At 59.9% G+C, this 56475-nt stretch carries 51 protein-coding genes and 2 tRNA genes (2 of these 53 only partly in view); 23 read left to right on the plus strand and 30 right to left on the minus strand.

The window, feature by feature from the left end; all coding sequences use genetic code 11:
• Window positions 1-429: the 3' portion of a hypothetical protein gene (locus tag ACWUI2_RS20135; protein WP_486984638.1), read on the plus strand. Its footprint begins 90 nt before the window's first position; the window shows 429 of its 519 coding nt (coding positions 91-519); its start codon lies off the left edge, out of view; the stop codon is at window positions 427-429.
• Between the two features lie 114 nt (window positions 430-543).
• Here the strand turns inward: ACWUI2_RS20135 and ACWUI2_RS20140 are convergent, their stop codons facing one another.
• The 3 genes from ACWUI2_RS20140 to ACWUI2_RS20150 form a co-directional block, all read right to left on the minus strand.
• Complete coding sequence (locus tag ACWUI2_RS20140) at window positions 544-1266, minus strand: hypothetical protein (protein ID WP_486984639.1); 723 nt, start codon at window positions 1264-1266, stop codon at window positions 544-546.
• 318 nt (window positions 1267-1584) lie between these two features.
• Window positions 1585-2523 (minus strand): hypothetical protein, encoded by a 939-nt coding sequence (locus ACWUI2_RS20145; protein ID WP_486984640.1) that lies wholly within the window; start codon window positions 2521-2523, stop codon window positions 1585-1587.
• A gap of 48 nt (window positions 2524-2571) precedes the next feature.
• Window positions 2572-3651 carry a glycosyltransferase family 10 domain-containing protein gene (locus ACWUI2_RS20150; protein ID WP_486984641.1) on the minus strand — a complete coding sequence of 360 codons (1080 nt, stop codon included), beginning with the start codon at window positions 3649-3651 and terminating at the stop codon, window positions 2572-2574.
• A gap of 167 nt (window positions 3652-3818) precedes the next feature.
• Here ACWUI2_RS20150 and ACWUI2_RS20155 point away from each other — a divergent pair, with 167 nt between their 5' ends.
• Together ACWUI2_RS20155 and ACWUI2_RS20160 are read left to right on the plus strand one after the other, a co-directional pair.
• Window positions 3819-4835, plus strand: coding sequence for a glycosyltransferase family protein (locus ACWUI2_RS20155; RefSeq protein WP_486984642.1), 1017 nt, complete (start codon window positions 3819-3821; stop codon window positions 4833-4835).
• A gap of 34 nt (window positions 4836-4869) precedes the next feature.
• Window positions 4870-5538 (plus strand): NeuD/PglB/VioB family sugar acetyltransferase, encoded by a 669-nt coding sequence (locus tag ACWUI2_RS20160; protein WP_486984643.1) that lies wholly within the window; start codon window positions 4870-4872, stop codon window positions 5536-5538.
• A 40-nt stretch (window positions 5539-5578) separates the two neighbouring features.
• On the opposite strand, the gene ACWUI2_RS20165 is transcribed toward ACWUI2_RS20160, so the two are convergent.
• The 19 genes from ACWUI2_RS20165 to ACWUI2_RS20255 all read right to left on the minus strand — a co-directional run bounded on the left by ACWUI2_RS20165 (window position 5579) and on the right by ACWUI2_RS20255 (window position 25071).
• A complete protein-coding gene (locus ACWUI2_RS20165) occupies window positions 5579-6742 on the minus strand; it encodes a glycosyltransferase (RefSeq protein ID WP_486984644.1) in 1164 nt (387 codons plus the stop codon).
• Entirely contained in the window at window positions 6739-7839 is a 1101-nt protein-coding gene (locus ACWUI2_RS20170; RefSeq protein WP_486984645.1) for a DegT/DnrJ/EryC1/StrS family aminotransferase, read from the minus strand. The genes ACWUI2_RS20165 and ACWUI2_RS20170 overlap by 4 nt, the downstream gene beginning before the upstream one ends.
• Window positions 7836-8825, minus strand: coding sequence for a D-glycero-beta-D-manno-heptose-7-phosphate kinase (gene rfaE1 / locus ACWUI2_RS20175; protein WP_486984646.1), 990 nt, complete (start codon window positions 8823-8825; stop codon window positions 7836-7838). Before rfaE1 ends, ACWUI2_RS20170 begins: the two co-directional genes overlap by 4 nt.
• The gene (locus ACWUI2_RS20180) at window positions 8822-9403 is read right to left on the minus strand and encodes a D-sedoheptulose-7-phosphate isomerase (RefSeq protein ID WP_486984647.1); all 582 of its coding nucleotides are present in this window, start codon (window positions 9401-9403) and stop codon (window positions 8822-8824) included. The genes rfaE1 and ACWUI2_RS20180 overlap by 4 nt, the downstream gene beginning before the upstream one ends.
• Window positions 9400-10413 carry an ADP-glyceromanno-heptose 6-epimerase gene (gene rfaD, locus ACWUI2_RS20185; protein WP_486984648.1) on the minus strand — a complete coding sequence of 338 codons (1014 nt, stop codon included), beginning with the start codon at window positions 10411-10413 and terminating at the stop codon, window positions 9400-9402. Before rfaD ends, ACWUI2_RS20180 begins: the two co-directional genes overlap by 4 nt.
• 17 nt (window positions 10414-10430) lie before the next feature.
• Entirely contained in the window at window positions 10431-10943 is a 513-nt protein-coding gene (locus ACWUI2_RS20190) for an adenylyltransferase/cytidyltransferase family protein (RefSeq protein WP_486984649.1), read from the minus strand.
• Between the two features lie 6 nt (window positions 10944-10949).
• Window positions 10950-11498, minus strand: coding sequence for a D-glycero-alpha-D-manno-heptose-1,7-bisphosphate 7-phosphatase (locus tag ACWUI2_RS20195; protein ID WP_486984650.1), 549 nt, complete (start codon window positions 11496-11498; stop codon window positions 10950-10952).
• A gap of 9 nt (window positions 11499-11507) precedes the next feature.
• Entirely contained in the window at window positions 11508-12440 is a 933-nt protein-coding gene (locus ACWUI2_RS20200) for a glycosyltransferase family 9 protein (RefSeq protein WP_486984651.1), read from the minus strand.
• Between the two features lie 58 nt (window positions 12441-12498).
• The gene (locus ACWUI2_RS20205; protein ID WP_486984652.1) at window positions 12499-13629 is read right to left on the minus strand and encodes a glycosyltransferase family 4 protein; all 1131 of its coding nucleotides are present in this window, start codon (window positions 13627-13629) and stop codon (window positions 12499-12501) included.
• Complete coding sequence (locus tag ACWUI2_RS20210; RefSeq protein WP_486984653.1) at window positions 13626-14567, minus strand: mitochondrial fission ELM1 family protein; 942 nt, start codon at window positions 14565-14567, stop codon at window positions 13626-13628. Before ACWUI2_RS20210 ends, ACWUI2_RS20205 begins: the two co-directional genes overlap by 4 nt.
• Window positions 14568-15284: 717 nt before the next feature.
• Window positions 15285-16862: a transposase gene (locus ACWUI2_RS20215; protein ID WP_486984654.1), complete on the minus strand. Its 1578-nt coding sequence runs from the start codon at window positions 16860-16862 to the stop codon at window positions 15285-15287.
• The gene (locus tag ACWUI2_RS20220; RefSeq protein WP_486984655.1) at window positions 16825-17991 is read right to left on the minus strand and encodes an IS4 family transposase; all 1167 of its coding nucleotides are present in this window, start codon (window positions 17989-17991) and stop codon (window positions 16825-16827) included. Before ACWUI2_RS20220 ends, ACWUI2_RS20215 begins: the two co-directional genes overlap by 38 nt.
• A gap of 526 nt (window positions 17992-18517) precedes the next feature.
• Window positions 18518-18706 carry an ABC transporter permease gene (locus ACWUI2_RS20225; RefSeq protein WP_486984656.1) on the minus strand — a complete coding sequence of 63 codons (189 nt, stop codon included), beginning with the start codon at window positions 18704-18706 and terminating at the stop codon, window positions 18518-18520.
• 209 nt (window positions 18707-18915) lie between these two features.
• A tRNA-Ser gene (locus ACWUI2_RS20230) sits at window positions 18916-19005 on the minus strand.
• Window positions 19006-19087: 82 nt separating this feature from the next.
• Window positions 19088-19996 (minus strand): methylenetetrahydrofolate reductase [NAD(P)H], encoded by a 909-nt coding sequence (gene metF / locus ACWUI2_RS20235; RefSeq protein WP_486984657.1) that lies wholly within the window; start codon window positions 19994-19996, stop codon window positions 19088-19090.
• A gap of 172 nt (window positions 19997-20168) precedes the next feature.
• Window positions 20169-21239: a M42 family metallopeptidase gene (locus ACWUI2_RS20240; RefSeq protein ID WP_486984658.1), complete on the minus strand. Its 1071-nt coding sequence runs from the start codon at window positions 21237-21239 to the stop codon at window positions 20169-20171.
• The gene (locus tag ACWUI2_RS20245; protein WP_486984659.1) at window positions 21240-22046 is read right to left on the minus strand and encodes a M48 family metallopeptidase; all 807 of its coding nucleotides are present in this window, start codon (window positions 22044-22046) and stop codon (window positions 21240-21242) included.
• A gap of 495 nt (window positions 22047-22541) precedes the next feature.
• Window positions 22542-23303, minus strand: a complete 762-nt coding sequence (gene hisF, locus ACWUI2_RS20250) for an imidazole glycerol phosphate synthase subunit HisF (RefSeq protein ID WP_486984660.1) — start codon at window positions 23301-23303, stop codon at window positions 22542-22544.
• 10 nt (window positions 23304-23313) lie between these two features.
• Window positions 23314-25071: a hypothetical protein gene (locus ACWUI2_RS20255; RefSeq protein WP_486984661.1), complete on the minus strand. Its 1758-nt coding sequence runs from the start codon at window positions 25069-25071 to the stop codon at window positions 23314-23316.
• Between the two features lie 259 nt (window positions 25072-25330).
• Between ACWUI2_RS20255 and ACWUI2_RS20260 the strand changes: the two genes are divergently transcribed.
• The 3 genes from ACWUI2_RS20260 to rdgB are packed head-to-tail and all read left to right on the plus strand — an operon-like array spanning window position 25331 to window position 27717.
• On the plus strand, window positions 25331-25966 hold the full coding sequence (locus tag ACWUI2_RS20260) for an MBL fold metallo-hydrolase (protein ID WP_486984662.1): 636 nt from the start codon (window positions 25331-25333) through the stop codon (window positions 25964-25966).
• 4 nt (window positions 25967-25970) lie between these two features.
• Window positions 25971-27131: a bifunctional diaminohydroxyphosphoribosylaminopyrimidine deaminase/5-amino-6-(5-phosphoribosylamino)uracil reductase RibD gene (ribD, locus tag ACWUI2_RS20265; protein ID WP_486984663.1), complete on the plus strand. Its 1161-nt coding sequence runs from the start codon at window positions 25971-25973 to the stop codon at window positions 27129-27131.
• Window positions 27106-27717, plus strand: coding sequence for an RdgB/HAM1 family non-canonical purine NTP pyrophosphatase (gene rdgB, locus ACWUI2_RS20270; protein WP_486984664.1), 612 nt, complete (start codon window positions 27106-27108; stop codon window positions 27715-27717). The genes ribD and rdgB overlap by 26 nt, the downstream gene beginning before the upstream one ends.
• Before the next feature lie 117 nt (window positions 27718-27834).
• Here the strand turns inward: rdgB and ACWUI2_RS20275 are convergent, their stop codons facing one another.
• On the minus strand, window positions 27835-28287 hold the full coding sequence (locus ACWUI2_RS20275; RefSeq protein WP_486984665.1) for a ferritin-like domain-containing protein: 453 nt from the start codon (window positions 28285-28287) through the stop codon (window positions 27835-27837).
• Window positions 28288-28474: 187 nt separating this feature from the next.
• Here ACWUI2_RS20275 and ACWUI2_RS20280 point away from each other — a divergent pair, with 187 nt between their 5' ends.
• The 3 genes from ACWUI2_RS20280 to ACWUI2_RS20290 are packed head-to-tail and all read left to right on the plus strand — an operon-like array spanning window position 28475 to window position 30766.
• Window positions 28475-28918, plus strand: coding sequence for a type II secretion system protein (locus ACWUI2_RS20280; protein ID WP_486984666.1), 444 nt, complete (start codon window positions 28475-28477; stop codon window positions 28916-28918).
• Complete coding sequence (locus ACWUI2_RS20285) at window positions 28905-29453, plus strand: PilW family protein (protein ID WP_486984667.1); 549 nt, start codon at window positions 28905-28907, stop codon at window positions 29451-29453. Before ACWUI2_RS20280 ends, ACWUI2_RS20285 begins: the two co-directional genes overlap by 14 nt.
• Before the next feature lie 14 nt (window positions 29454-29467).
• A complete protein-coding gene (locus ACWUI2_RS20290; protein ID WP_486984668.1) occupies window positions 29468-30766 on the plus strand; it encodes a DUF7305 domain-containing protein in 1299 nt (432 codons plus the stop codon).
• A 35-nt stretch (window positions 30767-30801) separates the two neighbouring features.
• Here the strand turns inward: ACWUI2_RS20290 and ACWUI2_RS20295 are convergent, their stop codons facing one another.
• The 3 genes from ACWUI2_RS20295 to ACWUI2_RS20305 are packed head-to-tail and all read right to left on the minus strand — an operon-like array spanning window position 30802 to window position 33557.
• Window positions 30802-31758, minus strand: coding sequence for a DNA polymerase III subunit gamma/tau (locus ACWUI2_RS20295; protein WP_486984669.1), 957 nt, complete (start codon window positions 31756-31758; stop codon window positions 30802-30804).
• Window positions 31730-32389, minus strand: a complete 660-nt coding sequence (tmk, locus tag ACWUI2_RS20300) for a dTMP kinase (RefSeq protein WP_486984670.1) — start codon at window positions 32387-32389, stop codon at window positions 31730-31732. The genes ACWUI2_RS20295 and tmk overlap by 29 nt, the downstream gene beginning before the upstream one ends.
• Before the next feature lie 31 nt (window positions 32390-32420).
• Window positions 32421-33557: a PfkB family carbohydrate kinase gene (locus ACWUI2_RS20305; protein WP_486984671.1), complete on the minus strand. Its 1137-nt coding sequence runs from the start codon at window positions 33555-33557 to the stop codon at window positions 32421-32423.
• Window positions 33558-33665: 108 nt separating this feature from the next.
• On the opposite strand from ACWUI2_RS20305, the gene ACWUI2_RS20310 reads away from it, so the two are divergent.
• The 4 genes from ACWUI2_RS20310 to ACWUI2_RS20325 all read left to right on the plus strand — a co-directional run bounded on the left by ACWUI2_RS20310 (window position 33666) and on the right by ACWUI2_RS20325 (window position 35834).
• A complete protein-coding gene (locus ACWUI2_RS20310; RefSeq protein ID WP_486984672.1) occupies window positions 33666-34382 on the plus strand; it encodes a MotA/TolQ/ExbB proton channel family protein in 717 nt (238 codons plus the stop codon).
• Between the two features lie 22 nt (window positions 34383-34404).
• The gene (locus tag ACWUI2_RS20315) at window positions 34405-34833 is read left to right on the plus strand and encodes an ExbD/TolR family protein (RefSeq protein ID WP_486984673.1); all 429 of its coding nucleotides are present in this window, start codon (window positions 34405-34407) and stop codon (window positions 34831-34833) included.
• Between the two features lie 2 nt (window positions 34834-34835).
• Entirely contained in the window at window positions 34836-35672 is an 837-nt protein-coding gene (locus tag ACWUI2_RS20320) for an energy transducer TonB (protein WP_486984674.1), read from the plus strand.
• 86 nt (window positions 35673-35758) lie between these two features.
• Window positions 35759-35834: transfer RNA gene (locus ACWUI2_RS20325), tRNA-Ala, on the plus strand.
• A gap of 845 nt (window positions 35835-36679) precedes the next feature.
• Here the strand turns inward: ACWUI2_RS20325 and ACWUI2_RS20330 are convergent.
• Window positions 36680-37393, minus strand: coding sequence for an HAD-IA family hydrolase (locus ACWUI2_RS20330; protein ID WP_486984675.1), 714 nt, complete (start codon window positions 37391-37393; stop codon window positions 36680-36682).
• An 80-nt stretch (window positions 37394-37473) separates the two neighbouring features.
• On the opposite strand from ACWUI2_RS20330, the gene ACWUI2_RS20335 reads away from it, so the two are divergent.
• From ACWUI2_RS20335 to ACWUI2_RS20345, 3 genes are all read left to right on the plus strand, one after another.
• Window positions 37474-38790, plus strand: a complete 1317-nt coding sequence (locus ACWUI2_RS20335; protein ID WP_486984676.1) for a S41 family peptidase — start codon at window positions 37474-37476, stop codon at window positions 38788-38790.
• Window positions 38774-39811, plus strand: a complete 1038-nt coding sequence (gene tsaD, locus ACWUI2_RS20340; RefSeq protein ID WP_486984677.1) for a tRNA (adenosine(37)-N6)-threonylcarbamoyltransferase complex transferase subunit TsaD — start codon at window positions 38774-38776, stop codon at window positions 39809-39811. Before ACWUI2_RS20335 ends, tsaD begins: the two co-directional genes overlap by 17 nt.
• A 137-nt stretch (window positions 39812-39948) precedes the next feature.
• Window positions 39949-41643, plus strand: coding sequence for an NADPH-dependent assimilatory sulfite reductase hemoprotein subunit (locus ACWUI2_RS20345; RefSeq protein ID WP_486984678.1), 1695 nt, complete (start codon window positions 39949-39951; stop codon window positions 41641-41643).
• Window positions 41644-41830: 187 nt separating this feature from the next.
• On the opposite strand, the gene ACWUI2_RS20350 is transcribed toward ACWUI2_RS20345, so the two are convergent.
• The 3 genes from ACWUI2_RS20350 to ACWUI2_RS20360 all read right to left on the minus strand — a co-directional run bounded on the left by ACWUI2_RS20350 (window position 41831) and on the right by ACWUI2_RS20360 (window position 47998).
• Window positions 41831-44029 carry a carboxy terminal-processing peptidase gene (locus ACWUI2_RS20350; protein ID WP_486984679.1) on the minus strand — a complete coding sequence of 733 codons (2199 nt, stop codon included), beginning with the start codon at window positions 44027-44029 and terminating at the stop codon, window positions 41831-41833.
• A gap of 227 nt (window positions 44030-44256) precedes the next feature.
• Window positions 44257-47070, minus strand: a complete 2814-nt coding sequence (glnE, locus tag ACWUI2_RS20355) for a bifunctional [glutamate--ammonia ligase]-adenylyl-L-tyrosine phosphorylase/[glutamate--ammonia-ligase] adenylyltransferase (protein ID WP_486984680.1) — start codon at window positions 47068-47070, stop codon at window positions 44257-44259.
• A 49-nt stretch (window positions 47071-47119) separates the two neighbouring features.
• Window positions 47120-47998, minus strand: coding sequence for a rhomboid family intramembrane serine protease (locus tag ACWUI2_RS20360; protein ID WP_486984681.1), 879 nt, complete (start codon window positions 47996-47998; stop codon window positions 47120-47122).
• A gap of 262 nt (window positions 47999-48260) precedes the next feature.
• Between ACWUI2_RS20360 and ACWUI2_RS20365 the strand changes: the two genes are divergently transcribed.
• The 7 genes from ACWUI2_RS20365 to gatB form a co-directional block, all read left to right on the plus strand.
• Window positions 48261-48542, plus strand: coding sequence for a ferredoxin (locus ACWUI2_RS20365; protein WP_486984682.1), 282 nt, complete (start codon window positions 48261-48263; stop codon window positions 48540-48542).
• A gap of 84 nt (window positions 48543-48626) precedes the next feature.
• On the plus strand, window positions 48627-49580 hold the full coding sequence (locus ACWUI2_RS20370; RefSeq protein ID WP_486984683.1) for a ring-cleaving dioxygenase: 954 nt from the start codon (window positions 48627-48629) through the stop codon (window positions 49578-49580).
• Between the two features lie 118 nt (window positions 49581-49698).
• Window positions 49699-50739: a phenylalanine--tRNA ligase subunit alpha gene (gene pheS / locus ACWUI2_RS20375; RefSeq protein ID WP_486984684.1), complete on the plus strand. Its 1041-nt coding sequence runs from the start codon at window positions 49699-49701 to the stop codon at window positions 50737-50739.
• Window positions 50739-53195, plus strand: a complete 2457-nt coding sequence (pheT, locus tag ACWUI2_RS20380; protein WP_486984685.1) for a phenylalanine--tRNA ligase subunit beta — start codon at window positions 50739-50741, stop codon at window positions 53193-53195. Before pheS ends, pheT begins: the two co-directional genes overlap by 1 nt.
• 8 nt (window positions 53196-53203) lie before the next feature.
• Entirely contained in the window at window positions 53204-53494 is a 291-nt protein-coding gene (gene gatC / locus ACWUI2_RS20385; protein ID WP_486984686.1) for an Asp-tRNA(Asn)/Glu-tRNA(Gln) amidotransferase subunit GatC, read from the plus strand.
• Window positions 53495-53660: 166 nt separating this feature from the next.
• Complete coding sequence (gene gatA, locus ACWUI2_RS20390) at window positions 53661-55127, plus strand: Asp-tRNA(Asn)/Glu-tRNA(Gln) amidotransferase subunit GatA (RefSeq protein ID WP_486984687.1); 1467 nt, start codon at window positions 53661-53663, stop codon at window positions 55125-55127.
• 110 nt (window positions 55128-55237) lie between these two features.
• A protein-coding gene (gene gatB, locus ACWUI2_RS20395; RefSeq protein ID WP_486984688.1) for an Asp-tRNA(Asn)/Glu-tRNA(Gln) amidotransferase subunit GatB crosses the window boundary here: on the plus strand, window positions 55238-56475 show its 5' portion. Its footprint extends 211 nt past the window's final position; only the first 1238 of its 1449 coding nucleotides appear in the window; it begins with the start codon at window positions 55238-55240; its stop codon lies beyond the right edge, outside the window.

The raw sequence follows: 56475 nt of genomic DNA on the forward strand, positions 1-56475 counted from the left end.
CGGGATCCGTATCTGTTTTCGCACCATCCGCCGGGACCGAAATTCCGCGATCACGTCTGGAATTTCGGAGGGCTTTATTTCTGCAAAGGCTGCGTGATGACCTTCGCCGGCGCCCTCGCCGGAGTGTTGGGCTTCGCCGTTTTTCGATGGCTCTATTGGTTGACGGATAGTGAGGTCGGCATTGTGTTCGGCCTGTTGCTGCTGCCGACGGTGGTGGGGCATCTGCTGAAGTTGCCGCGCGGGTTCCGGCACGTCGCCCGGTTCCTGCTGGGATTTTTAATGGTGTCGGCGGTGGCGATGTTATTCGTCACCGATTCGTGGCTGGTCCGGGGAGTGATCGTCGGTTGTTACTTCGCGGCGAAAATTCCGTTGGAGCGAAAACGGAACCGGGAAAACCGGAGGATTGCCGATGGGAACGGGCGCGGATGAGGGGAAGTGGGGGTCAAAATCATGGCGGGCAAAATGATTTTGGCTGTGCCCGGCTCGAGCGGTAAAAGTGAAAGAGAGGGCGGAAGGAATGATTCTGCCGTTCCTCATCCGTGATCAATCCCCGGGTGAATAGCCCGGAGGAGGGGTCGGCGGAGGAGGAGGGGGAGGAGCGCTCGGATCCCAGTCGCCGTGACCGGGATTCGGCGAACCGTTACCCGGCGGCGGCTGATTTTGGCCGGGCGGCGGATTGGGGGGCGTGACCGAAGGGGGCTCGGGAAGCCGTGGGCGATTGCCGATACTGGCCATTTGAGGAAGGTTGGCGCCGCGAAGTGCTTCCGGGGCTTGGCGGGCGGAGTTGTTGTCCGTCGTTGACCGGGAGGACTGTGGCGTGCGGGAGCTAGCGCTGGAACTGGAGGTCGAGGCCACGTTTGGTTGTCTTTGTGACGGAGAAGCGGGAGGCCGCTCGGTCGGCATGGGTGGAATGTAGCGCCCGATTTGGGAGGATTGGAGATACAACGTGATCGTCTCGTCGCCGTAACGAACGATGAGGGCGTTGGTCTGCTCGTCGAACCGTTCGATCCGGTAGTCGCCGCGGCGTTCGTTGATGCGGAGCCAATCGCCCCGGTTGTCCTGCTTGTTGTGGATGCTGAACTCCATCACCCCGCCAATGCGGGCGTAGCCGCGGAATTCGAGGATATCTTTGGCGGGGGTCGGCCGGGCTTGTCCGGCTAGGGGGGAGGTGGCTGGACCACCGGCGAAGACGATCAAACCCAACAACGCGGTCAGGGAACGCAAGCGCCTCTTTTTATTAAAAAACTGCTCGATGGGCCGCAACATGGTGTCAAGTGATCGGAGTCGAATTTCCGTCGAATGTTCCCATCTTTCGAACGCCACTCCGCTGTCGCAAGAGAAATCGGGATTTCGAGGGAGAGAGAGGGGACGATTGAAAGTGGTGGGAAAACCAGGCAACCGTCTGTCATTGCGAGGAAGGAGGAACGACTGACGGGCAATCCACGTTCCGGGAAAGGGGGGGCGCGGGTCGATGTTTCGTGGATTGCTTCGTTGGCGGAGCCTCCTCGCAATGACATGACGGTGATCCCACTTACACCCTGGGAGAGAGAGGGAGGGCGGACGCTTTGTGGGACTCGGGGCGGTTTAGCGGTCGATACAGGTGGGGAGCGAACGGTTTTTGAGGTCTTCCCGTTTTCGGCGGCGGCGTTGGATGCGGTCGCTGAGGAGGATGGGAAAACCGAGGATTTCGAGCGGCCAGCGGAGCCGGGGCCAGAATGCCATTTGTTGTCGGATCCGATTGCCAAGAGTGTGGCGGTTCGGCGTCACGGTGCCGTCGCGGCGCAGTTTGTGGGTTGCTTCGTAAAGGCAGAAGCGGAGGGTATGGGCTCCGCCTGCCGCCGCGGTGTTCCGGTCGCCTTCCGGTCCCTGCCAAGTCGGACCGCGCCGTTGGGGAACGTGACCGTAGTCGTGGAGTTGGTGGAGGGCGAGGACGGATTCCGTGAGGTCGACCACCGGGATCCGGCGACGGCGGGCGTTGAAAATCATCCAGTTGTCCCATCCCGGGCGTCCGACCGCGAATTCCGGGAGGTCGGCGAGGGGGGAATCCTTTCGGAAAATGAAGTAGTCGAGGGCGCGGTCGCTATCGAGTTGACCGGTTTGGGTGGCGCGGCGGCGGAGGGCGGCCGGCCAATCGGCATGGGAGGTGTCGAGGGGGTCGGGATGGTCGAGGTTGCATCGCCGGCCGGTGGCGAGGAATTGGGGGAACCGAAGGCGTTCGATCGCCTCGGGAAGGTCGTTCAGCAGCATGATATCGCCGTTGACATAACAAATGAAGTCGAACCGGGCGAGGTTGACCGCTTGACGAAAGGCGTCGCTGAGCAATGGGGTGCCGAAATCGTTTCGGGCGACGGACGGATGCCATTCGGCACCGGCTTCGTCCGCCGCTTCCGCGATTCCCTCTTCATCACCGAAGAGAATGACTTGGCAGTCGGGACGGAGGCGCACCCAGCTCGCCAGCGCGTTTCGCTGGATTCTGCCGACATGGCCGGTGAAAGGCTTGGGAAGCGCGAAAATCGTCAACATATCTTATAGGACCAATGCTTCGGCGAAGGTGTCAATGGCGCGTGCAAGTCAGGCTGGAGGTTGAAGTTTCGCCTTGGCCCGCCGGAGACGTAGGGCGGCCCGGATTCTTTCGATCGCGATTTGAGGAGAGAGGTGCCAATGGGTTCGGCGCATCGCGTGACGGCTGTGGATGGATTCGCCCCGGGAAGCGCGCCCCTGTTGGTGGCGTTCCTGGATCATCCGGCTGACCACCGCGAACGTGTTGTATTCGTGCAAAACTCGCCGCCGGGCTTCGGTGATCGCCGGCAGGCGTTTGGGAAAAATGTCGTCCCGGATCGCCTGGCGAATCACTTCTACGCTCCATTCGAGGCGAAAAATATCGATTCGCAACAGGCTTTCCTCCGGGAAGTAGCTTTCGGCGTTCGGGCAGCCGTAGTAAATCGGGAGAGCGAAACCGAGAAATGGATCGGCCAATTTCTCGGTCCAATGATTGTCCGTGAAATGGTTCTCGATCGCCAAATGGTAGCGGAATGGGTCGATGGCGTCCGCCTTGTCGGGAATCGGTTGATGTCCGTAGCCGTAAACCTGCAATTCAGGGAGAGCCTCCTTCAACCGGGTGGTAAATTCGAGCCGTTGGTGGTGCAGCGTGTGTCGCTGGGCTTTTCGGGAACAGACGGTGGCGATCTGGCCGGTCTTGGCCGTCGGACCGGCGGCGGCGATGGAGTCGAACGAACGGAAAACGGGTCCCTCGGTGAGGTCCATCCCATAAAACCAACGCAGGGCCGGCTGCGACCGGACGACTCCGGGATGGCGGATAGCCCATTCCTCCTGGCTGGAGAGAACCGCCCCATATTGGGCGAGGTAGGCGTTGCCGTAGATCTTGATCGAGGAAGGCTCGCCGGTGATGAACAAGGTATGTTCGCGCGGGCAAGGGAGGCGCTCCACCCGGGTCGAAAACCGTTGGTCGTCGGGCAAATGGGGAAGTTCGTCGTAAACCACCAGCCAATCGTAATCACGGGCTTCGCAATCGAAGGTGAACTCGCAGTCGCCCCAGACCGGTTTTCCGCCGGCGAACTGACGGAGCCAACAATCGATCGGGGCGGTGGCCTTGGCTTTGCAGACGAACTTGACTCGGATTTTCTTACTCATACCGGACACTTGGATCCCGACGGCGCGATGACGTCCACGGATCGCATCTGAAAACCATCGGGGGCTTTCTACGAAATTCGAGCCAAAAGTCATCACGGCGGAGGATTTCCGCGGTCGCCTCAAAAGGATATTGCCTGCAACCGGAGCGGCCGCCACGGTTTGTGTGCATGAAGGTATTGGTGGATGGACCGAGTTGGACGGGGATGTGGTCGGAGATTTCGGCCGAGACATTCGGACGGCTGGGGCATGAAGCCGAGATTTTTCACAATAACCGCAAAACGCTGAAAATGCGGATGTTAAAGCGGGCGAACGATTGGGTTCCCGGGACCCGCGAGCGGTTTTCCTGGGAGGCGTGCAAAATCCGGGAGATGGTGGGTCGGCTCGAACAGGGAGATTTCGACCTCTTGTTTTCAATCCAGGGAAGGCTCGATTCCCGGATGTGTGCGGATTGGAAGAGTCGTTTTCCGAAATTGAAGATCGCGTATTGGCTCGGGGACATTCTGACCCCGAACCAGGAGGCCCGGATCGGCGGGCTGCTCGAAGCCTCACGGCGGGGCTGGCTCGATTTGTTTTTGTGTTCGTATCAAGGGACGGTGGAGTGGCTGGAAAGACGAGGGGTGACCCGGGTGATGTATTGTCCGTTTGGATATTCTCCCGGCTTCCACACCGAGCCGACGGACTCCGCGAAGGAGGAAGATGATGGATACGATGTCAGTTTCGTCGGCACCGCCTACGACAACCGGGCTCGTTTGATCCAGGCTTTAAACGAAGTGTTGGACCGGCCTGTGGCGGTTTTCGGCCGCTCATGGCGAAAGTTCGGCATGAAGTCGTTCGGCGGGTTGACTCTGCCCGAATCGTTGCGGGTCCACCGGAAGTCGAAGATTTCCTTGAACCTGCATCACGAAGGGACCGACCGGGGTTTCAACATGAAGTTTTACGAGATCCCGGCGGTAGGAGGATTCCAGATTTGCGATTTTCAAACCACGCTCGCCGTCACTCCATTGGCCGAGACTCCGTCGTTCGGCGATCAGGACGAGTTGATCGAAAAGATCCGGTATTTTCTGCGGAATGACCGCCAGCGGGATGAATTGCGTCTGCAATTGCAGCGCCGGGTCAAGGAAGAGTGCGACTACGCGGTAGTCTTTGGGAAGATCCTGGAGCGGCTCGGCGCCGTTTCGGTCTGAGGCGGTGGTTCACGCAAATTCAAGGGAAAGAGAAATGGAACGACAGGACATTCTGGTTTTCGGAGGTTCGAGGCACGCGGGGGTGGTGATCGATGCGGCGAGGGCCGGTTCCGTTTATCGGGTGACGGGCGTGCTTGATCCGGCGTTGACGGCGGGCTCGCTTTTCGAAGGGATTCCGGTTTTAGGCGATGAAAAGAGTTTGCCTGACTACATCGCAAATGGGGCTCCGGCCAGGGGAGTGGTGGCGGTCGGCGACAATTGGATCCGGATGCGAATCATGCGGAAGGTGATGGAAATGTATCCGGATTTTGAATTTGTCTCGGTCATTCATCCCATGTCGATCATCGCTGAATCGGCCGAAATCGAACCCGGGGCGGTGGTGCTTGCCGGGGCGGTGGTCGGTCCGTCAACGAAAGTTGGCCGGGGGACGGTGGTTAATAGCGGCGCCGTTCTCGAACACGACTGCCTGCTGGAGGATTTCGCCAGTCTCGGACCTGGCGCGGTGGTCTGTGGAAACGTCACCATTGGGATGGGCGGCATCATTGGTCCCGGGGCCACGGTGATTCAAAAGTTGGCGATCGGGGCTCAGACTTTGGTCGGAGCCGGGGCGGTGGTCGTTCGAAGTTTGCCGGAGAACGTCCTGGCGTATGGCAATCCTGCCAGGATCGTCCGCGAACGCCGTCCCGGCGAACCGTACCTTTAAACGGCGGAAGTTTCCAGACACCAACGACGGCCAGGACCCCTCATCCCGCGCCGGTTCCGATGTGGAGAATCTCGTGCAGGGCGTCGGATAGGTTGGCGAGCCGCGAATTGTTTTTCTGAATAAGTTCTTCGCGCGGCGGCGATGGAATGTTGGACTGGGCTGCTTCGATCATTTGTTCGGCGAGGCCGTCGGCTTGACCGGCGGGGAAGAACCATACGCCGGTTTCCTCCGGGATTTCGCGGTTCACCGGGATATCGGACAGGATGATCGGCACCCCCAAGGCGCGTGCGCTGTAGGCGACCCCGCCGCCCGGGCCGCCTTCGCAAAGCGTTGGTTGAATCACTGAAATCGCCCGACGGAGGAGTCCGATCTGCGCTTGCTTTTCGATGTGACCGGTGAAGTGGACCCGGTTTTCAATCCGCAGTTCCCGAAGCAATTGGCGGAGCTCCGCGAAATACCCGGGGAATCGGTAATCTTCCGTTTTGCCGGTGCAAACCAGGTGGATGTCTCGTGTATCCGGATTATCGAGCATCGCCAGGGCACGAAACGCGGTCGCGTGGTCCTTGTGTTTCCAGAACTGATTGCAGACGATGAAATACCGGTCGGGGATGTTCCATCGGTTTCGGGGATCGCCGGATTCGGCCAGCCAGGACTCCTCCAGGAGAGGGGTGAAGGGCAATGCACTGACCGGCGGTGGCAGCGGGGGATACAACTCCTCGATGTCTCGCATCGTGGCCTGGGAGTTAACCATCAACACCCGCGACCGCTGCACGAGCCAAGTGAAGAGTCGGTCCCGTTCGTCGCATTCACGAGGCGAAAAGAGGTCTGGGAGATGCCGGTGCTGGCAATCGAAAATGTATCCGGCGAATGGATGCGTGATTCCTTGGTCGGCGCACGGGATGACGAGGTCCGGTTGCAATTGATCGAGAGCCCGGTTCGGATCGGAGGCGCCGATCATTCGGAGTCGGGAGGAAAAATCCTGAAACGGCCGGGTGTTCGGGTTCGGGAAGCGACGGGAAAGCCGCTTGAGAAAAAAGCGGCTGTTTTTGACGATGATCCGCGGAAGAAATGACGGAGGATTGGCCCGCAACAGGAGGGTGTATTCATGATCCGGACGATGCAGCAATCCCCGGATCACGAAGTTCAGGAAATCGACGCCGCCTCCCCACGATTCGAGTTTGCCTCCGAGGATGACGATTTTCATTTCGTGAAAAAGGCGCGGATCACCTGGCAAATCTCGTCGAGTTGCGCGTCCGTGAGTCCGGGCCAACTGGGGAGATTGATCCCCCGCCAGCCGATTCGTTCCGCGTGGGGGTGACGCTGGTAGCGGGAGGAATACATCGGCATGGTGTGGATCGGATAAAAGACGGGACGGGTTTCGACTCCTTCTTCCGCGAGTTTCGCCCGCAACGGGTCGCGAAATTCCGGATCTTCCAGGAGGATCGAATTCATCCAGAACGAATGGGTGTAACCATCCGCTTCCCCGTGGGTCGAGAGAGGGAGGCCCGCGAGTGTTTCGCGATAGTGTCCGGCGATTTCCCGTTTGCGGCGGAGGAATCCGTCGAGACGTTCGAGTTGGCCGAGGCCGATCGCGGCGCAGATATTGGTCATCCGGTAGTTATAGCCGATGACGTCGTGCCAATACTCCCGATGTTTGGCGAGTCCCTGGCCTTTCAGGTGGACGACCCGGTCCGCCAAGGTTTCGTCATTGGTGACGACCATGCCGCCTTCGCCGGTGGTGATGGTTTTGTTGCCGAAAAAACTAAACGTGGCGATGTCGGCCTGGGAACCGACATGGTGTTTTCTTTGGTAGGAACCCAAGGCTTCCGCGCAATCTTCGATGAGGAAGAGGCCGCGGGCATCGGCGATCTGCCTCAACGTCGCGATATCGCACGGGTGTCCGTAAAGATGGACCGCGAGAATGGCCCGGGTCCGTTCGGTGATGGCCTTTGCCACGGCGTCGGGGTCGGCCTGCCAGGTCTCTGGCAAGGAGTCGACGAAAACCGGGGTGGCGCCGGTGTATGTGATCGCGTTGACGGGAGCGATGTAATTGAGCGTGGGAACGATCACCTCGTCGCCGGGCCCGATCCCAATGGCCACCAGGGCGAGGTGGAGGGCGACCGTTCCGTTGCAAACGGCGGTGGCGTGGCGGACTCCGATGCGGTTGGCGAAGGTCGATTCGAACTCACCGACGAATCGTCCTTTCGAGGAGATCCAGTTGGTGTCGAGGCATTGGTTGACCAACTCCTTTTCACGCGGTCCGATTTGCGGTTGGTAGATTGGGATTCTGATTGGGTTCATGATTCGGAAACTCGGTCGGATTGGAGAAGTTCGTGGGGGGTGACGGTGGTTGTGCCGACCCGGGAAACGACGAAGCCGGCCGCGCGGTTGGCGAGAGAGGCCGCCTCCACGGGCGACGCTCCGGCGGCGAGGGCGGCGGTCAAGGTGGCGATCACGGTGTCGCCCGCGCCGGAGACATCGAAAACTTCCCGGGCCTCGGTCGGCAAGACCTGTTCGACTTGGCCGCCGCGACAGAGAGCCATCCCGTCGGCCCCGAGAGTGATGACCAGGAGTTCCGGGGCGAACTCCCGGTGGATGCGCCGGCAAGTCTCCTCCAGCGGGTAGGGGTCGCCGAAACTCGGTTCCGGGAGGCCGGCCAATTCGAGGGCTTCGTGACGGTTGGGGGTGATAAGGCCGACTTCGCGGAATGCCAAACGCCGGGCCGGTTTGGGGTCGATTGCGACCATGACCCCCTGGGTCTTGGCGGAGGTCAGGATGGTGTTGACCAAACGTTGGGTGATCGCGCCTTTGGCGTAATCGGACAGAATGACGGCATCTGAGTCGCCGACCGCCGTGTCGATCAATTCCTGTAAGTTCGCTTCAGAGTCGAGATTGTAATGGTCGCGGATGGATTCGTGATCGATACGGCAGACCTGTTGGGTGCGGGCGATCACCCGGGTCTTGACGATAGTCGAACGGTGACCCTCGAGCAGGCAACCGGCAGGGTCGACCCCGGCGGTCTGTAATAGATTGACGAGACGGCGACCGGCCTCGTCTTCGCCTGCGGCACCAATCAATCGGGTGTGGGCGCCGAGGGAGGCGAGGTTGAGGGCGACGTTGGCCGCTCCGCCGGCGGTATGGCTTTCCCGCCGGACGTGGATGATCGGCACGGGTGCCTCGGGAGAGATCCGGCTCACTTCGCCCCAGATGTAGTGGTCGAGCATGATATCGCCCACTACTAAAATACGGCGGGTCGCGATGGCGGAGAGGAGGGCGGGTGTATTCATTCGGATAGGACGGTCCAGTCGGTGGCGTCGATCCCTTCCAGCCATTGGTGAAGGATGAGGGTGTGGACTTCTTGTATCCGGGCGGTGGAGTCACTTGGGACGATGATTTCGTGGTCGCAAAGGCCGCGGGCGCGCCCGCCGTCCCGGCCCGAAACTAAAATTGTGGTCAAGCCCCCGCGGGTGGCCGCTTCGAAGGCCGCGAGGACGTTGGGGCTGTTGCCACTGGTAGTGAATCCGACCAGGACGTCACCGCGGCGTCCCAAGGCGTCGACTCCCCGGGAGAAGACCTGGTCGTATCCATAGTCGTTACAGATGCAGGTGAGGGCGGTGGCGTCGGCGTTTAGGCAAACTGCCGGGAGGGCGCGTCGTTCCAGTCGGTATCGCCCGACCAATTCCTCGGCGAGGTGTAGGGCGTCGGCGGCGCTTCCTCCGTTCCCGCAAGTCAGGAGTTTTCCGCCGGCCAAAATGCTGGCGACAATAGCCTCTCCCGCGCGTTCGACGGCGGGAGCCAAGGTGAGGGAGGCGTGCAACACGGCCTGCAGCGAGGCAACGGAATCGGTAAAGGATGGAGCTGTCATTGGATGGAGTCGCTGAGTTCGGTTTCATCTCCGAGTTTCCGGCCGGGAACCAGGTAACCGAGGACGTAGTCTTTCACCGCTTGGTCGAGTGTGTGCCCCGAGGCGGACCAACCCGATTGACGTAGTCGGGAAATGTCCGCGCAGGTGTAATATTGATATTTACCTCGGAGCACTTCGGGCATGTCGACGAAGTCGATCGCGGCGGGAAGGTCGAGGGCTTCGAAGACCGGAGTCACCAGTTGAATCCATGTCGAGGCGTTTCCTGAACCGAGGTTGAAGAGGCCCGCCGCCCTCGGGGTCGCGGCCAGATGAAGAGTCATTGCCACCGCGTCTTTTACGTAGAGGAAATCCCGCATTTGTTCGCCGTCGGCGTAGTCCGGGTGATGGCTGCGGAAGAGTTGCACGTTGCCGGTGTCACGGATTTGTTGGAAGGCCTTATTCACCACGCTTCTCATGTCTCCTTTGTGGTCTTCGTTCGGTCCGAAAACGTTGAAGTATTTCAGCCCGACGATTCGGTCCAGCCACCCCCGGGAGGCGGCATGGAGATCAAACGCGTGTTTGGAATACCCATACATGTTCAGCGGACGGTAGCGGAGGAGGTCCTCATGTCCGTCATCCATCCCCCGGGATCCGTCGCCGTATGTCGCGGCCGATGAGGCGTAGACGAAGCGTCGGTCGCCGCGGAGGGACCACTCGGCCAAGCGGCGGGTGTATTCGAAATTGTTTTCCATCAGGAAACCGGCGTTTTTCTCGGTGGTGGCGGAACACGCGCCAAGGTGAAAAACGGTGCGGACCGCCCCCAATTCGGAGGAGTCGAGACGCTCCCAAAGTTGGTCGGCGTCGATGTAATTCGCATAGCGCAACGGCGTCAGGTTTTTCCATTTTTCATCGGTGCCGAGGCGGTCGACGAGCAGGATGTTGGAGTAACCTTGGCGGTTGAGCGCCCAGACGAGCGCGCTGCCGATGAAACCGGCGGCGCCGGTGACGAGAATCGGTTCGTTGATGTTCATAGGCTGGGTGTGGCGGTTCAGCGGGAGGATTTTCCGAGGGAATCCGGTTTCATCCGTTCAATTAAGGATGTGGTGGAGCGTCCTTCGACAAACGGGAGGAAGCGGATCTCGACGCCGGCCGCGAGGAGAGCTTCCCGTTCTGAAGAATCGAGGGATTCGAGCGTGTAGTCTCCCGCTTTAGTGTAGATATCCGGACGAATTTCGGCGATTTCAGGCGCCAGACGCGGGCCGGGAAAAACGAAAACGGCATCGACGCAACGGAGGCTGGCCAGCGCGAAGGCCCGGTCGGCTTCGCTGTTCAAGGGGCGGTCGTTTCCTTTCAGGATACGCACGGATTGATCGCTGTTCACCGCGACGATCAGGACGTCGCCGAGTTTGGCCGATTGTTGCAGGTAGGCGAGGTGCCCGCGGTGCAAAAGGTCGAAACAGCCGTTGGTCAATATGACCTTTCGTTTTTCCTCGCGACAGGATCGCCGGAATTCGAGGAGGCGGGGGAAGGAGAGGATGCGGGATTCGGTATCGGAAAACATAATACGTCAGGAGGCGGGAAAAAGATGGTCGATGGCCGCTTCGAAGTTATCAAAAACGGGATATTGGTTTTCCAGTCCGAGAGCACGGAGTTCCCCGCGGAGGTCGTCGAGGCCGGTCGCCACGCCGACTCCGAGTGTCCCGGCGGCATGAGCGGTGGCCAGGTCGGTCCCGCGGTCGCCGATGTAACAGAGTTCGTGCGGATGGAATCCGAAGTCACGGATGATCTCCGCCGCAAAACGGCTGGACGGTTTACGGTATTCTTCGGGCGAATCCGGGTGTTCCGGGGCGATGCATATCCGGGTGAATGGCGACGGGCCGAGATCGAGCAGCTCGATCAGGCGTTGGTTGCAGGCTTCGACCGCGGCGAGCGGAAACCAGCCGCGTCCGACTCCGGATTGGTTGGTGTGCATAAACAAGCTCACCCCCGCCCGGATGGCTTTTTCCAGACCCGCGCGGACGCCTGGCATCAAAGCGACTGAATCGGGTTCGGATAGATACGGCACGTGGGTGATGAGGGTGCCGTCCCGATCGAGAATCAATGCCTTGAGCTTCATTGGCTGAATTCAGGGTTTACGGAAGCGGATCGCCTTCCGGACTTCCTCCACCGTCAAATCGGTGAGATCGTCTTTTTTTAGCCAACCTACATCGGGCCCGGCGGGGAGCATTTTTACCGGATCGGTGACCTTTGACATGAGAACGAGGGTCGGGGCTTGGACGATGGCGGCGATGTGGACGGGACCGGTGTCGTTGCCGACCACTCCGGCTGCCCGCCGGGCGAGGGCGGCGATCTGGCCGATGTCGGTTTTCCCGGCGAGGTTGACGACGTCCGGGGCGACGGCGAGGAGTTCAGTCGCGATCCCGGCTTCGGCCGCGGTGCCAATGACGACGGATCCGAAGCCGTCGTCCTGAAGCCTCAGGGCGAGTTCGCCGTAGCGGTCCGCCGGCCACCGCTTATACGGACGATGCGGAGCGCAGCCCGGGATCAACAGCACGAATGGGTCGGGTAGAGCGAAGTCGTCGAGCGGGCCGTCGAGCCAATCGAGCGCCGCCTCGGGTCCTCGCGGAATCCCGGCGCGCTCCAGCATCTGGCGGTGTTGCTCGGGTACCGACAAGGATTTCCCTCGAAAGTCGGGACGCGGGTGGGAGCACCCTGGCGCTTTTCCGACCCACTCCGGCTTGCGACGGCCCAGGAGGCGGTAATAGAAGCCGGTCCGATCATTGCATTGTAAATCGTAAACGCGTTCGTAGGCGCGTTGGCGCAGTTTTTTTCCCAAGGCGAGCCAAGTGCGGAAATTGTGAATTTTCGGAGCCGGATCGGTCCAGATTTCGTCGAACCAAGGCATCGACCGGGCCAAGGCGGCAAACGGTTTCCGGGTCAGCAAATGAATCTCGGCTTCGGGGTGATGGCGCCGGATCGCTTGGAAACTTTCCATCGCCAGGATGATGTCTCCGAGAGCGCCTAATTTGATTACGAGAATTTTCGAGCGTTTTGCCATCTGTTTGGACCGCGTATTGATTACGAACGGAAAATGCGAAGCCTTGACCGGGATGGGGTCAAGACATTTGCGGCCCGGTCTCATTCTTCCCATGGAGGGTTTGGTAGACTTCCAAGGTGGCGCGGCACATCTCTTCGCGGGTGAATTCCGGGGGAATGGCGGCGGGTCGGCCGCCGGTCCGGAGAACGCGGCGGGTGGCTTCGATCAAGCCATTCAGGTCGCGCGGGAGGACGGCTCCGGCGGGGAAAACCGTTGTGAGTTGCTCGGCGACTCCACCGTGGGCGTAGCCGACCACCGGCTTGCCGATCGCCAAGGATTCAAGGGTGGTTCGTCCAAACGACTCCGGTTTTTGAGAGAGGTTCAAGGTGATGTCGCAGACCGCCATGATCTCGCGGAGGTCGTTTCGGTGCCCCACGAAGGTGATGTCGTTCGCGAGGTCGAGCGACAGGATCTCCTTGTGCAACTCTTCCAGATAACCGCCTTTTTTCTGGTGGACGTCGCCGACGACGAGACCGTGGACCGGTAGACCGTCCGCTTTCAGTCCCGCCACCAAGCGAAAGAAATCGGGATGCCCTTTGAGGCGGGTCACCCGGCCGGGGAGCAAGAGAACCGCTTTCCCTTCTAATTGCGGAAAATCGCGGCGCCATTGCTCGGTCCATTCGGCGTCCGGTTGGAAGCCGGGTCGGATGTCGGTTTGTGGAACGCCTCGGGGAATGACGACGATGCGATCGGCCGGGGTGTCGGGGAAATTTTGGAGGATGTATTCGCGCGCCGCTTGGGAGACTGCGATCACTCGTTCGCCCCGGACCATGATTTTTGAGTAGCGATTAACTGAATGGAAACCATGCAAAGTTGTGACCAACCGAGGCCGGGCCGAAGGAGGAAGTTTTCGCCAGGCCAGCCAGGCAATCCAAGCCGGGACTCGCGAGCGAAGGTGAAGGATATCGGGCGCTTCCTCCCGTAGCAAACGTCGCACGACCGGGATTTGGGCAAGACTGAAGAGATTTTTTCGATGGACCGGTAGTTGGATGTGTCGGGAACCGCCCCGTTCCAAGGCTTCGACGAGACGCCCGCCGTTGGAGACGACGATCGACTCGTGGCCTTCGGCGACCAAATGTTCGGCGATTTCCAATACGCCGCGTTCCACTCCGCCGGCGTTCAACTCGGGCAGCATCTGGATGATTTTCATGGGACGTGACGGCGCGGAAAATCCGGGAAAAAGCGCCGGGCGATGATCTCCGCGCAACGGGCGGCTTCGTCGAAGGTTCGAGCATTGGTCTGCATCGGCGTGGCGGAGGGCGAGGTCGGATCGAATCGTGAAACGAATCCTCCCTCCACCAATTGATCAAGGCCGCGGATCACCCGGGACGAGGTCCTTTTCCGGGGGACGGGAAGGACGCCGGTGATCGCCCCGGCGGTCAGCGATTCGTAGACCATCGAAACACTGTCTTCGGTCACCCATGCCGCTCCGCTCGCCGCGAGTTCGGTGGGCACCCAGTCGGGACCGGTTCGCTCCGCCGGTTCCACCGCGAGGTTTTGGAAGGTCAGCCCCTGCAAAGCCCGGGTGGTTTCCGGTGGGGTCCGGCGTGAGGTGGTCAATTTCCAGTGACGGGTGGGGGAGCGTTCGACGATTTCCCGGACTGCCGCGACGATCGAAGGGCCATCCCAGTCATGATGGGAGGAGGGGCCGCCGATCAACAATACCCCGCGACCGGCCGAATGTTCTCCGCCCGGGCGGATGGGAGTCAACGCCCCGCGAGTCAATTCGACGTTGGCGCCGCCGAGTCCGTCGTGCTCCGGAACCAGGCACAAATCGAAGCGCCGCCGCAACCAAGGGGCCGGAGCCATCAAGACTACCGTTGGAGCTCCGGTGGCCCGCTGCGCCACGAGAAGGGGCCAATGGGTCCGGCGACCGGCCCCCACCAGAAAGTCGGGCGGCGGAAAATCGGCACCTGGCGGAAATCGTTTCCGGATCCAATCGAACGGTCGGACGGTGGCGTTACCACATTGGACGATATGTTCTTGGAGGGGAAAAAGGGATTGGAGCCCGGCGACGAGCCCGCGGGTCTGGTTTTCGTGACCCCGTTTGCCATCGGTAAAGCGCCAGACATGTAAGATTCGTTCCATGGAAAAAGCCGGTTCGAGCTGCCGTCGAAAGGCAAAAACTGCCTCGCGGCCGCTCGGACCGCAAGCCTGAACCCTGTAAGGAACAGCGGGAAGGGTGTAATCAGAAGTGGTGGAATCACCGTCGTGTCATTGCGAGGAGGCTCCGCCGACGAAGCAATCCACGAAACAGCGACCCGCGCCCCTTTTCCCGGAACGTGGATTGCCGCGTCAGTCGTTCCTCCTTCCACGCAATGATAGACGGTTGTCTGTTGTTCCCACCACTTTCAAAAGTGCCCCGGGCTGGCACTCGTTGCCCGTCAGGTTGTTGCTAAATTCGGCGGAGAGGGTGGGATTGCGTCCGCTCCGCGAAGGCCTTCGGACCAGCCTTCGACCGCATTTTCTGCGGCGGAGTCTTGAAACTGACGGAGAGCGCGCCACCAGGATGTGAATCCGTCGAAAAAATCATGACCGTCGGCGTCGCTGCCACGGCTGGGATGGGGGGAGTTTCATCGTGGACTTGTTTAACTAGACTCCATCCGAAAAGGGTTTTTACGAGCGGCGATTGTTTGATTGAAGATGGATGTTTGGTGGATGAGTGGAATCCGGCACCCCCAAAGGCAGTAACCAAACAGTGAATACGGTCCGAATCGTCGTTTTGGAACCAAATTGAGCAGGATCGGTACAGGACCGATCCTCCGTCTTCGACGTTCTTTGTTTGGAATGACGGGGGGACCTCGCTCAAGCGACTTGGCACCGTCGTTTTCGCTTTCGCAGCAGGATCGTCCGACACGCATTGTAGGCCAGGCACTTCTCCAAAAATTCCTCGCGGGCTGCCGCAATGCCTGTCCGGCTGAGTTGGCCGAAGTCGAAGCCATACTTCAGGCAAAACATTAAAGACTCCACGGCCGAACGGCCGGCCCGGGCCAGGCGATACTCCTCCCCGTCCCAGTCCTCGCCAAGGAGCTTCTTTCCCTTCGATCCACTGATGCTGACGATCTCCACTCCCAACTCCCTGACCCGATCATGGCCCTCCCGCGAAGAATAGCCGTCGTCCACGCTGGTCAGGTGCGGTATGACTCCAGTGTTGGCGATCGCTCTTTCCACCATCGGCACCAGGTTGGAGGAATCGGAGGTGTTGCCTGAATCGACCTTCAGCGCGACGACATATCCATTGGCGCTTCGGGCCAATTGCGGCTTGTAGCCGATGACCGGCTGGCGACCTCCCTTTTGGATGTAAGCCGCCGAGCGGTCGTGAACGCTCAAGACGCGCTCGGTCGAAGGAAAGGTTTTTTCTTCGAAAATGCGTTGGCGCATTTGTTCGAGCGACTTCGTGGCGAGGTGCAGACTCTCGACAAACAGATCGACACGCGCTTTGGCCTGTTGGCGCAAGCTGGGCAGGATCCGCCCGTTGTCGAGTCGTTCGTTCCAGCTTGCCTCCACGCGCTTGAACTCGTTATCCGCATGGCAAAGAAGTTTGGCCGCCAACTCAATGAACTCCCGGCAAAACTTCTGGAACTTCTTCTTTTTCTTAGCGTTAAGATTGATTTGAAAAGGCTTTTTCGAGAGCTCTTCGAGGTAGCTCTCCATGCGTCCCGGGCGGATATTTGCCAAACCGAAAAGCTCGAACTTGCGGCCGATCTCATAAAGGCGCCGGGCCAGGACGAAGATGGTCTTGGCATCGGTCGGCCAGCACGAATTGGCCTTGGTCGCGGTACTATCGATCAGGACCTGATCGAAGCTGTCGAGCTCTTCCCGGCTGGCCCGGTTTAACTGGGCGGAAAGGATCGCCTCACGCGTTTCAAGGCTGATCGCATTGAGCAACTCGCTCATGGTCGAACGCCCCGGCAGGCTCAGCCCGCGTCCGACCAGAAAAGCTTCCAGGCTTTTGGACTCGCCCATGAAATCCAGCGCTTCCTTGTTGGTGCAGGAGCCGTGATAGCCGCGCGTCAACAGCAAAACCCCCGCTACCGCGCCAGGCATCCGTGGCCGCCCTTGTTCGAGCACCTCCAGTTTACCCGGCAGTTTCCGGCCCTTGGCATCGAAGCGTGGCGGCGGAAAACTCTCGGGAAGGTTTTCGAGCCCGGCCAACGCACCGTTTTGGCTCTGGAGAAAAAGACGGTCGGCCCGCCGGAGCTTCTTTTTCTCCAAGCCGTGCCGGTCGAGATCGGCCTCGATTTTCACCACCAAATCGCGCCTCGAATCGAATAAATCGGCACTTTCGGCCAAGAACTCGCTGAAATCCGTGCTCGCGGCGTAATAAAAGTTCACTAGCGTCCAGTTAAAAGTCCTTGAATACCAGTTGGTTCGAAATATCATTCGCGGGTTTTTCGTTATTATAGTTTGCAAATAGCTGATTCATAGGGGTCTTCTGAAATACGTTGACGCTCAAGATTTGTAGAATTCGGCTGAGACTTTCATCGAGTCCATGGACCTTATTGAGACAGGCCACCATGAGGTAGACGCACGTGGCGATCCATATCTGGGTGCGCACCGCGTTGTCACTGGTTCCGTAGAATGCTTTTATTCGAAGATTCTGCTTGATCCATTTGAAGAAGAGTTCGATCCGCCAGCGGCTCTTGTAAATCGCGGCGATGGTTAACGCAGGCAACGTTAAATTGTTTGTAAGGAATGTCAGGCGCTTGTTTGTTTCGGTATCGAAATAAGAAATACGGCGAAGGCGGTCAGGGTAATCCCGTTTTCCCTTTTTCGTCCGCAAGACGATCACTTGATCGCATCTGAGACCAGTGGATTTATCAACCTGCCGAGATTCACACACGGTGAATCGGGTATTGGATTTACTGCGAATAACGAAGAATGCACCAGCCAGATGGATACGGAAAAGGCGGGCGAAATCCAGGTAGGCACGATCAAAAACATAGATGCTTCCCTCCTCAAATGCCATGCGATCGAGAAAGTTGACGTCATGAATTGATCCATCGGTAATGCTGATGAACACAGGGATCGAGCCGGCAAGATCGATCTGGGTATGCAGCTTGATCGCCGCCTTCGTTCTTCTGAACTTCGCCCACGGGAAAATAGAAAGGCACAGGTCGATAGTCGAGGCGTCAACCGCGTAAACCATCTCATCCATCTCCAAGCCGTTCGGCTCGTTGACGTAAAGGCGGCGCGCCTTACGAATGAGAATTTGGCCGAGCGCTTCATAAATTCGCCAATCCCGAAACTCGTTCGCGTAAGCAATGTTGGTTCGGGTGATGTTGCCCCGAATTCCCATGGCGTAGAGATGTTGACTGTTACGTAAACAAGCTTCGATATCACGCAATCCTTCGCGAAATGTGATCTGCGCAAATGCCATTGCCAGGAATTGGTCACGTGCGCTCATTCCCCGACTCTGGCGAGGCATCGGGTAGAGAGCAACGCAACGCTCAAACTGCTCGCGGTGCAGCGTATCCATTACTTGGGTGAAAATGAGACGGCCTTCGTTCATGAGGCCAGTCTCAATAAGCCCGCCCCGAACACCAGACCAAGCTTCAAATGCGTCACAACAAACTCACCTCTTTAGATCATGAAAATCCGTTACTTACAAATCCGAGGTGGCCCCTTAGCTGGACGCTAGTGATAAAAGTTATTGAAACAGGGCGTGAAATGTGCAGGATTGCCGTTGGCCTCAGTTGTTGAACTATGGTTAGGTTTAGTCATTTAACCACAACAGCTTGAGGCCGCTTGTATTTCAAGCTTAAATACGGTTAATATTCCCGTTTTCCTGGCCGATTTTCGATAGCCAATCACCTTTTCGGACACGCTCTAACTAGGTCCCGTCCGAAAAGGGTTTGCGGCGACCGGACCGGCCTGGAAACACACCCCACCGCTCTAGCGAGCGGTCCCCCCTCTCAAGAGGGGATCTTTTTGTAAGCCATTCCCCTCTTGAGAGGGGGGACCATGCGCGAGCATGGTGGGGTGTGTCCCCGCTGGTTTCAACCAAGCGAACGCCCGAAACCCTTTTCGGATACCCTCTAACTATGGAGAGTCCGCGGGTCAGCCCACTGGCTCGGAAGGCTGGAGCGAATACGACTTTTCCCAATGAAGGAAAATCGCGACCGCGAGTCCGCGCTGCCGACGATCATCGCCATGACCACTATTTGGTAGCGGATCGCCAGCAGGGGATCGATTCCGGCGATGATCTGGCCAATGGGGAAGCGCATGGCCACGCCGACCGGGGTGTCGGCGTTTTGGAACCGCGTCTCCGAATGGTGACCACCGCACCGATTTCGTGGAATGGGACGATTATCCCAGTCTGACTTAGACTAACTGAGACTGGACCCAGTCGATTATGAGAGGCAGGATCGAAAGGTCAGGAATGCGCCAAAGGCGCAGGGCTTGTAAGTCGCTGTGCCTTAGCTGTTTGATAGAATGGCGGAGAGGGTGGGATTCGAACCCACGGTACCGTTTCCGGCACACCTGATTTCGAGTCAGGCACATTCGTCCACTCTGCCACCTCTCCGGATCAGGAAAGAGGGATCTTCGATGAGTTTTTTCCGCTTTTCAAACGTTAATTCGGAAAAAAACGTCGTCATTCCGTTGGGTCAGGATCCGACGGGATCGTGCGAGGTCTTCGCGAGGGCTTCGGCCAGGGCCAGGGCGGGCTTGGCCCGGTTCAAGATGTAGAGATGATAACCGGGAGCGCCGCGGGCCAGCAGATCCTCGATCTGTCGACTGGCCCAGTCGATTCCGATCGCTATCACTTGCTCCGGATCGTCCTGCGCCGCATCGAGCCGCTCGGTGAGGCCCGCGGGCAGGGTCGCTCCACACATTTGGGTGAAGCGTTGGATTTGTTTGTAGGACAAAACCGGCATGATGCCGGGGATGATCGGAATGGTGATTCCGGCGGCGCGGGATCGATCGACGAAATCAAAGTAGGTTTCGTTGTCGAAAAAAAGCTGCGTGGTTACGAAATCCGCGCCGTTGTCGACTTTGGTTTTCAGGTGGCGGATATCGGTCGCAAGGTCGGATGCTTCGGGGTGTTTCTCCGGATAACCGCCGACCCCGATGCAGATTTCGGGATGGGTTTCTTTCAGCAATGCGACCAGGTCGGAACCGTAACGCAGGCCGTCCTTCTCTGGAATGAAAGTCGTTTCGCCTTTGGGTGGGTCTCCCCGGAGGGCCATGATATTGCGGAAGCCATCGGCGTGAAATTGGTCGACGGTTTCGGCGATTTCCCGGCGGTTGGCGCCAACGCAGGTGAGGTGCGGCATCACGAGCAATCCGAGATCGTCCTTGAGAAAGCGGGCGGCCCGGGCGGTCCGTTCGCGGGTGCTGCCGCCCGCCCCGTAAGTGATCGAGACAAAATCCGGATCGAGATCGAGCAGGCGCCGGGCCGTCGCGCAAAATTGATCCCACCCCGGCTCGTCTTTGGGGGGGAAGAATTCAATCGAGCGGACCGGTTTGCCGGTTTGAAGAAGATCCGAAATCCTGCCGTTAATTATCATTCCCATCAAAGTATGCCGATATGTTGATGAGTAAAGCTAAAACAGGGGATGGATGTGAAAGGAATTTCGCCGGAGTCCGATCGGGAGTTTTTGCTTCAGGCGAAACCGTCGGCCCAAGCGAACGTGCGAAAAACCCGTTCGTCCAACAACCGCGGCTGAAGCGCGCGGCTCCGGTGCCTTACCAGTGACCGTATTCGCCCTTTTTCAGGGAGCGGCTGAAGGCGACGAGGAGGCGGACGGTATTTTCGACGTCGTTTAAATCGACCAGTTCGCTGGGCGTATGCATGTAGCGGAGCGGGACTGAGAGCAGACCGGTGGCGATGCCGCCGCGGGCGATTTGAATGGCGCGCGCGTCGGTACCGGTCGGTCGGGGGTCTGCTTCCAGTTGGTACGGGATCTCCTCCTGTTCGGCGCAGTCGATCAGGCGTCTAAAAACGATCGGGTTGATGTTGGCGCCGCGGCAGATGATCGGTCCGGCTCCGAGCTTCGTTTCGCCGTATTTGCGTTGGTCGCAATCGGGGTGATCGGTGGCGTGGCCGACATCGACGGCGATCGCGAGGTGGGGGTTGACCGAATAGCCGGTGGTGACGGCTCCGCGGGTGCCAATCTCCTCCTGCGTGGTGGCGACGGAGACGATTTTGGCCTGGAAGTTCTTCTCGGCGGAAAGCCGGAGCAAGGTTTCGCCGACGATGTAGGCGCCGCTTTTGTTGTCGAAGGCCCGGGCGACGCCGACGTTGCCCCGGATGAGTTCGAAGCTTTGATCGTAGGTGGCGACGTCGCCGATTTGGATCAGTTCGAGGGCTTCTTTCTTGTCGCGGACGCCTATGTCGATCCACATTTCGTGGATTTGCGGCACCTTTTCGCGGTCTTTTTGATCCCTCAAATGGATGGCGCGTTTGCCGGTGACGCCTTTGATTACGCCGTGGCGGGTCTGAATGCTGACCCGACGGCCGGAGATGACGGTGCGGTCGTGTCCGCCGATGGTGTCAAAGTAGAGGAAGCCGTCCTTGTTGACGTAGGTGATGATCAACCCCAGTTCGTCGATGTGTCCGGCCAGCATTAAAACAGGATCACCGGAAGGATTCAGGGTGGCGATTCGATTGCCGAGGGCGTCTTTCCGGTAGTCGTCGGCGGCGGGTTCGACGTAACGGTCGAAGACGGCTTGGGCTTCGGTTTCGTAGCCGGAGGGAGACCGGGCGTTGAGGAGATCGACGAGAAAGTCGGGCGCGTGGGAGTCGTTATCGTTCATTCAGCGGTTGTTTCGGATGGCGCGTTCGTATTCCTCCATGGCGCGGGGCATCATGGCGTGGAGGTTGGCGATTCGTTGTTCGTCGCTGGGGTGGGTGGAAAGAAAGGCGGGAGGACGGCCGTGGCCCGCGGCGGCCTCGCTCATCCGTTGCCAGAAGGTGATCGCCTCGCGGGGGTCGTAACCGGCGCGGGCGGCGTAGAGGATGCCAATTTCGTCGGCTTCGGTCTCGGCCCGCCGGGAGTAGGGGAGCTCGATGCCGATGGTGGCGCCGAGGCCGTACGCGACCATGATTGCTTGACGGGTTTGGGCGTCCTGGTCGCGGGCGGCGACGTCGATGCCGATGCCGACGGCGGACAACGCCATGGCGCGGGACATCCGTTCCGCTCCGTGGCGGGCGGTGGCGTGGGCGACCTCGTGGCCCATGACGGCGGCGAGACGGTCGTCGGTGTCGGCGATGCGAAGGATTCCGGTGTAAATACCGATTTTGCCGCCGGGGAGGGCAAAGGCGTTCAGGGTGTCATCCCCCTCGAAAACGACAAACTCCCATTGCGCGTCCGGAAGGTGTTCCGCGGCTTGGGCGGCGATCCGTTGTCCGACGCGGGTGACCATGGCGTTGGCTTCGGGGTCGGTGGAAATGCGTTCCCCGGCCTTGATTTGACTGAAGGCTTCGGCGCCGAGGGCCATTTCCTGACCGATCGGCATCAGCATCAATTGAGTGCGGCCGGTTTCGGGGACGGTGTGGCAGCCGGACAAAAAGATTCCCGCGGCTGCGAGCAGACCGGTCAAACAGCTAACTGTGTTTTTCATAGAAACTTAGGTTACAAAGTGGATGTGAGCTTGTCAGGCTATTTCTCGTAAAAGGTGCGATAAGAAAAGCCGGTTCTCAACTGGAGAGGAAGATTTCAGGAGAAGGGAATCCGGGGAGGGGGGGAAACGGAACGAGTGGTCGTGTCAATTCGCCGTGTTTTACTCCGCCGGGGACAACGCGATCCGGGAAATGTGGCGGCAAAGCCAAGCGGAGCCAACCCGACTAATCTTCTTATGAACTTCACTGTTCATGCGGGTTGGAGGGCGATCAGGTTTTCGCGCGAAGCGCTTTGGAGTGCGGTGCGTCCCCGCATCGCTTTCGAATGGCCAACGACAACCGTAGGCCCGGCAGCCCTTCGACTGCCGGAGCTCTTCCGCACGCTCGAAAGCTCCGCGGGGACGCGGAGCACCAAAGAGGCTCCGCCTCGGAAACCAAGTTTCATTCTATGTTGTTCCCCGGGCGCAGCCCGGATTCTTGCTCTTGAGGCGATCAGGTCAGAGGCGGACCGGGATCGATTCGGAGGCGAGGTAGTTTTTGACTTGAGGGATGGTGTAGGTGCCGAAATGGAAAAGGGAGGCGGCGAGGACGGCGCTGGCCTGGGCGTCGCGGAGGACGTCCCGGAAGTGTTCGAGTTTGCCGGCGCCGCCGGAGGCGATGACCGGCACGGTGACCGCTTCGCCGACCCGACGGGTCAGTTCGAGGTCGTAGCCGGCGAGGGTGCCGTCGGCGTCCATGCTGGTGAGGAGGATTTCCCCGGCGCCGAGGGAGACCACTTCGCGGGCCCAGGAAATGGCGTCGAGTTCGGTCGGATTCCGGCCGCCGTGGGTGTAGACGCGCCAGCGATCTTCGCCCGGTTCCCGTTTGGCGTCGATCGCCACCACGATGCATTGGTTGCCAAACTTGCGGGCGGAGTCGCGGACGAGCTCGGGTTGCAGGATGGCGGCGGTGTTGAGGCTGACTTTGTCGGCCCCGGCGTTGAGCATCTGGCGGATGTTCTCGACGGAACGGAGGCCGCCGCCGACGGTGAGCGGCATGAAACATTCGGAAGCGGTTTCGCTGACCACCCGATGCATGATTTCCCGTTCGTCGCTGGAGGCGGTGATGTCGAGAAACACCAGTTCGTCGGCACCCTGTTCCTGGTAGGCTTTGGCGCAGGCGACCGGGTCGCCCGCGTCGCGGAGTTCCCGGAAGCGGACCCCTTTGACGACGCGTCCCGCCGTGACATCCAGGCAAGGGATGATGCGTCTGGAGAGCATCGGTTCGCGGTTATTCCACGCGTTGGACGTCGGGATCGAAGCTGACCACCAACTTGTAAACCTGCCCGACCCGCATGTTGAGCGGATGGTCGCGGCGGAGGTGCTGGAGGTAATGGATCTTCCCGTAAGGCGAGCGGTAGGCGGCGTTGTCGGAGACCACTTCGGTTTCCTGCCAGCTCGCTTGGAAGTCGTCCTTGATCACTTCACAACCGAGGCCTTGCGGTCCGAGGGTCAGTGTGCTCGCCGCGTGATAACGGCTATGCGGAGCGCCGATGACCAGCGCGTAGTGCATTTTCTCCAACTGAATGTTGTTCTTCACCGTGAAGGAGAACTCGCTGACGATCTTCTTGCCGGTGAAGGTCCAGCTGACTTTGCAGCTGCCGATGCCTGGAATGATTTGGCGATCCTTGGTGATCAGTTCCGGTTGTTCGTAGCGGAGGTAGAAGGAGTTGCGCGGACCGAGGCCGGTAACGCAACGTTTTCCGTAGAACGCGGGGATGAAGGCCTGCTTGTTGATCGTCAACTCCGGGATCATGATCGGCAGGTAGGCTTCCACCGGCCATTCGAAGATCCCCGGGCAGTGCGGGAACGGAAGGTCGTCGGAATTGATCTTTCCGGGATAGGCGCCGACCAGCGGGAGCTGAAACTGGAGTCCGGATTCGGCGTCGCGGTAAAGGTAGAGCCCTTGTTCCTTGCGGTTGGCTTTGTCGAAGATGACGAAACGACCGCCGGTTTGAACCGGTTGCGGTTTGGTGACGGCCGGAGCGTTGATGGTCGTCGCGAGGCGGGACCATTGACTGAGGTAGCGGGCGCCGTCGAAATTGGCCATCCGGGTGGTGTGACGTTCGACGGTATTGCGTTCGTCGTCGCGGATCACCAGGTAGCCGTGCTCTTGATCGAGGTAGGTGGTGAAGAAGCAGACGAACAAACGGCGGAGGACGTCGAAATACTTCGGTTGCTGGTCGCCAACGATCCAGCCGTCGCGGAAGGCTTGGAGGAGGAGGCTGATGCAATGCATCTGGCCGTAGGCGCCGATGGCGCTTCCGTAGGCCCAACCGAGGCCATCCTGGCGGGCCATGTCCGGCAGCATCCGGATGTATTTTTCGGCATGGGTCCGGAGGCTGGGGAGTTTCCGCTCGCGCAAGTTGAGATTGGCGTGGAGCTGGAGCGATTGGCGGATGAAGACGAAGGTCAGGATCCCGTAGATGTTGAAGGCGCCGCCGAGGCCCGCGGGTGCGTCGTCGACGAATCCATGGGAGCTGTGCTCGGAGATCCGTTCGAGGAAGCGGTCGATCAACTTGCCGGTTTCGTCCTTCTTGGAGAGCCCCATGCTGTAGCGGGCGACCGATTTGGCTACGTTGAACGCCTGCCAGTGGTTGTCGTAATCGCTTCGGGCGAGCAAGAGTTTGTCGAGGCGCTCGCGGGTCGGTTCGACCAGGCGCTCCCAAACGGGATTGCGTTCCTTCGACGGGCCGAAGGAGAGGAGGGCCAGCGCGGCGTAGGCGAGGCCGTTTTCCGCCGGAGGATCGCGGAAGGCTTGCGCAGTGATCAGGCGGGCCGCCAGGTCGATCAGATCGTGGCCCTCGAGAGTGGTCTCGTTGGTGGCGCGATAAAACTCGCCGATGGCCAAGGCGGCATGGCCGGATTCGTCCACTCGTGGATCTTCGCCCTCCACCGGTGTGATCGATCCATCCGGATTGATGGAGGAGAGATTGTGGCCCAGCATGGAGCGGGCCATATCCAAACACTGCTCAGAAAAACTCTGCATGTAAACGGTTAGACGGTTTTACGACGAAAAAAGAAGGTTGTCGGGGACGGAACGGAGCTTGTCAACGACTTATCGGCAAATCCACGCAGAATTCGCGCGGAATTCGAGATTTCGGGTGGTCCGGGGACGACGAAGGTTCAGAATTTCGATACGTCCGGCGATCGGTCGCGCGGCCAAGGGGCGGGATTTCGGGCGTGGTGGAGATCGGGAATGAAAGCGATCTTGTCAAAGGGAAGCGGAGGTTGCATCTTGTCTTGAGATGTTAATCCGGACGCTGACCACAGGGCCACTCGAAACCAACGCTTATCTTTTGACCGATCCTGGGAGCCATGATGCTCTTCTGGTGGATTGTCCGGAAGGTTCATTTGAAGAGGTCCGGAAGTTGCTCGAAGGGACGTCGACGCGGGTGACCGCGATCCTTCTCACCCATGGTCATTGGGACCATACCTACGATCTGGCGGCTTTCCAGCGGACCGGCGCGTTGGTGCACGCCCATCCGCTCGACCAGGGGTTGATTGAACATCCCGAAGTGATGACTGCGTTGATGCCGGGCGACCTCCACGTGGAGCCGGCCCGGATCGACGTGCCGATCCATGACGGCACGGAATTGTCCTGGTGGGGAAAGCGGGTCGAGGTGCGACATGTTCCAGGGCATTGTCCGGGCAATGTTCTCTTTTATTTCCAGGAGCCGGGAGCGGCGTTCGTCGGCGACGCGATTTTCGCCGGCAGCATCGGGCGTTATGACTTTCCCGGGTGCAGCTTCGCCGACCTGGAGCGCTCGATCAAGACCCGGATATACACCTTGCCGGATGCGACCGCCTTGTATCCGGGGCATGGGCCTTCGACCTGGGTCGCGGTGGAGAAGAAAGACAACCCATACGTCCGGGGAGATTGACCAAGTGAACGATTCCGAGAAGAAGGGATTCATGCGGCGGGCGTTGACCCTGGCCGAGCAGGGTTGGGGGAAAACGCATCCGAATCCGATGGTTGGGGCGGTGATCGTCGAGGAGGGCCGGATCGTCGCCGAAGGGTTTCATGCACAGGCGGGCGGGGATCATGCGGAAGTCGCGGCGTTGAAGCGTCTCGGCCGTCGGCCCGCCGCCGGGGCGACATTATTCGTCACTTTGGAACCATGTTCGACGGAAGGTCGCACGGGGGCTTGTACTGAAGCGATCCTGGAGGCGGGTATCCAACAGGTGGTGGCGGGGGCTTCCGATCCGAATCCAGCTCATTGTGGAAAAGGTTTCACCCTGTTGCGTCAGAATGGGGTGAGCGTGGAGGAAGGGGTTCTGCAAGAAGAATGCGCTGATTTGAATCTCGTATTCAATTACTGGATCACACGTGGCCGGAGTTTCTTTGCCGGTAAGGTAGCCACTACGCTCGACGGGAAGATCGCGTGTCGGACCGGGGCCTCCAAGTGGATCACCGGGGAGGTGGCCCGCCAGGACGTGATGCGGTGGCGCCGATTGTTTCCGGCGATCGGAGTGGGGACGAACACGGTGTTAAAGGATGAACCCCGTTTGACCAGCCGGGTCGAGGGCGAGGAGGAGTGGTGTCCGGTCCGTTTTGTTTTCGACGGATTGTTGCGGACGGCCCACCAGAAGGATTTGCCGTCGGTGTACACCGACGATTATCGCGACCGGACGATCGTAGTGACGACGGAGCATGCGGGCACCGGTTATGTGCGACGGTTGAACCAGGAAGGGTTGAAGGTCTGGTGTTTCCCGGCGAAGATGCCGCGGGTGCCGTTCGAGCTCTTCCGGGAACGTTGCACGGCGGAAGGCATTGTCGGCGTCTATTTCGAGGGAGGATCGCAATTGTTGAGCGAGATGATGCAAAATCGTCAGTTGGATTATCTCTTCTGTTATCGGGCTCCGATGTTCTTCGCTGACGATAAGGCGAAACCGGTCCTGCGGGGATTGCGGACGGAGCGGATCGACCAGGCGGTGCGCTTGAAGGAAGTGAAACATACCTTTTTGGCGGATGATCAGCTGATGCGCGGGATGATGAGTTATCCGGAGAAGATGAGCGTCGATGAGATTATTTTTAGCCACGGGTAACGCCCATAAAGTCGGCGAGTTCGCCCGGTTGTTCGCGGAGGCGGGAGTGGCCGTCACGGTTCATTCGGCCAAGGAGGCGGGGGGCATGCCCGAGGTGGAGGAGAACGCCGTCGATTTCGCGGGTAATGCGCGGATCAAGGCGGAGGCGCTGCGGGCGCGAATTCCGCTGGATGGGTGGGTTTTGGCGGACGACAGCGGTCTGGAAGTCGAGGCGCTCGGGGGTCAGCCCGGGGTTCGTTCCGCCCGGTATGCCGGACCGGGGGCGACGGATGCGGCGAATCGCGCGAAACTTTTGGAGCGAATGCGGGAAATCCCGGCAAATGGGCGCCGGGCTCGGTTCGTTTGCGCCCTTTGTTTGTTGGGTCCCGCCGGGGAGGAGCGGATGTTTGAGGGGATTTGCCCGGGGCGGATTGTGACGGAGGAGCGGGGCGGCGAGGGATTCGGTTATGATCCGTTATTCGTCGCCGACGGCTTCGATCGGACGTTTGCCGAAGTTGACGGTGGGGAGAAGGACCGGGTGAGCCACCGGGGCCGGGCGTTGAGGGCCTTGGCGGAGTGGTTGCGGCGTTCGCGGCACGGAGATTGATTTTTCTACCGCGACTGGATGTCGCCGACGGGCGCCCGCGAAAAGGCGGAGAGAATCGAGTCGAATCCCCGTGTTTCTTCGCGGGCCCGGGCGGATTTACCGGTGAGTCCGATTAACTTACCCTTTTTCGTATTCCTTGAGAAACCCGATGAACTCGCGGCGGTGTTCTTCTTCGTCCCCCAGAAGGGCGATGACCATGTCCTGGGTGACGTAATCGACCCCTTCGCACAGCTGGATGATCTTGGAGTATTGAGCGATCGCTCCTTCTTCCGCCTCGATCACTCCGCGGATCACTGAAGTGATGTCGGTGGTGTCTTCTTTCGGCTGGAGGGAACGTTGGTTCCGTTCCAGGGCGAGGGAGCCGGGGACGAGCCCGCCGATGGTCTTGATCCGCTGAGCCAGTTTTTGGGCATGCTGGACCTCCGTCATGATGTCGGCCGCCAGTTCCTTTTTGACGACCTCGGAGCGGACTCCGTCCAAATTGACGGAGGCGGCGATGTAGTTTTGGACGGTTTCCAGCTCCATTGCGTAGGCGACCTTGAGTTCTTCGATGATTTGTTCCTGCTTCATATTGTGGATCGTTTCTTCGGCTAATCGATGGTTTAAATCGGTTCAAATCATAGAGTAACGGTTGGGGGGATCCGCGTCAAGGAAGGGGTTCACGAAGGAGGGTTGACGAATTTTTGATAAGTTTTTCACGTCCAAATGACTTGCCCGCCATGAGGCGCGCCGACAGAGTCGTTTTCCGAAATCCGTCATGTTGTCCCTTTTGAAAAGCCAGCGAAACAGTGGGTTCACCCTGATTGAAATCTGTGTGGCTGTGGCGATCCTGGGCCTTACAGTCGCATCGTCGATCACGGCTTTGGGCATCGGGTATGCGATGTTGGAGTCGGCCCGGGACAACACGTTGGCCTCGCAGATTCTCCAGAGCGAGATGGAAAACCTCCGGCTGATGAATTGGGAAAAGATCAGCGAATTGGAGGATGGCGAATTTGAAATCGAGGCGAGTTTTCAAGCCGTGGCGGCCCACCGGTTTTCCTGTTTCCGGACCGTGGTGGAGGAGGAGTCGAAGCCGGGATTCCGGGAGATCACTCTGGAGGTCCAATGGACGACCGCCCGGGGGAATGTCTCGACCCGCCGTTACGTCAGTTATTTTTCCAGAACCGGTCTGAACGATTATTACTACCGTGCGTTCCGTTAAGATTCCAGTTGATTCCAGGGGGTTCTCTCTGGTGGAGATGATGGTCGCGAGTTCGCTGGCCAGCATGATTCTGGCGGCCATCCTGGGTTCGTTTATTTTCATGGCGCGAAGCACCTTCAGCATCGCGAATTACGCGGAAATGAATACCGAGAGCCAGATGGGGTTGGAGCATTTTGGCCGGGACGTTCGCTCCGCTCAGGATATTTTGCCCGGATTCAACAGCACCGAGTTTACGATCTTATTGCCCGGGGTGGACGGAGATGCTCCGCAACAGGTGACTTTCCGCTATTTGCCGAACCATCCCGACCGGCCGCTGTTACGGATCGATGCGTCGGGGAGCCGAGCCCTGATGACCGGCGTGCGTGAGCTCGCCTTCAATTATTACGACCTGCAGGCGGAGCCCGCGGAGGTTCCGCTCCGCGTCAAACAGATCCAGCTGCGCTTGACCTTGGTTCGCGAGGCGCTCGCGCTGCACAACACGGAAAAAGTCGTTTCCGCCCGCTTCATTTTACGCAACAAAACCGTCAGTAACTAAACCCAAGGCACGTTATGATCACGAATAAGCAGAATCGTCCGATGGAGAGCCGCCGGGGGTCCGTCCTGGTCGTCGCGGTCATTTTGGCGACCGTCATGGCGATGGGTATCGGCAGTTTCATGCAATTGGCCCAAAGCCAGAATCGGTCGGCCAATATCTCATTTTACAGCAACAATAGCCTCAACCTGGCCGAAGGCGGGGTGGAAAAGGCGTTGTATGCCATTAACTTCGATGAATGGGACGGCTGGACGATATCGGGCAACGTCGCGACGTTGACCCCGGTCGAGCTCGATCTGGGGAGCAACCGAGTCGGCATCATGCGGGTCCAGGTCACCGATTTCGAGACCAATCCGGTGGTCATCGCGGAAGGACGGACGCTTCCGCCGAATCTCCCGCCGGTCACGAAGCAGGTCGAGGTTCGATTGACCCGCCGTAGCCTGTTCGCCAACGGCATCACTTCCCGGCAAGGGGTCACCTTCAGCGGGGGAAACGCGTGGGTCGGGAGTTATAAGTCGAGTAAAGGGGATCCGTCGGCCTCCAATACGTTCGACAACGGATCGGTGGCGAGCATCTCGGTTGCGGCCAACGCGATCGACCTCTCCAATTCCACCGTGTACGGGTATGTTGCGACCGGGGGCTCGATGCCCTATGTCGGCTCGAACGGACGCATTTACGGCGCCGACACGCCAGCGGGAGTCCAGATCGATCCGAATCGGGTCGCGCTCGATTTCGCCTCCGACTTCCCGGATATTGAGGAGCCTTCGACGTCGCTTAATCTACCAATCATCAATTCCAATACTACGTTGGGGACCCCCGGCGGACCTCATGTTTCCTATCTGGTGAATGCCATCACCATCGCGGGACACAGTACCTTGCGGATCGACGGTCCGGTCACCTTGGTAGTGGAAGGCGAGGTTAGAGTGTCGGGAAACGCCAGTATTGTGGTGACGGCGAACGGCAAGTTGGAGATGTATGCGAGAAACAATGTCGATATCGCCGGGAACGGGACGGTGAACGCCACCACTTACCCGCAAAATCTGTTGATCTACGGGTTAAAATCGAGCGGCCAAACCATCAGTATCTCGGGAGGGTCGCAGTTGCGGGCCGCGATCTACGCCCCTAAAGCCAATGTCGCGATCAGCGGGACCGGCTTGGTCCTCGGGGCGGTCGTCGGAAATCGGGTTAATTTGAACGGTAACGTCAATTTCTACTACGACGAAGATTTGGCGGAATACGGCATGGACAAAACCTTTCGTCTCGACCGCTGGCGGGAACTTCATTTCGCCGCCGATCGTTTCGTCTTCGCGGAGTAGGACCCACTTTCAGCCGTGCCCGGGTGGGGCGACGGTCAGCGCCCCCGGCGGCGGCCCCAATGGCGAAGGGCGCCTAGAAAGAACCCCTCGAGTGCGGCGGTTTCCTGGAGGTTGACCCGGAGCAGACCGGCGGCGCGTTCGAGTTCGGCGACGGTGTCGGCGAAGGCCCGGAGGGCGCCGGGGGTGTCGAGCCGCTTTTCCGCGAACGCGCGCAAACGATGCTCGAGGGCGGCGAAGAGTTGGTCCCGCAGGGCGAGGCGCATCCCTTCCGACAAGGCTTGTTCCTCTTCGTCGGACAGGTTTTCCGGCAAACTCTCTTTTTGCGTTTTCCATGCCTCGGCGATCGTGTTTTTCAACAACGGCGTGAAGCGGGCCAACAGTCCGTACAGGGTCAGCACCTGGCGGCAAACCTCCTGTTTCGAGCCGAGTTGGTCGCCCATGCCTTCCAGCCAGGTGGAGTAGTCGTCGAGCCAGGCGATCAATGCCTCGGGAAACTCCTCGCGGGCACCGGCGGAGGGCAGCCGGAAGTGGAGGCAGCGGCTGCGGATCGTGGGCAAAAGGAAGTGGGGACGGCTGGTCAGGAGGAGGATGGTCGTGTCGGCGGGCGGTTCCTCCAGGGTCTTCAGGAAAATGTTGGCGGAGGAGCCGTGCATCCGGTCGGCTTCGTAGAGAATAGCCACTTTGCCGCCGCCCTGGCGGGAGGAGTGGTTGAGGTCGCGGATGAGGTCGCGGGTATGACCGGCCGAAATCTGCCGCATCTTTCCGACCGGTCGGACGGTGAAGAAATCAGGGTGTTTGGCGAGGGTGAGCGGGGATCCTTCGCCGGCGAGGATCTGCCCGGCCAGATGGTGGGCGGTCGCCTCCACCGAGTCCAACTCCTCGCCGCTGATGATCAAGCTGTGGGAAAGGCGGTTTTTGCGCAGGGCCTCCAGCATCACCCGCACCGGGCGGGTGGCGAGAATATCATTGTTCGACGAGAGGAGAGACGGCATCCCAGATTTTTTCGGAGATTTTTTCAGGCGGCATCGTTCCGTCGACCACGATGAAACGATCGGGAAAGGTTTTGGCCAGGACGAGATATCCTTCGCGCACCTTTTCGTAAAAATCAATGTTCTCCTGCTCCATCCGGTCGGGAAGATCGCTCGGGCGGTGCCGGATCCGGCTCAGTCCCACCTCGGCCGGAACGTCGAGGACCACGGTGAGGTCCGGCATGATGTCGCCGACGGCGAAGCGATTGATGGCATTGACCGGGTCCGCGGAGATCTTGCGGGCGACTCCCTGGTAGACGGTGGTCGAGTCGAGGAAACGGTCGCAGAGAATCACCTTGCCGGCTTTGAGGCTCGGGAGGATCACTTCGCGGACCAATTGGGCGCGACTGGCCGCGAACAACAGGAGTTCGGCCGACGGGCACATGTTTTTGCCGGCGGCGCTGTGTTTGAGCAGATGGCGGATTTCTTCCCCGATCTCGGTTCCGCCCGGTTCCCGGGTGACGACCACCTCGCGCCGGGCCTCTTCGATCCGGGAAACGAGCAGACCGATTTGGGTGGTCTTGCCGCTTCCTTCAGATCCTTCGAAGGTCACGAAAACGCCAGGGTGTTTGGCCGGATTTTTTCTGGTCTGCATGATCGAAGAAGATGAAGCGCGGAGGGCGGCGTCAAACGCTGGCCGCCGCTTCGCGGTCCCAGCTCCGGAGAAATTGGTCGATGTCGTTGATCGAAGGGCTCCGGCCCTTGCGGACGTAGAATCCGGAAGTGCTGACTCCCATGGTCAGACAGGCGAGGGGGGAGGCGTCCATCAGTTGGCCGAGGCAGAATCCGGAGTTAAAATGGTCGCCGGCTCCGGTGGTGATCACCGGAGTTTCGGTGTAGGGGCCGGGCACCCACCAACTGTCTTCGCGAGTGGCGCAAGCGGCGGAATCGCGGGGATGGACGACGACGGTGTCGATCTGCAAGGCCTGGCGGATCTTCGAGACCAGGTTGCGAAGGCCCTCTTCGTTCGGTTCCTCCGGGGAAAGGCCGAGGACGCGTGCGACGGTGAGGCCCTCTTTGAGATTGAGGCCGAGGGTGACGCTGCCCCATTCCTGGAAGCGGCGGATAGTTTGGAGGACGCTGTTGATTTCGCCGTCGGAACGTTTTTCCGGATCGGCGAGGTCGAAGAAGAAGAGGCGCTGGTCCCGGGGCGGGAGGACCGGCAGGATCCGTTCCAGCAAGGCGAGGAAAATCCCCGTCATATGGGGAAGCATCGTCCAGTTGACCATCGCGAGCAGGTCGGCCCGCGAAAACATGTCGAGAAGCATTCCTTCGCCGACCGCCGAGAGCATGGCGTCGAAATTGACCTCGTCGAGGCTGACCATTTCGCCGAGCATGATTTTGCCGTCGCTGAACTCGAGGGCGTGGGTCACGCTCGGTTCGGCCAGGGAGATAGCTTCGGTTTTTTTGGCGAGGTCCTGGAACAACGGATGGATCGCCGGTTTGCCGAGGGCGCCGATGTAGCGGAGTTTCAATCCGCCCGCCAGAAGACTGCTGGCGAGGATCGGGCCGTTTCCACCCAGTTTTTCGAGGCGGGGATAAATTTCGATATTGGTGCTCTTGCCGGCGGCCCGCACGATCCGCTCACCGAATTCCTGGATGGTGGCGATCGGGGTGAACTCCTCGCTGCCGGAACCGTAGCGCTGGGAAACCGGCACCCGGATCTTGTCGATGAATCCGTCGAACCCGACCAATCCCGTCTTCGAGCTGATGCGGCTTCGTTTGGTTTCAAGTTCCTGCAGGGTCTTCGTTTTAAAGTTCATAGTAATGGCAAAGGGATAAAAAAACCGGTAGTCCGACGAAACATCAACCTCAATTGCCTTTCAAATTCCATTTGATTCCATGGTAATTTTGAAAAACACTACCGCCCTATGATTTTGGACTTGTTGATTCCGGCCGTATTCGCGCAAACGGGGGAGGGGAACATCCTCACCTATTTCATGCAGGCCAATTTCGCGGGCAAAGTCATCATTCTGTTGCTGTTGGCCTTCAGCATGGTCGCCTGGACGATCATGATCGGGAAATACTTCGAGCTGACGAAGATGCAGCAACTCAACTACGCCTTCGACGACCGGTTGAAGGAAATGCCGGCGGTCTTCAATCCCGACCAGCCGACCCGGGTGAATCCCGCCATCCCCTACAGTTACCTGTATGGCGAGGCGGCCTCCGCCTATTACCGGGTCAACGGGGACGGAGCCGGCCGGTCGGACACGGTTTTGGCCAAATTGCGGATGGGGCAGATTGAAAACGCCCTCCAACGGGCTGTCTCCCGTAAATGCTCCGATTACGAGTCGCGGATGGTCTTTTTGGCCACCATTGTCACCGGCGCGCCATTCATGGGATTGCTCGGCACGGTCTGGGGGGTGATGGACGCCTTCGGAGCGGTCGCACTCCAAGCCAGCGCCACCTTGCAGATGTTGGCCCCCGGCGTTTCCGGAGCGTTGATGACCACCGTCGCCGGTCTACTCGTCGCCATCCCGTCGGTCTTCGGCTACAACATCCTTCTCACCAAGACCAAGCAAATGATGACGGAATTGGAGAACTACGCCAGTCATCTGGCCGACCGGATCGAATTGGAAAACGACTGAGCGCGCTCCCGACCGCACCGCCATGGCACGCAGCTTCAAAAGAAACCCGCAACTCAGCGCGATCGCGGAACCGAACGTCACTCCGTTGATCGACCTCGCCTTCTCGCTGTTGATCATCTTCATGATCACGACCCCCTTGCTCGAACAGACCATTCCGCTCAACCTCCCGACCCAGGCCGGACAACCGGCCCAGCCCCAACGGGAATTGCGGCACGAATCGGTGACGATCGTCGGACCGCGGCTCTACCATTTTCAGGAAACCCGGCATTCCTACGCCGAGCTGGACGCCGCCTTGCGTGAATTGGCCCGGCAAAGCGAACCGCCGATTCTCCACATTCGGGCCGAAGGGGCGCTTTCCTACCAGGAAGTCGTCACCCTTCTCGACTTGATTTCTCGCAACGGTTTGAACAGGATCAGTCTCGATACGGCAATCGGGAATCCTCCGCAATGACGATGCGTCCGACTTCAAAAAAAGCGTTCGTCCTCGCCTCCGGAATCCATCTGGCGGCGCTGGGAATCGCTTTGATCCTCGCCTTTTGGGATTTCACTCCGAAAAAGAAGGAGCCGGTCACCTTCGAACTTTTCGCTCCTCCCTCGGAGGCTCCTCCGAATGTGGCCGAAACCTCCCCGCCCGAGGAACTGCCGACCGTCCGTTTCGATTTCGAACCGCCGCCACCACCCCCGCCGCCAGCCCCGCGACCGGCGCCGACCCCGGAACCACCTCCGCCGGCACCGCGGCCTACTCCCACGCCTCCACCTCCGACACCGACTCCGACTCCGGCGCCGCGTCCCCAGCCTGCGCCCAAGCCGGAGCCTCCGCCGCCGCAGAGGATTACTTTCGAAGACCACCAACGTCAAAATCCCCAACGGAGGCCGCAACCGGCGCCGCAGCCGACACCGCCTCGACCAGCACCCGTGCCGACTCCTCGGATCGACACCTCCGCCATTACCCGGAATCTCGAATCGATGATGTCGCGGGAGGACATGGCGCAGGTTCGTCAGCAATCGGGAACCGACCAGGCCGCCCTCAACGCTTATTTCGAACGGATCAAGTCGGCGGTCCGCGCGGCCTGGGCGAAGCCGGATGGTTTGCATGACTCGCTCCGGGTGACGATCAGTTTCACGGTGAGCGGTGACGGACGCATTTCCGGGGCGCGGATCGCGTCGTCGTCGGGAAATTCGATCTTTGACCAATCCGTTCTGGCCGCCTTCAACCGGGCCGGGGGAGTGGGGCCGAGCCCGAATCGGGAGTCCTATAATCTGCGATTGGAATTCCGGATGACCGATTAACGGTGACCGGAAGGAAACGCTAAAAAAAATCCCTTTTCGGGGTTGACCGATGCAGCGACCTTCGTTTGATTCTTGAACTTTGAAGTGGGGACGTAGCTCAGTTGGAAGAGCGCCACAATGGCATTGTGGAGGTCGTCGGTTCGATCCCGATCGTCTCCACCACTTCTTACCCCGCCGTTCAGCTTGAATCGGTTGTCCCGTTGAATCACGGAAAACAGACTGCTCCGCGGCCCCTGCCACTTCCTCTAGGTTTGGGTGGTGATCCGGTTTTCGCGCGAAGCGCTTTGGCGTACTGGTGCGTCCCCGCACCGCTTTTGGAATGGCCGACGTTGGCCGCACGCTCGACAGTCATTCGACCGCCGGATCTCGTCTGCTCGCTCGAAAGCTCCGCGAGGACGCGGAGCACTCCAAAGAGGCTCCGCCTCGAAACCTATTGAAGGCGATCCGGTTTTCGCGCGAAGCGCTTTGGAGTGCTGGTGCGTCCCCGCACCGCTTTCGAAATGGCCGACGTTGACCGCGCGCTCGACAGTCATTCGACCGCCGGATCTCGTCTGCTCGCTCGAAAGCTCCGCGAGGACGCGGAGCACTCCAAAGAGGCTCCGCCTCGAAACCTATTGAAGGCGATCCGGTTTTCGCGCGAAGCGCTTTGGAGTGCTGGTGCGTCCCCGCACCGCTTTCGAAATGGCCGACGTTGACCGCGCGCTCGACAGTCATTCGACCGCCGGATCTCGTCTGCTCGCTCGAAAGCTCCGCGAGGACGCGGAGCACTCCAAAGAGGCTCCGCCTCGAAACCTATTGAAGGCGATCCGGTTTTCGCGCGAAGCGCTTTGGAGTGCTGGTGCGTCCCCGCACCGCTTTCGAAATGGCCGACGTTGACCGCGCGCTCGACAGTCACTCGACCGCCGGAGCTCGTCCGCGCGTCACCAAGGTTTCGCGGTGACGCGAAGCACTAAAGAGGCTCCGCCTCGGAAATCAGTGTCTCCCACCTGGCGGGGGTGGATATTCGATCAACTCTTGGCTGAAAGACGGCCGGGCAGGAGGTCGAGAAGTTCGCTCAAGCAGGCGACCCGGTGGCAGACGTTGTCGGTGGCGGATTGGCAGAAAACCTGGACGGCCCGCCAGCCGCGCGCGGTGGCGCCGAGGACGTCATGGTGATGACTGTCGCCGATGTGCAGGATTTCTTCGCCGCCGGCTTGCAGTCGATCTTCCACCCAGCGGAAAATCCGGGGGTCGGGCTTCTCGAAACCCAGTTCGCAGGAGACGAAAATTTCCTCGAAGTATCGGGACAAGCCGATTTCGTCCAACAAGTTGCGGAGCCGGTCATCCCAGTTCGACAACACCGCGAGGCGATAACCCCGGGAAGTGAGTTCGGCGAGGGTCCGTTCGGCGTGGGCCGGGATCCGCCAGCGGCCCGCCTCGGCGAAGGCGATCCAGAGATCGTCGAAGAGCTGGTCGAGATCGACGCCCGGAGCGAGGTCGGAAAACGTGCCTCGGATGACCCCGCGCCACCGTTCCTTTTCGCTTTCGGGCGTGATCGACGGGGCGCAATTGCGAACCTCTTCGCGCCAGACCCGCATGAACGCTTCTTCCAACACCGCCGGCTCGCGTTGGAGTCCGTGCCGGGCGAGGACCTCGGTATAGACTTCGCCCACCGAAGGATGCGGGAAAAGGAGGGTTCCCCCCATGTCGAACGTGATCCACTTGATTTTCGAGAACGGCATCCCTCCGAGTGTTCCTCACTTCCGCAAAAGCGCAATCCTCCCTATTTACAAAAAAGGATTTCCTGCCACACTTCTGCCCCATGATGCGGCGCAATCTTCTCACGTTCGTTCTCCTGGTCCTGGTCATCAACTTCAGTTTCGGCGTCTTTTTGCTGGGCCAGCGGCGGGCGGACGGCGACCGGTCCGATTATTACAGCAATGTCTCCTTCTTCGGGAGCGTGCTGGAAATGGTCAAGGACCGGTATGTCGACAAGGACATCAGTTACGAGGCGTTGACCCAATCCGCCATCGAAGGGATGCTCCGGTCGCTCGACCCCCACTCGGAATTGCTGGTGGAGTCGCGCTATGAAGACTTGCAGTCGCAAACCCGGCAGCAGTTCGGCGGTATCGGCGTGCAGATCGAACGCCGCAATGACCGGATCACCGTGATCGCGCCGATCGCCGGAACGCCCGGGGAGGCGGCGGGAATGATGCCGGGCGACCAGATCATCCGGGTCGACGACGAAAACACCGAGGAGACTTCGCTCGAAACGATCGTCCGGCTGCTGCGCGGAGCCCCCGGATCGAAAGTCACCATTTCGGTGCTCCGTCCCCAGACCGGCGACGTGTTGGAAAAAACCATCGTCCGGGAGATCATCCGGGTGGAGAGCGTTCGCAACGCCCGGTTGTTGGAAGACGACATCGGCTACGTCCAGATCACCCAGTTCGGTGAACAGACCGGCGTGGAATTCGTCCGGGCGCTCGAATCGCTCGAAGCCCAGGGGATGCGGGGCCTGATCCTCGATTTGCGCAACAACCCGGGTGGGTTGTTGACGGCTTCGGTCGAGGTCGCCCGGGTCTTTTTCGACCGGAACGAACTGGTGGTTTACACCCAGGGCCGCGACGAGCGGAGCCGTCAGGAAATCCGGGCCGGCCGCAACGGACGGGAACGGAAATACCCAATCGCGGTGCTGATCAATTCCGGGTCCGCCAGCGCCTCCGAGATCGTGGCCGGCGCCCTGCAGGACACGCGACGGGCGGTGGTCGTCGGGGAGACTTCGTTTGGCAAAGGATCGGTGCAAAGCATCCTGCCGCTCCGCAACAACGGCGCGCTCCGGTTGACCACCGCCAAGTATTACACCCCCGGCGGACGGATCATCCACGAACGCGGAGTTGAGCCGGACGTGGTGGTCGAGTTGCCGTTGGAAGACGAGGTGAAACTCCGGGTCCAGCGGAACCGCCCGGGGATGACCGATCCGATCGAATTCCAGAAACGGTTTGGCTTCGAGCCGATCGAGGACCGGCAGTTGCGGGCCGCCATCGACGCCCTCCAGGGGATTTTTCTCTTCGCCGAGCAACGGGACGCGGCGCGGGGACTGACCCTGGCAGGAGGGGCCGCCGATGATACTCGGAATTGAGAGCTCCTGCGACGAATCGGCCCTGGCGGTTTTTTCGCCGGACGAAGGGATCGTCGGGGAGTGGATTTCGAGTCAGATCGACCTGCACCGGATTTACGGCGGAGTCGTGCCGGATCTCGCCAGCCGGGAACATCTGCGCAATTTTCCCGCGCTCTGCGAGGCGCTGAAACGGGAAATCGGCTGGGACCGCATCCGCAGCATCGCGGTCACCAACGGCCCCGGCCTGGCCGGTTGCCTCGCGCTCGGGATCGCGCTGGGGAAAAGCCTCTCCGTCGCCCGGGGACTCCCGTTGCTCGGCGTGAACCATCTCCGCGGCCACGCTTTTTCGCCCTTCATCGACCTGCACCGGGAGGATCCGGCCGCGTTCCGGGAACGCCTCCGAGAGATCACCCCGCACCTCGGACTGCTGGTGAGCGGGGGAAACACGGTCTTGTTCTCGCTCGAAGCCGACGGACGCCTGACGCCGCTGGCCGAAACGGTCGACGACGCCGCCGGGGAAGCCTTGGATAAAGGGGCGAAGCTCATCGGGCTCGGTTATCCCGGGGGACCGGCGGTCGAAAGATTGGCGGCCTCGGGCGATCCGAAACGGTTCGACTTCCCCCGGGCGTTTCCCGGACGGGCCGACCGGAAATTTAGTTTTAGCGGCTTGAAGACCAGCCTTCGTTACCGGTTGGAAAAGATGGACGACGCCGAACTTGAGCGGGATTTGCCCGACCTCTGCGCCAGTTATCAGGAAGCGGTGGTGGGAGCCTTGGCCGGGAAGACGCGACAAGTGTTGGCAGGCGGCGGCTTCCGGAGCGTCGGACTCTCGGGCGGGGTATCGAACAACCGGCGGTTGCGAGCGGCGATCGAGCAAGTGGCGAGCGCCCGAAAACTCCCGTTTTTCCGGGCCCGCCCCGAACACACCGGCGACAACGCCGCGATGATCGCCTTCGCCGCCTACGCCGACCCGCTCGCCGGGGAAGGGGAAAGCGGCATCGACGTCACCCTCCATCCCGCACGCGCGATCGGGGAGGTGTAGCCAAGTGGTGTGACATAGTCATTTTTGTCTGTGAAACAAACAGGCAGGAATGCCTGCCTCACGCTATCTTAACTAAATTACCCTAGATAGTAATAATAACGTTTGCCATTCGGCGAAATGTTTGCATTTTCCCTCGCATGAGTTCAGAAACCGCACCAGCGACCGCCAAGCCTTTGAGTCAGGTGGAAGAGATCAAGTCGGCCAGCTCCTTCCTTCGGGGAACGCTGGTCGAGGGACTCCGTGACGAGAGCACCGGCGCGATCAGCGCCGAGGACGCCCAACTGTCGAAGTTCCACGGGCTCTACCTCCAGGACGACCGCGATCAACGGATCGAGCGGCGGAAGGCGAAGTTGGAGCGGGCCTTCAGTTTCATGATCCGGGTGCGGGTGCCGGGCGGGGTGGCGACGCCTCAGCAATACCTGATGATGGACGAGTTGGCCGACACTTACGCCAATGGGACGATCCGGGTGACCACCCGGCAGGCGTTTCAATTGCACGGTTTGCTCAAGGGGAACGTCAAGCCGGTGATCCAGAAGATGAGTCAGGTTTGCCTCGATTCCATCGCCGCCTGCGGGGACGTGAACCGGAACGTGATGTGCAATCCGAATCCGAAGGTTTCCGGGATCCATCAAGAAGTTTTCGAGGTTTCGAAGAGCATCAGCGAACACCTGCTTCCTAAGACCCGCGCTTATTACGAAGTCTGGCTGGATGAAGAGCGGGTGGCGACCGACGAGGAGGAGTTTGAGCCGATCTACGGCAAAACCTATCTTCCCCGGAAATTCAAGATCGGGATCGCGGTGCCGCCGAGCAACGACGTCGATATTTTCTCCCAGGACCTCGGGTATATCGCGGTGGTGGAAGAGGGGAAATTGGCCGGTTTCAATGTGGTCGCCGGCGGCGGACTCGGTCGGTCGCACGGGAATGCCGAAACTTACGCCCGTCTCGCCGACGTCATCGGGTTTTGCACGCCGGACCAAGTGGTGGCGGTGGCGGAAGCGGTCGTGACCACCCAGCGCGATTTCGGCGACCGGACCGACCGGAAACATGCCCGGCTGAAATACACCATCGCCGACCGCGGGGTCGATTGGTTCCGCGCGGAGGTGGAAAGCCGGCTCGGTTGGAAGTTTCAGCCGGCCCGGGAAATCGTCTTCGAGAGTCAGTCCGACGACTACGGCTGGCATCGGGATGTCGATGGCGACTGGTATTTCACTCTGCACATCCTTTCGGGGCGGATCCAGGACACGGAAACGTTGAAAATGAAGACCGCGTTGAAGGAAATCGCGGAAACCCATGACGGCGAATTCCGACTTACTGCCAATCAAAACCTGATGATTTCGGGAATCACCGATATCCGGAAGGAGAAGATCGAGGCGATTTTGGCCAAATACGATCTGGCGGACCACAACAACCGGAGCGGCCTCCGGTTGAACGCCCTCGCTTGTCCCTCGATGCCGACGTGCGGACTCGGGCTGGCCGAAAGCGAACGGGCTTTACCGGAAATCTTGGAACGTTTTGAGGAAGTTTTGGTGGAAAGCGGACTCCGCGACGACGCCATTTCGATCCGGATGACCGGATGTCCCAACGGCTGCGCCCGCCCGTATTTGGCGGAAATCGGCTTGGTCGGGAAATCGCCCGGTAAATACAATCTTTATCTCGGCGCATCCTTCGACGGAACCCGTTTGAACACCGAAGTCGGGGCGTCGATGACCGTCGATGAAATCCTCGAACGCCTCACGCCGCTGATCAAGAGTTACGCCGTGGAACGGCAACCGAACGAACGCTTCGGCGACTTTTGCCACCGGATCGGCGCCTTGGAAGAAGCCTTGGTCTGAGGTGTCCGACGGCCGAGGGCCGAAATACGGACTTCGACTGCGGGAGCGACGCGCTTCAGCTGTCGTCGTTGGGCGTAGGGAAATTCTGGGACGAACGTCTGGAACGACGGTCTTCGGCTAAAGCACGAAGCTCCTGCGAAGGTTCTGCGGGAGCGACGCGCTTCAGCCGTCTTCGTTCGGCGAGCTGCTATTGCGATTCGCTTTTTTGGGCGGTGACGGCGGACTTTTTCCAGATTGGGTTGCCGAGTTCCACGAGGTCGCTAAGGACGCGGAGGCTTTCGCGGAGATGGATGTCGAGGCCGGTGTCGCCGCGGACGAGTCCGAGGTCGGCCGACTCTATTTCATCGTCGCCGTCGTAGGCGGCGACCGGTTCCGGTTGCTCCGGCTCTTCATCGAGCAGGATCTTCCGGCTGACAAATTCCTTACGGACCAATTGTTCGCTGATCGCATCCATCTTTTCGCGGAAAGCGGTGTCGAGCTCCTTTTGTTCCCGGCGCTGGTCGATGTTCAACGAAATCCGGCGTTGCTCCTGCTTCTCGCGGAGCCATTCGATGTTCCGGTTGAGGAATTGGAACTCCTCGATTTCGGATTGGCGCTTTTCGCTCCGCTTTTGCAGGTGGCTGACCAAATCTTCTTCAAGCGGGGAACGGATCGGGAAACGGGTCCGCTCCTTGTCCCAGTCGTCGGCCGAAATGGTGTCCCAGCTGAGCGCATTGGGGAGGTCCGACTCGCCGATCGGGAGGTATTCGTTGAATGAAGGGAAGGTGATGTCCGGGATGACGCCGCGGTTCTGGGTCGATTGACCGTCGGGCAGGTAGAACTTTTGGACCGTCATCTTGGCCGCTCCGGTGCGGGGAGCGTTGCCGAATCCGCGGAAAAGATAGTTTTCCAGTTCGAAAATGGCTTGGACGGTTCCTTTTCCGTGGGTCGAGGTTTCGCCGAGGATGAGGGCCCGGTTGTAGTTTTGCAGGGCGCCGGCCACGATTTCGGAGGCGGAGGCGCTGTTGCGGGAAACGAGGATGCCGAGCGGGCCGGAATAGGCGACATTCGGGTTGCGGTCCGGATCGACCCGGAGGCCGCCGTCGGAGCTCTTCACCCGGACGACCGGACCGGTTTCGATGAAGAGGCCGGTCAGGCGAATCGCTTCGGAGAGGAGTCCTCCGCCGTTGCGGCGCAAATCGAGGACCAAGGCTTCGATGCCGACTTCCTTGAGGCGGCCGATCAATTCTTCGACGTCGGCGGTGGTGCTGGTGTTGGATTGGCCTCCGCTGCCGACCGAGCCGTAGAACGACGGAATGGTGATCACCCCGACCGGGACGGTTTCACCCCCTTCGCGGGGGACTTCGTAGATGGTGGCTTGGGCGCGGCTGGCGGTGAGGCGGATTTCGTCGCGGACCAAGGAAATGGTGCGTCGGACCGAACTGTCGGTGGCGTCGGCGGGAATCACGGTCAAGTGGACGGTGGTCCCTTTTTCGCCCCGAATCATTTCCACCACCCGGCGCAGGCGCATGTCGATGACGTCGACCGGTTCTTCGCCATCCTGGGCGACGGCGACGATCCGGTCGTTCGGCCGGAGCTGGTTGTCGAGCGCGGCCGGCCCGCCGGGAATCAGTTCGCGGATGGTGCAGTAGCCGTCTTCGCTGGTGAGCTGGGCGCCGATTCCGACCAGGGAGAGGCGCATCGAGATGCTGAAATCCTCCAGGGTGCTGGCGGAAAGGAAGGAGGAATGCGGGTCGTATTGCTTGCTCAAGGTGGAGAGGAAAATCTCCTGAAGTTCGTCGGATTCGGTTTCGAGCACGGTCCGTTGAAGGCGTTGGTAGCGGCGGCCGACGTTTTCCTTGGCTTTCTCGATTTCCTTGTCGTTGAGGAGGTCGGCGAGCAATTCGTAGCTCAGGCGGCGTTCCCAGAGCATATCGGCCTCGGCTTGGTTGGCGGGCCATGGGAGTTCGCGGCGGTCGACCTGGTAGTATTGGTCGCCGTGGAAGTCAAAATCGCCTTCCAGACGTTCGAGGATCCAGTCGATCCGGGAGAGGGAGCGCTCGCGGTAGGTTTTGAAGATGTCGAAGGCGGGTTCCAGATTGCCGTTGCGCAAGTCGAACTCGAGGCCGGCGGCGTACTTTTCGACGAATTTGGCCCGGTCGGCGTCAGTGAAAAAGAGCCGGTGGTGGTCGAGGGTCGACATGTAGTTTTTCAGCAATTCCTCGAAGTCGAGTTTGCTGATGGGGGTGCCGGCGAAATGGGCTTGTTCGAGGAGGCTGACGAGCAGCTTCGCTTCGGCCGACATCATCGGGGTCGGGCGAAGTTCCGGGCGTTTGGTTTCGGCCAGGCTGACGCTGGAACCGAGCAACAGGAAGGCAAGTAGAGTCGTGAGGAGGCGATTCGTCATACGTGAAAATTGTGAGAAGCTCATGTTGTTTGAGTCTTTAGGGAAAATTTTGTTCCTTCGGGTGTTCGATTTGGATTGAATCAAGAAGTTGAACAAGGACTGGCCTCGGTCCCCTCGGATCGGTGTTTGATTGGCTCCGTTTTTCGAGAAGCACCATAGATGAATTTTCGAAAATTGCCAATCGGTTTCTCGGGAGGAGGGTGTAAACAAACTCTGAAAAGTCCTAATCAGGAGGGGGGAGCCTGGCCGGGGGCGGCGTGCAGGTCGAGGTTAAACTCGCGAACCAAATAACGTCCGACGATCTGCCGGGTGCTGGTCATGCAGCGGCATTGTTCGCCCCAGAATTCGTCCCGGTTTTTGAAGCCGCTCCATCGGGCCAGGGCAAATTGTTCGTCGGGGGAGGGACCGATCACCGAGATGGCGGCGTTCCGGTCTCGCCGCAGGAGGACTTCGACCTGTTTTAGGAAGTTGAAGTTGTCGAGCAAGGTTTCGAGGTCGGCCGGGGCGATTAGGCGGAGCCGTCCGATTGTCCGGAGAAGTTTGCGGGTATTGGGCTGACGTAATTCGCGGCGGCGGTGGCCGTGGCGCAGTTGCAGGAATTGGCCGAAAAACTCGAGGTCGACGATCCCGCCAGGACCGGTTTTGAAGGCGCGTTGCGGCGGGGAGGCGGCGTCACGCTCCCGTTCGATCCGCGAACGCATTTCCCAGAGTTCCTGCAATTCCCGGTCGGTGGCTTCCCGGCGGTAGAGGAGTTCGTCGAGGAACCGGGAAAATTCGCTCCGGAGCTCCGGGTTGCCCGCGACCGGTCTCGCCCGGGAAAGAACCTGTTTTTCCCATCCCTGGGCGCTGCGGTTGTAATACCTGCGCAACGCCGGCAGGGTCGGCGCGAGGAGGCCGGCCTCGCCATGGGGGCGGAGGCGGAGGTCGACGTCGTAGATCGTTCCGAGGGGAGTCCGGCGGGAGAGGGACTGGGTCAGGCTCCGGACGATCCGCTCGTCCCGTTCGGAAGTGGGGCCTTCGGTCAGGCAAACGAGGTCGAGGTCGGACCCGAAGGTGAATTCGCGGCCGCCGTATTTGCCGAGGGCGACCACCAGCAGACGGCCTTGCGGGTCGAATCGGCGGAGGAGAAAGGTCACGGTGGCGTCGGCGAGGTCGCTGAGAGCCCGTTCAGTTTGCTCGAGATCCAGGTAACCGAGCAGGTCGCCGATGGCGATCCGGATCTGTTCGGCTTTGACGTAACGCCAGAGCCAATCCTCGAACGCCTCCTCCGGGGCGGCCTCGGCGAGTTCGCGCAAGGTGTCCTCGGTCGATTTCTTGCGGCGGAGGATCTCGGGACGGAGCACCTCGTCGAGGACTTCCGGGTGTTGGCAGAGGAGCTCGTGGATGAATTCGCTCCGGTCGAAGAGGAGTCCGAGCACCTCGAAAAAACTTGGATCGAGGGAGCAGGTGGCGAGAAACTGCCGGCGGGTGCCGTAGGATTCGGCGAAACGGGCGATTCGGCGCAGGGTGACGAGCGGGGCGGCCAGCCGCGGCATCACCCGGTCGAACCGGCGGGTCAGGCTGGTGAAACGGGCGACCTGGTCGCGGGTCAGGAGGAAATTCCGGTCGCCTTGGACGAAATCCCGGATCGTGCCGGGGGCGGCTTCGTCTTCCCCGAACCACCGGCGCAGGCAATCGGCGACCCGGGGCAAGGCCTTTTGCTCGGAGAAGAAGAGCCACCAGTCGCCGAATTCCTCGTCGACCGGGGCGCTTTGGAGCAGTTGGTCGTAGCGGCTCCGGACCCCCTCGCGGACGGTTTCGATTTCCCGGTCGAGGGCGGCGGCATTCTTGAAACCGAGGGATTCGGCGATCGATCCGAGCTGTTCGGGATCGGTCGGCAACGTGTGGGTTTGTTGTTCCTCCCGGATCTGGACCCGGTGTTCGAGGGTGCGGAGGAACCAGTAGCTCTCCTGAAGAAAACGGGCGTCCTCCCGGTTCATCAGCTCGTAGCGGAGCAGTTGGTCGAGACCGTCGACGGTCGAGGCGGTTTGCAGGAATGGAAAACGGCCGGCGTGGAGCACCTGCATGGTTTGAACGATGAACTCGATTTCCCGGATGCCGCCGTAGCCGGATTTCACGTCGCGGCGGAGATTGGCGGCGCCGACCACTTCCTGTTCGGTCCGGGTCTTCATCGCGGCGATTTCGGTGAGCAGCGACGGGGGCGGATGGCGCGGGTAGCGGAACGAGTGGAGGCTTTCGAGCAGTTCTCCGCCCAAGGCGAAATCGCCCGCCACCGGACGGGCTTTGATCAAGGCCATCCGTTCCCAGCTTTGGCCGGTGGCGGCGTAGTAGTTTTCCATTCCGGCAAACGAGCGGACCAGCGGGCTCCGGTTGCCCTCGGGGCGGAGACGGAGATCGACCCGGAAGAGGAAACCGTGTTCGGTCGGTTCCTGAAGGAATTGGGTGAACGTTTCCGCGACCTTGGTGAAAAACCGGGCGTTGGAAAAGGGGCGGATTCGACCTTCCGTCCGGCAGGAACCTTCTCCTTCGTAGAAATAAATGAGATCGATGTCGGAGGAAAAGTTCAACTCCCAGCCCCCGAGTTTGCCGAGGGCGAGGACGCAGAAACGGGCCGGGCGGTCGATCGCTTCGTCCCACGGCTCGCCTTCCCGCTCCGTCCAACGGGCGGTGGCGAGGGCGTAACACTCCCGAACGCAGAGGTCGGCCAGGAGCGAGAGGTCGGCGACGCAGCGGGCGCAGGATTGGAGCCGGTTGACGTCGCGGAAGGCAATCCGCATCGACATGCGGCGACGGAACTTCCGGAGGGCGGGCAGGAAACAGGCGGACTCCCGGGGAAGGTCGCCGCGGAAGGCGCGCCACTCGTTGAGGATCTCCTGGTCGCGGGATTCGTCGGAAGCCGGCGGCTGGACGAGCCAGGCGACGTCCGCGGGATGGGCGGTCAAATGGCGCCGGTAAAGCGGCGAAATCCGAGCGAACCGGTCGAGACGGGAGGCGTCCGCCGGATCGAGAAGGTCGGTCAGTTGCCGGTGGAGGTCGGCCATGGTGGAGAGAGAGGGCGACGAATCCGCAGATCTCGCCCGGGCGGCCGGTTCACTTGTTCAGAAGATCCTTCGCCCGGTCGAGCAAACGCTTTTCTTCTTCGGTCAAGGCGCCGAAACCTTGCGAGTTGATTTTGTCGAGGATGCGGTCGACCTCCTGTTGAAGGACTTTGCGGTTGGTGAGGTTGACCGAATAATTCCCGGTCGACTTCGGAGCGGTCTTTTTCCGGGAGAACCAGGAGGGTGGCTCGACGTCGGGATCACGCTGGCGGCGGACGGGAGCCGGCTTGGTCAGCCCGAATTGGAAGAAGATCCAGCCGGTCAACATCCCTCCGAGGTGGGCGGAGTGGGCGATCGGATCGCCGGATCCGGGTAGTTCCAGGAAGAGGAGGCCGAACAGGGAAAAGGCCAGCAAGGCATAAACGATGTATTTCGGTTTGATGGTAACCGGAATGATGAAAAAGAGGAGAAGGGTGATTGGTTTGTTCGGATAAATGCAGGCGAACAAGGTCAATAGGCCGAGGGCGGAGCCGGACGCGCCGACGAGGATCGGGTTGCCGGGGGTGAGCAGTCCGACCGCCAGCCAGACCGCTCCGCCGATCGCGGCGGAAGCGAAGTAGAGTTCGCCGAAGCGTCGTCCGCCGAGGAGGGGAACCAGTTCCCGGCCGATAAAGAAGACGATCAGCATATTTCCGAGGATGTGGAAGAAATTGCCGTGGAGAAACGCGTAAGTGACGAGTGTCCAGATGAAGCCGGTACCGAGATGGGCGGGCGAAAGGGCGAAATATTGCTCCATCACCGGGCTCCGAAACCACGTCGAGAAGACGTTTTGCAGCACGAAGGCGGCGATCGTGCCCAAAAGGATCCATTTGAACACGGGGGCCGTCTTCGGCCGAAAATCATCTTGCATGTAAGGACGGTCGTAAATCATAGCGTGAACAGAAGAGCCTAAAGTTCCGGCTCATGCTTTGCAAGCAGAGGGGTGGAGAAGATGCAAACCGATTCACTCGGCGTGCCCCGCCGTCCTGTTACATAGCGTCGCGCTCCCGCGCCGGAGCTTCGTGCTTTAGCCGAAGACCGTCGGGAAGGGCGGTCGTTTGAGGTCTCCCGCACGTCCAAAGACGGCAGCCGAAGCGCGTCGCTCCCGCGGGCGCTTGACTCCCCGGGGCTTCGTTCGCACATATAAAGGAGATATGGCGGATAAAACCGAAAAATGGGACAAGAACGTCGCTGGCAAATTTTATGTCGATCAACAGTGCATCGATTGCGATCTTTGCCGGGAGACCGCGCCCGATTTTTTCACCCGGGATGATGACGGCGGTTACTCCTACGTGTTCCGCCAGCCGAAATCCGAGGATGATGTCGCTCTCTGTATGGAAGCTGTGGAAGGTTGTCCGGTCGATGCCATCGGGGCGGACGGCGGTCCGATGGAGGCAGAGGTGAAGGTCCGCGAGTCGGACGGGGATTCGCAATAAGTTTTTCTCCATCCCGTTTCTTCGACGGGTCGGCTATTGCTTGTTTCCTATTGTCTATGCGCCCGATCCGCGCTTAGTTGGTGCATGCAATTTGGGGGATTTCATCATGTGACAGCTGTGACCGCGGATGCGGTGGCGAATCACCGGTTTTACACGGAGACGCTCGGTATGCGGCTCGTGAAGAAGACCGTCAACCAGGACGATGTATCCGCGTATCACCTTTTTTATGCGGACGGAATGGCGACGCCGGGGTCGGACCTTACTTTTTTCGACTGGCCGCTTCCACCGGAGAGGCGGGGGACGCGGGGTATTATCCGGACAGGGCTCCGGGTTCCCGGGCGGGAGACCCTGGAATGGTGGATGGAGCGGTTGAACGAGAACGGAATCCGGGAGGCCAGGTTGGTGCAACGGGATGGCCGGGCGACCGTCGACTTCGAGGATCCGGAGGGGCAACGGCTTAGTTTAGTGGACGACGGACCCGGGGCAGAGGGGCATCCGTGGGAGCGGAGCCCGGTTCCGGCCGAACGGCAGATCCTGGGACTCGGGCCGGTGACGATCAGCGTGCCGGATGGGGAACCGACCGGACTGTTGTTGACAGAGATCTTGGGGATGCGCCGGTCCCGGGAGTATGAAAATCCGGAGGATGGGAAAAAACGAACGGTTTACGAGATGGGTAGCGGCGGATTGAGCGGGGAGTTGCATGTGGCCGTCGAGCCGAATGCCGGACCGACCCGACTGGGGGCCGGAGGAGTGCACCACATCGCTTTCCGCGCTCCAGGTTTGGAGGATTACGAGAAATGGATCGAACATCTGCGGGAAGCCAGGATTCCGAATAGTGGTCCGGTCGACCGACATTATTTCCGAAGCCTGTATTTCCGGGAGCCGAGCGGGATATTATTTGAAATCGCCACCGACGAACCGGGATTCGCGGTCGATGAGCCGTTGGATCGTTTGGGGGAAAAATTGTCGCTTCCGCCTTTCCTGGAGGGAAACCGGGCTCGGATCGAGGCGGGACTGAGTCCGTTGCGCCCGGATTGAGGATCGACCTGCCTGCCGCCGAAAGTTCAGAAGAGAACTTGATCCCCGGGAGGCAGGTCGGTTACAAAGGTCCTTTACAACAAACGGAATCGATCAGCGGGAGCGAATAAAGATCACGATGGAAGAAATCTTGCAAGAAATCCTGGAAAAGGCCGGCCTGGAGGTGAAGACGGTCCAGTCCCGGGCGGAATTCGAAGCCTTCAAGGCCCGGTATGTCGGGCCGAGCGGCGCCCTTACCGGTGCCATGAAGGGAATCGGGAAACTTCCGGCGGATCAAAAGCCGCTCATCGGCCGCCGGATCAACGAGGTCAAACGGGAACTCGAACGGTTGTTCGAATCGACCTTGGCTGCCATTTCCGATCGTGAAATGCAGGCCCGGCTCGGACCACCGGTCGATATTACGCTGCCGAGTCCCGATAGCGGCCCCGGGGCGTTGCATCCGCTGACCCAGGTCTGCGACGAGATCTGCCGGATCTTCCGTCAGGTCGGTTTCACCGTCGCCGAGGGACCGGAAGTCGAAACGGAGTATTACTGTTTCGACGCCTTGAACACGCCCTCCGATCACCCGGCCCGTGATTTGCAGGACACCTATTATTTCCCGGACGAGGCGAATTTCACCAACGTGTCGCGGAAGGACCGGGAGCGTTACCTGCTCCGCACTCACACCTCGTCGGTGCAGATCCGGACGATGCTCCAGCAGGAGCCGCCGGTGCGGATCATTTCGCCGGGACGTTGCTTCCGGCGCGACACCGCCGACGCGACCCACAGCGCCAACTTCCACCAGGTAGAGGGGTTGTATGTCGACAAGAACGTCTCGGTGAAGGACCTGAAGGCGTTGCTGGACTACTTCATGAAGGCGCTCTTGGGAAGCGAAGCCAAGACGCGGTTCCGTCCGCACTTTTTCCCTTACACCGAACCAAGTTTCGAAGTCGATTTCTCGGCGGCCCATTTGGCCAAAGTCGGGAGCAAATGGATTGAGATCGCCGGTTGCGGGATGGTCCATCCGTCGGTCTTCGAGGCGGTCGGGTATGATCCGGAAGTTTACTCCGGATTCGCGTTCGGCATGGGGATCGAGCGGATCGCCATGATTTTGCACGGGGTGGACGACATCCGTTATTTCTATCAAAACGACCACCGCTTTCTGAAGCAATTTTCCTGATGAAAGTAAGTTATCAATGGCTTAGGAACTACATCGATCTCGACCGCAGCAATGCCGAGGTCGAAGAAGCGCTGACCCTGATCGGGTTCGAGGTGGAGGATGTGGTTGAAACCGGGATGCCGGAGTTGCACAACGTTGTCGTCGGCGAAGTCCTGACCCGCGAGCAGCATCCGAACGCCGACCGCTTGAGCGTCTGTCGCGTGAAAGTGGATACGGCGGGGACGGAAAAACAGATCGTCTGCGGCGCGCAGAATTACCAAGTAGGCGACCGCGTGCCGGTGGCCCTGCCGGGGGCCGTCCTGCCGGGCGATTTCAAGATCAAGGCATCCAAGCTGCGCGGCGAACGTTCCGAGGGAATGATGTGCAGCGGAGTGGAGCTCGGGGTGACCAAGGACGCGGAGGGACTGTTGATTCTCGCCGACCGACCGGAATTGGGGACTCCGATCAACGACGTCTTCCCTTACCGGGACACCGTGTTCGACGTGGAAGTCACCCCCAACCGTCCGGACTGCCTGAGCCATCTCGGGATCGCCCGGGAGTTGGCGGCCTATTTCGGGCTCGACTTGCGCTATCCGGAACTTGAATACAATTTCTCCGATTCGGCGGAGGGACGGCCGGAGACGATGCTGCAATCGATTTCGATCGAGGCGGAGGAAGGATGCCCGCACTATACGGCGCATTTGATTTCCGGAGTGAAGGTTGGCCCGAGTCCCGATTGGATGCAGCGGGCGTTGGAGTCGGTCGGGCTTCGTCCGATCAACAACGTGGTCGACATCACCAACTACGTCCTCTTGGAGTTGGGACAACCGTTGCACGCCTTCGACCTAGCCAAGATCGGCGGACGGCGCCTGGTGGTCCGGCATGCCAACCATGGCGAAAAGATCGTCACGCTGGACGACAAGGAGCGGGTGTTGTCGCCGCGGATGATGGTGATCGCCGATGAGGCGAAACCGTTGGTGGTGGCCGGAGTGATGGGAAGCGTCGACGCCGAAGTCGATGAAACCACCACTGACATCGTTTTGGAATCGGCCTTTTTCGATCCTTCGACGGTCCGTTGGACCTCCCGGAAATTGGGTCTCTCGACCGACAGTTCCTATCGTTTCGAGCGCGGAGTCGATCCGTTGAATCTCGTCTTCGCGGCGCAGCGGGCGGCCGATCTGATTTTGAAACTTGCGGGCGGGAAGTTGGTCGGAAACCGGATGGAAGCCGGGGCGGAGCCGGCGATGCGTGACGAGATCAAGATCACCCGCCGTTTCATCGACGAAAAGTGCGGGTTCTCGATTCCGAGCGACCGGGTGGAAGAGATTTTCAGCGCGCTCGAACTCCAGCATCACCGTCACACCGACGACGACGGCGAAGTGCATTGGACGGTCGAACTGCCCGGCTTCCGGGCCGATTTGGAAGCCCCGATCGATCTGGTGGAAGAAGTTATCCGGATCAACGGCACCGACAAGATTCCAGCGGCGCCGGTCCAGTCGGTCGGCATCGTTGCCGAAGATCATCCGGTTTTCCGTTTCAACCAGCAGGCTTCGAGCTACCTGGTCGGACAGCATTTTTCGGAGTGCGTCAACTACACCCTTCGCTCGGGCGAAGAGTTGGTCACCTGGTATTCCCAGGCCGGGGCCGACAGTATGAAGTTGGCCAATCCGCTCAGCAGCGATCAGACCCATCTTCGTTGGTCGTTGATCCCGGGGTTGCTGGACAACCTTCGGTTGAATCAGGCCCGCAAGACCGGGGCCGGCCGTTTTTTCGAATGCGGCCGCACCTTCCGCGACTCTGACGGAAAAGTAACCGAGCTTAACGCCGTCTCGTTTGTCATCTTGGTGGACGACAAGAAACGGGTCTGGTTGGACCGGGAAAAACCGGACTTTTATGTGGCGAAGAAGCACATCGAAATTCTCGCCCGGATGGCCGGTATCTCATTTTCGCCCGACGAATTCGCGCCGATGCGCCTGAGCAACAGCGCCTGGCAGGAAGGCCATTCCGCGGTGGCGGGGCATTTCGCCGGGCAAGGATACGAGGCCCGGATGGGATTGATCAGTCCGAAGCTGTTGAAGGCATACGACATCGAAGGAACGGTGGTCGCCGGGATCCTCGAATTCGCTCCTGCGATTTTGCCGAAGGAGCGGAAGGTTCAAGCGTTCAAGCCGTTCAGTCTCTTCCCGGCGGCCGAACGCGACCTTGCGTTGCTGGTGCCGAAGGAAACTCCCGGCGGGATCGTCCGGCGCGAGTTGCTCAAAATCGCCCGTGATGTCACTCCGGATACGTTCGCGGTGGAGGCGGTGGAACCGTTCGATCTGTATAAAGGTAAAGGTCTGCCGGAAGGGAAGAAGAGCCTCGCCTTCTCGCTGGTCTTTCGGGCCGCCGACCGCACGCTGACCGACGACGAAGTCAACACCGTCTTCAACACGATCCAACAACGGATCGCCGACGAAACCGAATTCACCATTCGCTGATTTTCCTTATGTCCAAACCACACACGATCGACATCGACTATGTGGCGAACCTCGCCCGGATCGCGCTCACCGATGAAGAGAAAAAGCTCTTCGCCGGACAACTCGACGACGTTTTGACCTATATCGAGAAATTGAATACGGTCGACGTTTCGAACGTCGAACCGATGGCCCACGCCTTTCCGTTGAGCAACGTCTGGCAAGAAGACACCGCCGCCGCCGGGTTTCCGGTGGAGGTCGCCTTGAAGAATGCTCCGGACTCGCGCCAGAACATGGTGGTGGTGCCGAAGGTGGTGGAATAGAAAAAGTGCGAATGACGAATTACGAATGACGAATGACGGAGTTCGAATGACGAATGGGGAGTTTTGCTTTTTGGATTTTTAATGAGGGGAAGTTGGATTCGAATTCGGTAGTCGGAAGTTGGCTCTGGCATTCGCAATTTGGAATTCGGACTTCGCAATTTGAACGATGAGTAATCCGTTATATTATAAAACCGTCGCGGAGTTGAGTGGCATGCTGGAGCGGGGGGAAACGACCTCGACCGAGTTGACTCAATTTGTGATCGACCGGACCAAGGAGGTCGATCTCCGGGTGAAGGCGTTCGTCAGTTTCGACATCAAGGATGCCTTGGCCCAAGCCGAAGCGTCGGATGAACGGCGCAAGAACGGCTTGGCCCGGGGACCGCTCGACGGGATTCCGGTCGGCATCAAGGACGTTCTCGCGGTGACCGGCCAGCCGCTCACTTGCTCGAGCAAGATGCTGGAGAAATTCGTTTCTCCTTACGACGCCACCGTGATCGAAAAACTGAAAGCGGCCGGAGCGGTGATCTGGGGACGGTTGAACCTGGACGAATTCGCCATGGGATCCTCCACCGAGAATTCGGCCGTCCAGACCACGGCCAATCCGTGGGATCTCGAACGGATCCCGGGGGGGAGCAGTGGCGGAAGCGCGGCGGCGGTGGCGGCCGGGGAAGCGATTTGCACGCTTGGCAGCGACACCGGCGGCTCGATCCGCCAGCCGGCGGCTTTGTGCGGCACGGTCGGGATGAAACCGACCTACGGGTTGGTTTCCCGTTACGGCTTGGTCGCGTTCGCCTCCTCGCTCGACCAGATCGGGCCGTTCGCCCATTCCGTGGAGGACGCGGCGATTTTGCTGCAGGCGATTGCCGGTCACGATCCGCGGGATTCGACCTCGTTCAAGGTGGAGATTCCCGATTATCGGAAGGCTCTGAGTGAGAAGAAGGGGCCGTGGAAACTCGGGATTCCGAAGGAATATTTCGGCGAAGGACTCGATCCGGAAGTGCGGGCGGCGGTGGAAAAGGCGATCGATTATTACCGGTCGCAAGGCTGCGAGACGGTCGATATTTCGTTGCCCCACACCGAATACGCGGTGGCGGTCTATTACATCATCGCCACCGCCGAAGCGTCGTCGAATCTCGCCCGTTACGACGGGGTGCGCTACACCCATCGGTCGGCGGAATCGAACGACGCCATTGATCTCTATTTCAAGAGCCGGGCGGAAGGATTCGGACAGGAGGTCAAACGTCGTATTATTTTGGGTACGTATGTTTTGAGCAGCGGATATTACGACGCGTATTATCTGCGGGCGCAAAAAGTCCGGACTTTGATCCGCAACGACTTCATGGAAGCGTATAAGAAAGTCGATGCGATCCTGACTCCGACCTCGCCGGTGCCGGCGTTCAAGAAAGGGGAGCGCACCGCCGATCCGCTTCAGATGTATCTGAGCGATATTTTCACCATCAGCGCGAATCTGGCCGGGATCCCGGGTATTTCGGTGCCGTGCGGTTTCACGTCGAACAACCTGCCGATCGGCCTCCAAATCCTCGGTAAACCCTACGAGGAAGCCGAGTTGCTGGCGATCGCCCATCACTACGAACAAGCCCACGATTTTCACACCCGCCACCCGGTCCTCTGAGGAAGAACTCAACCACGAATGGACACGAATCAACACGAATGAGGTGGGATGGGAAAGCCGTTCGTGGATTAGTGTCCATTAGTGTTTATTAGTGGTTTAAAAATTTTTTCATGAAATACGAAGTTGTCATCGGTCTTGAAATTCACGTTCAGATCAAAACGAACTCGAAGATGTTCACCCGGGTGGCGACCGGGTTCGGGGAAGATCCCAATACCTTGACCGACGCGGTCGTGATGGGGTTGCCGGGGACGCTCCCGGTGATGAACAAGCGGGCGATCGATCAGATCATCCGGGCCGGGTTGTTGCTCAATTGCGATATCGCCCGCTTCTGCAAATGGGATCGGAAAAACTATTTTTACCCGGACAACCCGAAGAATTATCAGATCACCCAATACGACAAACCGATCTGCGTCGGGGGCAAAGTCGAGATCGAATTGCCCGGTTCCGCCCGCAATGTGATGGGCGAGCACGGTTGGGTGGAGTTGACCCGGATTCACCTCGAAGAGGACGTCGGAAAGCTGAATCACTTCGAGACCGATAGCTTGGTCGATTACAACCGGGCCGGGACTCCGTTGATGGAGATCGTCACCGAACCGGTGATGCACTCATCGGAGGAAGCGTTCGCTTTCCTGACCGCCCTGAAGCAACTCATGATCTACGGTGGCATCTCCGACTGTGACATGGAGAAGGGCCAACTCCGTTGCGACGCTAACATCAGCATTCGGCCGAAAGGGCAGAAGGAGTTGGGGGTGAAGGTCGAGTTGAAAAACCTGAACAGCTTCAGTGGAGTCCGCAATGGGATCGATTACGAGATCAAACGCCAGGTCCGCGCCGCGGAAAAAGGGGAGCCGATCATTCAGGAAACTCGGCGTTGGAGCGCGGAGTCGAACATCACCACTTCGATGCGGAGCAAGGAGATGGCTCACGACTACCGGTATTTTCCCGATCCCGATTTAATGCCGGTCGAAGTAGACGACGCCTGGCTCGAATCCATCCGTGAAACGCTACCGGAGCGGCCCTTCGAAAAGCAGCGCCGCTATTTCGAAGAATTCAAGTTGCCTTATACCATCACCTCGGTGTTGGTTCCGGACCGTTTGCTTTGCGACTATTTCGAGGAGGCGGTTCAGGCCCACCGGAGTCCCCAGGCGGTCGCCAACTGGATCGTCAACGACCTGTTGCGCGAGCTCTCGGCCGCCGGTCAGGCGCTCGCGGAGTCGAAGGTGCGTCCGGCCCACATCGCCGGATTGGTGAAATTGATCGAAGAGGGGACCATTTCCAGCAATGTCGCCAAGGAAGTCTTCATCGAAATGTTCGCTTCCGGCAAAGAGCCGGCGGTGATCGTGGAGGA

It is taken from the genome of Verruconatronum alginivorum, assembly GCF_056590205.1.

Coding starts and splice junctions, on each gene's coding strand:
- ACWUI2_RS20215 (WP_486984654.1), bottom strand. CDS start 16,862: ATGATATTTCGAACCAACTGGTATTCAAGGACTTTTAACTGGACGCTA.
- ACWUI2_RS20180 (WP_486984647.1), bottom strand. CDS start 9,403: ATGACAGCTCCATCCTTTACCGATTCCGTTGCCTCGCTGCAGGCCGTG.
- ACWUI2_RS20210 (WP_486984653.1), bottom strand. CDS start 14,567: ATGGAACGAATCTTACATGTCTGGCGCTTTACCGATGGCAAACGGGGT.
- ACWUI2_RS20205 (WP_486984652.1), bottom strand. CDS start 13,629: ATGAAAATCATCCAGATGCTGCCCGAGTTGAACGCCGGCGGAGTGGAA.
- ACWUI2_RS20335 (WP_486984676.1), top strand. CDS start 37,474: ATGATGCGGCGCAATCTTCTCACGTTCGTTCTCCTGGTCCTGGTCATC.
- ACWUI2_RS20145 (WP_486984640.1), bottom strand. CDS start 2,523: ATGTTGACGATTTTCGCGCTTCCCAAGCCTTTCACCGGCCATGTCGGC.
- ACWUI2_RS20195 (WP_486984650.1), bottom strand. CDS start 11,498: ATGAAGCTCAAGGCATTGATTCTCGATCGGGACGGCACCCTCATCACC.
- tmk (WP_486984670.1), bottom strand. CDS start 32,389: ATGCAGACCAGAAAAAATCCGGCCAAACACCCTGGCGTTTTCGTGACC.
- ACWUI2_RS20150 (WP_486984641.1), bottom strand. CDS start 3,651: ATGAGTAAGAAAATCCGAGTCAAGTTCGTCTGCAAAGCCAAGGCCACC.
- ACWUI2_RS20220 (WP_486984655.1), bottom strand. CDS start 17,991: ATGAACGAAGGCCGTCTCATTTTCACCCAAGTAATGGATACGCTGCAC.
- ACWUI2_RS20200 (WP_486984651.1), bottom strand. CDS start 12,440: ATGGCAAAACGCTCGAAAATTCTCGTAATCAAATTAGGCGCTCTCGGA.
- ACWUI2_RS20330 (WP_486984675.1), bottom strand. CDS start 37,393: ATGCCGTTCTCGAAAATCAAGTGGATCACGTTCGACATGGGGGGAACC.
- rdgB (WP_486984664.1), top strand. CDS start 27,106: ATGAGATTATTTTTAGCCACGGGTAACGCCCATAAAGTCGGCGAGTTC.
- ACWUI2_RS20315 (WP_486984673.1), top strand. CDS start 34,405: ATGGCACGCAGCTTCAAAAGAAACCCGCAACTCAGCGCGATCGCGGAA.
- pheS (WP_486984684.1), top strand. CDS start 49,699: ATGGAAGAAATCTTGCAAGAAATCCTGGAAAAGGCCGGCCTGGAGGTG.
- ACWUI2_RS20280 (WP_486984666.1), top strand. CDS start 28,475: ATGTTGTCCCTTTTGAAAAGCCAGCGAAACAGTGGGTTCACCCTGATT.
- tsaD (WP_486984677.1), top strand. CDS start 38,774: ATGATACTCGGAATTGAGAGCTCCTGCGACGAATCGGCCCTGGCGGTT.
- ACWUI2_RS20290 (WP_486984668.1), top strand. CDS start 29,468: ATGATCACGAATAAGCAGAATCGTCCGATGGAGAGCCGCCGGGGGTCC.
- hisF (WP_486984660.1), bottom strand. CDS start 23,303: ATGCTCTCCAGACGCATCATCCCTTGCCTGGATGTCACGGCGGGACGC.
- ACWUI2_RS20170 (WP_486984645.1), bottom strand. CDS start 7,839: ATGAACCCAATCAGAATCCCAATCTACCAACCGCAAATCGGACCGCGT.
- ACWUI2_RS20245 (WP_486984659.1), bottom strand. CDS start 22,046: ATGAAAAACACAGTTAGCTGTTTGACCGGTCTGCTCGCAGCCGCGGGA.
- gatA (WP_486984687.1), top strand. CDS start 53,661: ATGAGTAATCCGTTATATTATAAAACCGTCGCGGAGTTGAGTGGCATG.
- ACWUI2_RS20275 (WP_486984665.1), bottom strand. CDS start 28,287: ATGAAGCAGGAACAAATCATCGAAGAACTCAAGGTCGCCTACGCAATG.
- ACWUI2_RS20345 (WP_486984678.1), top strand. CDS start 39,949: ATGAGTTCAGAAACCGCACCAGCGACCGCCAAGCCTTTGAGTCAGGTG.
- ACWUI2_RS20160 (WP_486984643.1), top strand. CDS start 4,870: ATGGAACGACAGGACATTCTGGTTTTCGGAGGTTCGAGGCACGCGGGG.
- ACWUI2_RS20320 (WP_486984674.1), top strand. CDS start 34,836: ATGCGTCCGACTTCAAAAAAAGCGTTCGTCCTCGCCTCCGGAATCCAT.
- ACWUI2_RS20310 (WP_486984672.1), top strand. CDS start 33,666: ATGATTTTGGACTTGTTGATTCCGGCCGTATTCGCGCAAACGGGGGAG.
- pheT (WP_486984685.1), top strand. CDS start 50,739: ATGAAAGTAAGTTATCAATGGCTTAGGAACTACATCGATCTCGACCGC.
- metF (WP_486984657.1), bottom strand. CDS start 19,996: ATGGGAATGATAATTAACGGCAGGATTTCGGATCTTCTTCAAACCGGC.
- ACWUI2_RS20140 (WP_486984639.1), bottom strand. CDS start 1,266: ATGTTGCGGCCCATCGAGCAGTTTTTTAATAAAAAGAGGCGCTTGCGT.
- glnE (WP_486984680.1), bottom strand. CDS start 47,070: ATGGCCGACCTCCACCGGCAACTGACCGACCTTCTCGATCCGGCGGAC.
- ACWUI2_RS20260 (WP_486984662.1), top strand. CDS start 25,331: ATGTTAATCCGGACGCTGACCACAGGGCCACTCGAAACCAACGCTTAT.
- gatC (WP_486984686.1), top strand. CDS start 53,204: ATGTCCAAACCACACACGATCGACATCGACTATGTGGCGAACCTCGCC.
- ACWUI2_RS20360 (WP_486984681.1), bottom strand. CDS start 47,998: ATGATTTACGACCGTCCTTACATGCAAGATGATTTTCGGCCGAAGACG.
- ACWUI2_RS20365 (WP_486984682.1), top strand. CDS start 48,261: ATGGCGGATAAAACCGAAAAATGGGACAAGAACGTCGCTGGCAAATTT.
- ACWUI2_RS20305 (WP_486984671.1), bottom strand. CDS start 33,557: ATGAACTTTAAAACGAAGACCCTGCAGGAACTTGAAACCAAACGAAGC.
- ACWUI2_RS20165 (WP_486984644.1), bottom strand. CDS start 6,742: ATGAAAATCGTCATCCTCGGAGGCAAACTCGAATCGTGGGGAGGCGGC.
- rfaE1 (WP_486984646.1), bottom strand. CDS start 8,825: ATGAATACACCCGCCCTCCTCTCCGCCATCGCGACCCGCCGTATTTTA.
- ACWUI2_RS20350 (WP_486984679.1), bottom strand. CDS start 44,029: ATGACGAATCGCCTCCTCACGACTCTACTTGCCTTCCTGTTGCTCGGT.
- ACWUI2_RS20225 (WP_486984656.1), bottom strand. CDS start 18,706: ATGCGCTTCCCCATTGGCCAGATCATCGCCGGAATCGATCCCCTGCTG.
- ACWUI2_RS20295 (WP_486984669.1), bottom strand. CDS start 31,758: ATGCCGTCTCTCCTCTCGTCGAACAATGATATTCTCGCCACCCGCCCG.
- ACWUI2_RS20255 (WP_486984661.1), bottom strand. CDS start 25,071: ATGCAGAGTTTTTCTGAGCAGTGTTTGGATATGGCCCGCTCCATGCTG.
- ACWUI2_RS20370 (WP_486984683.1), top strand. CDS start 48,627: ATGCAATTTGGGGGATTTCATCATGTGACAGCTGTGACCGCGGATGCG.
- rfaD (WP_486984648.1), bottom strand. CDS start 10,413: ATGAACATCAACGAACCGATTCTCGTCACCGGCGCCGCCGGTTTCATC.
- ACWUI2_RS20190 (WP_486984649.1), bottom strand. CDS start 10,943: ATGTTTTCCGATACCGAATCCCGCATCCTCTCCTTCCCCCGCCTCCTC.
- ACWUI2_RS20240 (WP_486984658.1), bottom strand. CDS start 21,239: ATGAACGATAACGACTCCCACGCGCCCGACTTTCTCGTCGATCTCCTC.
- ACWUI2_RS20155 (WP_486984642.1), top strand. CDS start 3,819: ATGAAGGTATTGGTGGATGGACCGAGTTGGACGGGGATGTGGTCGGAG.